The following is a 57171-nucleotide window of genomic DNA, read 5'->3' on the forward strand; positions in this document are numbered from 1 at the left end:
CTGCCAGATCTGGCGGATCTGGAACTCCTCTCCCAACAACAGCATCGGCAACTCTGCTGCCTGGCTCATGGAGACCTTCTTGAACTCGCGCAGCGGATGCTGCTCCGGAATGACCAGGGTCAGTTCATCTTCGTACAGCGGTACCCCATGCAGACCTGGCTGGCGTGGCGGCAAGTAGCTGATGCCGATATCCAGCGAGCCATTGAGCAGGCGTCTTTCGATCTCCAGGCCGGTCAATTCATAGATCTGCACCACAAGATGGGGCTGGGCCTTGCGTACACGCTCAAGCATCTGCGGCACCAGGCTGGTATGCACGGTTTGCAGTACGCCGATCGCCAAGGTGCGCAGCGCCTGGCCCTTGAAGTTGCGCAAGGCTTCACGGGCCTGTTGCAAGCCGTCGAGCAGGGGCAGGGCGTGGTTGTACAGCGTATGCGCCGCCAGTGTCGGCAACAGGCGTTTACTGCTGCGCTCGAACAGGCTGACGTCGAGGTTCTGTTCCAGCTGGCGGATCTGCTGGGAAAGCGCCGGTTGCGAGATCGACAGCCGTTCGGCGGCACGTCCCACATGACCTTCTTCATACACCGCGACGAAATAACGCAGCTGCTTAAAATCCATAAGTATTTCTTATCGAAAAAGCTTAAAAAACGAAATGGCCCGAAGCCCCTGAGGGGCCTAGTCTAGCGCCTATTCACAAGGCTTACAGGGCCACGAAGGGCGATGAATACCGTTTGCGTCGATGGTGTTTACATAGGCAAGGCAAAAAATCTCGGCCAGGGTCTGGTCAGCGACACCGACAAGTACCCGGTTGCCAACCGACTCTGGTTGTGGCCACAAGGCCTGGGCAGCGATGAGCACGGCGATCCGCGCTTTCACACCGGTCCCGAGCGCGCCTTGCATCATTACCCCGCTGAACACTATGACCACTGGCGCAAACGTTACCCACAGTTCGCCTGGTGCGCGCCGGCCTTCGGTGAAAACCTGTCCACCCATGGCCTCACCGAAGAACAGGTGTGCCTGGGCGATCTGTTTCGCTGGGGCGGTGCGCTATTGCAGGTCAGCCAGCCGCGTTCGCCCTGCTATCGCCTGAGCCATCGCTGGGGCCTGGCCAATCTGCCGCAACAGGCCCAGGACAATGGTCGTTGCGGCTGGTTTTACCGGGTCCTCAAGCCAGGTTTCGTACAAGCGGATGAACCCTTTGAACTGATTCAGCGCAGTTACCCCGGCCTCACCGTGGCCTGGGCCCTGCGCTGTTTTTTCCAGGAACCTCTGGAGCATGCTGGCTTGAAAACCCTCATTGATTGCCCGGCGCTTTCCTCGCGCTGGCGTGATATTGCTATCAAGCGCATGCGTACTGGCCGGGTTGAAGACTGGTCCGCGCGCCTGCTGGGGCTGCCGCTGGAGGGCCTGCGGGCATGAATCTGTTCAACCTGCGCCGCACTGTGCCGAGCCTGGAAGATCTGGCCGCCGAGCCCTATGCAAACGCTTCGGCCCCGGCCTTTTCCAACGAGTGCCTGATGCCCAGTGTGCAGCGTCCCCAACCGGTCTTCGTGCGCGGCCAGGGCTCTTGGCTGTGGGACAGTGAAGACCGTACTTACCTGGATTTCACCCAGGCTGGGGCCGCCAACAGTCTTGGCCACAGCCCGTCGGTCCTGGTCGCCGCGCTTGCCGAGCAGGCGCAGTCGCTGATCAACCCGGGTTCCGGGTTCTACAATCGGGGCATGCTCAAGCTGGCCGATCGCCTGTGCCGCAGCACCGGCAGCGACCAGGCCTACCTGCTGAGCAGCGGCACTGAAGCTTGCGAGGCCGCAATCAAGCTGGCGCGTAAATGGGGGCAACTGCATCGTGGCGGCGCGGCTGGCATCATCACCGCCAGCCAGAGCTGCCATGGTCGTGGCTTTGCTGCGTTGTTGGCGGCTGGCAGCGGCGCTCCGGGCAATCGTTTCGGCCCCGGGCTGCCGGGTTTCAGCCAGGTGCCGTTCAACGATCTGCCGGCTTTGCACGCGGCGGTGGATGCGCAAACCGTGGCGATCATGCTGGAGCCGATCCAGAGTGAGGCTGGTGTCATTCCGGCGACCGAGCATTACCTCAAGGGTGTCGAGCGCCTGTGCCGTGAACTGGGCATCCTGCTGATTCTCGATGAGGTCCAGACTGGCATCGGCCGCTGCGGCACCCTGCTGGCCGAACAGCTGTATGGCGTGCGTGCCGACATCATCGCTCTGGGCAAGGGGCTCGGCGGTGGCGTGCCACTGGCGGCGCTGCTGGCACGGGGCAAGGCCTGCTGTTTCGAGGCGGGCGAGCTGGATGGCACTCACCATGGCAATGCGCTGATGACCTCGGCCGGCCTGGCGGTCCTGGACAGCCTGCAGGAGCATGGCTTTCTCCAGCAGGCGCGCCATAACGGCCAGTACCTGGGGCAGGAACTGACCCGCCTGGCGAGCCGGTATGCACAGGGCCAAGTGCGGGGGCAGGGTTTGTTCTGGGGCATGACCCTGGCGGATGAGTCCGCCGACGCGGTGGTCAAGGCCGCCTTGCATGAAGGCTTGCTGCTCAGCGCGCCGCAACCGGACTGCCTGCGTTTTACCCCGGCATTGAGTGTCAGCAAAGGCAATATCGACGAGATGCTCCTGCGCCTGGCCCGGGCTTTTTCCCGGGTGCGCACGGCGCAATTGCACTGTCGCAAGGGAGTGGCCGTCTGATGCGTGTACTGATCCTGCAACATTCGCCTGCCTCCGGGCCGGGGCGGATCAACCAGTGGCTGCTGGAGCGGGCGAGCGCCGTGCACATCTGCCATCTGTACGCCCAGGCACGTTTGCCGCGGCTCGACAGTTTCGACCTGCTGATCGCTCTGGGTGGGCCCATGAGTGTGCACGACGAGGCCCAGACTCCGTGGCTGGCCGCGGAAAAACGCCTGTTGCGCAAGGCCCTGTCCGCCGGCAAGCGCGTGCTGGGCATCGGCCTGGGTGGCCAGCTCCTGGCGCAGGCGCTGGGGGCGCAGGTTCGCCCCAGTGCAGCGCGGGAGATTGGCTGGTGGCCTGTGGAAAAGTACCCCAATGCCCAGGACTCGCCTTTGGGGCTGGCCTTGCCGGAACGTCTGATGGCCTTTCATTGGCACGGCGAAAGCTTCGATCTCCCCAAGGGCGCGTTGCCGCTCTATCGCTCGGCGGCCTGCGATCACCAGGGCTTTATCTGGCAGGAGCGGGCCATCGGCTTGCAATGCCTGTTGCAGAGCGACTTGCACAGCATCGAGGCACTTTTGCAGGCGCGCCCCAACGGTTGGCTGAGCGCTGAACACAGCGCCGAGCCCGATAGCGTCGAGGATCAACAGGCGATTCTCGCCGGAATCCCGCATTGCAGTGGTCTGGCACCCACGCTGTTCCGGGTGCTGGATTACCTTTCCGGGCCACATGCGACCTTACGTTGACTGACTTCCTGAACCGTCTCGCGGTATAACGCATCGCCCCGTGTCCGATTTTTCGCACGGGGCGTTTTTTTATCTCCAGCTTTTTCAACCCCCCCTCTTTGTTCTTGCAACCTCCTTCAAGTACCGGCTCGTTGTACGGGCGCCATGGCCCTCAAGCTGTTGAGCGTGGTGCAGGAACATGGCCTCCAGATCCTCGCCCGAGTGGCTGCGCGGCCTCGAATTCGCTCTGAACCCTGGCGTATAGCCAAGGTCGATTGCAGGTAAGGCTCATTCGAGCCGATTGTTATCAGGAGCTGCCCATGGACTTGATCCGCATCATCTTCGCCATTCTCTTGCCGCCCCTGGGGGTCTTCCTGCAAGTGGGGTTTGGCGGCGCTTTCTGGCTGAACATCCTGCTGACCCTGTGCGGCTACATTCCGGGGATCGTGCATGCGGTGTACATCATCGCCAAACGCTGATGGTCTGCCCGTTCCAGGGGAACGGGCAGTAGCTGATCAGTGCTGTGCCTGCAACACTCGGCGGTAAAACCGCCACTCCTGCTCCAGGGCGTGGGCCTGGTTGCTGGCCTTGCGAAAGCCGTGGCGCTCATCGGGATAGTAGTGGGCCTCGGCGGCGATGCCCTGGTCCTGTAGTGCCTTGAGCATGTCGCGAGTCTGCTTGGGCACCACCACCGCATCCTGCTCGCCCTGGAAAAACACCACCGGCACACCGATGCTGCTGGCGTGGGCCAGGGGAGTACGGGCCAGATAACGTTCGCTGTCGCGTTCAGGATCGCCGATCAGCCAGTCCAGGTAGTCGCCTTCGAACTTGTGGGTGGCGCGGGCCAGGCTGATCGGATCGCTGACTCCGTAGAGGCTGGCCCCGGCGCAGAAGACCTTGGCGAAGGCCAGGGCGCAGAGGGTGGTGTAGCCCCCCGAGCTGCCGCCGCGTATGAATGCCTGTTGCGGATCGATCAGCCCCTGCTCATCCAGGTGGGCCACCACGGCGCAGGCGTCTTGCACATCCACCTCGCCCCAGCGCAGGTGCAGGGCCTGGCGATAGGCCCGGCCATATCCGGTGCTGCCGCGGTAGTTCAGGTCGGCCACGGCAAAGCCGCGCTGGGTCCAGAACTGGATACGCGGGTCGAGTATCGGGTAACAGGCCGAAGTCGGGCCGCCGTGGATGAACACCACCAGGGGCGGCCGGTTGACACCGTTCATGGCCGGGTAGAAGAAGCCGTGGGCCTGGCCGTCGCCGCTGGGGTAGCACAGGGTCTGCGGGCGGCTGATGCGTTCCGCCGGCAGAGGGGCAATCCCTCCCGCCAGGACTTGGACCTGCCGGGTCTTGCGGTCTATGGCGATAACGGCCGAGGGGCTGACAGGCGAGGCCGCGATGCAGTACAGGTAGTGCTGGTCCAGCGCCAGGCTGCGGAAGCGGCTGTAGTCGCCGCTAAAGTCCTGCTGGAAACCGTCGTCCTGACGCAGCCCGAGGCGGCCAAAACCCTGCTCGGTCCAGCTGCCAAACCAGGCATCGCCGCCCAGGGGCAGCCAGGTGCAACTTCCCAGTTGCCAAGGCGCCGGGGCATGGTCCGCGGCGGTGCTGGGCAACGGCCGCAAACCATCGCTCGACTCGGTCCAGGGTTGCCAGAAACCGCCGCGATCGCTGAGGCAATACAGCTGATCGTGCTGGTCGAAGCGCGGCTGTTGTAGTGACTCTGGCTCGCCATCGCCCGCCACGCAGCGGGGATCCCCCCAGGTCCCGTTGCCCAGGCGCTCAGCAAGCATCAGGCGGGTGCTGGTCCAAGGTTGATGGGGCCGGTCCCACTCGATCCAGGCCAGGCGCAGACCATTGGGGCTGAGGGTAGGAGCGGCATAGAAGTCGGCCCCGGCAGCCAGTAGCCGGCGTTGACCGGTGATGCTGTCAATGTTCACCAGTTGGTGTTGCTCGGCGCACTCCTCGACGGCCAGCACCTGGCCAGCGTGGCATCGCAGGTCACCGTAGCGGCACGTGCCTTGAGTCAAGGCGCTGGGCGCTCCACCGGCCAGGGGCTGGCGATACAGCTGCTGGTCCGCCTCGTTGACGAACAGCAGGGCATCATCGCTGAGGCAGAAGGCGCCACCACCGTATTCATAGACCCTGCTGCGCACGCTGAAGCCGGTTGGCGTCAGGCAGTGGGCCTGGCCCTGATGCCACTGCCAGATCCGACAGCGGCCGTCCTCGGGACGATATTCATTCCAGAACAGGCCGTGGGTCGTCAGTTGCAGTTCGGCAAAATCGACCCCGGCCGTAGTGGCCTGGCTGGCGCTGAAGGGCTCAACCCTTGGCGATGAGGCGGGAGTTTCGTTCATTGCGAAAAGCCAGTTGCTCGATGGTGTGGGTGGCCGTTTCAGATTCTTCACGGGCCTGGAGGATCATCCCATGGTGTGGCGATTTGCTGCACACCGGATCGGCATTGCTGGCATCTCCGGTGAGCATGAAGGCCTGGCAGCGGCAGCCGCCGAAGTCCTTTTCCTTCTCGTCGCAGGAGCGGCAGGGTTCGGGCATCCAGTCGTACCCGCGAAAGCGGTTGAAACCGAATGAGTCGTACCAGATGTGCTGCATGCTGTGGTCGCGCACATTGGGGAACTGCACCGGCATCTGCCGCGCGCCGTGGCAAGGCAGTGCGGTGCCGTCCGGAGTCACGGTGAGGAAGATGCTGCCCCAGCCATTCATGCAGGCCTTGGGGCGCTCCTCGTAGTAGTCCGGAGTGACGAAGATCAGCTTGCAGGGATGCCCTTGGGCTTCCAGCCTGGCGCGGTATTCGTTGGTGATGCGCTCGGCGCGCACCAGTTGTTCCTTGGTCGGCAGCAGGCCCACGCGGTTGAGCTGGGCCCAGCCGTAGAACTGGCAGGTGGCGAGCTCGACGAAATCGGCTTCCAGGGCGATGCACAGCTCGATGATGCGGTCGATCTTGTCGATGTTGTGCCGGTGGGTGACGAAGTTCAGCACCATCGGATAGCCGTGGGCCTTGACCGCACGGGCCATTTCCAGCTTCTGCGCGAAGGCTTTTTTCGAACCGGCCAGCAGGTTGTTCACCTGTTCGTCGCTGGCCTGGAAGCTGATCTGGATATGGTCCAGGCCGGCTTTCTTGAAGTCGCTGATCTTCTGCTCGGTGAGGCCGATGCCGGAGGTGATCAGGTTGGTATAGAAGCCCAGCTTGCGCGCCTCGCCGATCAGTTCGGCCAGGTCCTGGCGCACCAGCGGCTCGCCGCCGGAGAAACCCAGCTGCGCTGCACCCATTTCCCGCGCTTCGCGAAATACCTTAATCCACTGCTCGGTGCTCAGCTCCTTGCCCTGCTCGGCGAAGTCCAGGGGGTTGGAGCAGTAGGGGCACTGCAGCGGGCAGCGGTAGGTCAGCTCGGCCAGCAGCCACAGCGGCAGGCCAACTTCCGGTTTGCCGGGCAGAACCGCCGGTTCAGGCGAGTTCGATCCAGTGCTGAGCACGGGCGACCTCCATGAACTGCTCGATATCTTCACCGAGCTCGGCCACCCCCGGGAACTGGATTTCCAGCTCGCTGATGATCGCCGCCACGTCACGTTCGCCATCGATCAGGCCGCCAATCAGGGCGGCACTGTCGTTGAGCTTGATCATGCCCTCGGGGTACAGCAGGACGTGGCCCTTTTGCGCCGGTTCATACTGGAAGCGGTAGCCGGGGCGCCAGCGTGGGGTTTTACTGCGGTCGAAACTCATAGGGTGATCCCCTTATGCCAGACCCGCTGATCGGTGACGCTATGATAGGGCGGGCGGTTCAGTTCATAGGCCATGCTCAGGGCGTCGAGCATGCTCCAAAGGATGTCCAGTTTGAACTGGAGAATTTCCAGCATGCGTTCCTGGCCGGCACGGGTGGTGTAGTGCTGCAGGGTGATCGCCAGGCCGTGCTCGACATCGCGGCGGGCCTGGCCCAGGCGGGTGCGGAAGTACTCGTAGCCAGTGGGGTCGATCCATGGGTAATGCTGGGGCCAGCTGTCCAGGCGCGACTGGTGGATTTGCGGCGCGAACAGTTCGGTCAGCGAGCTGCTGGCCGCCTCCTGCCAACTGGCCCGGCGAGCAAAATTGACATAGGCGTCCACGGCAAAGCGCACACCGGGCAGCACCAGTTCCTGGGAGCGCAACTGGTCCGGGTCCAGGCCCACGGCCTGGCCCAGGCGCAGCCAGGCCTCGATGCCGCCGTCCTCGCCCGGGGCGCCGTCATGGTCCAGCAGGCGCTGGATCCATTCGCGGCGAATCTCCCGGTCCGGACAGTTGGCGAGGATCGCCGCGTCCTTCATGGGGATGTTCACCTGGTAATAGAACCGGTTGGCGACCCAGCCCTGGATCTGCTCGCGGGTCGCCCGGCCTTCATACATCGCCACGTGATAAGGGTGATGGATGTGGTAGTAGGCGCCTTTGGCGCGCAGTGCCTGCTCGAATTCGGCGGCGGACAGCGGGGTGTCGGTCATGTGTGTTCTCCGGGGGGCAGCCCTTTCGCGGGCAAGCCCGCTCCTACGCAAAGGGACCAAGGCTCGTGGGGCGAGCTTGTGGGCGATTCGCCCTACAGCTCAATACTCATTCCGTCGTAAGCCACTTCCACCTTTCGGCGTACCAGTTCGGCACGTTCGGCGGAGTCTTCATCGAGTATCGGGTTGGTGTTGTTGATATGTATCAGCACCTTGCGCTGGCGGGGCAACTGTTCCAGCACTTCGAGCATGCCGCCGGGGCCGTTCTGCGCCAGGTGGCCCATTTCCCGGCCGGTACGGGTGCCCACGCCACGACGCTGCATTTCATCGTCTTCCCACAGGGTGCCGTCCACCAGCAGCACATCGCTGGCGGCCATGATCTCCAGGAGTGGCGCGTCGACCTTGCCCAGGCCCGGCGCGTAGAAGAGTTTGCCGCCGCTGCGCAGGTCTTCGACGATCAGGCCGATGTTGTCCCCCGGGTGCGGGTCGAAACGGTGGGGCGAATAGGGCGGCGCTGCGCTGCGCAGGGGCAGCGGCGTGAAGCGCAGGTTGGGGCAGGCGGGGATGCTGAAGCTCTGGTCCAGCTCGATGCGGTTCCAGCTCAGGCCGCCGTTCCAGTGGCTGAGCATCTTGAACAGCGGGAAACCGGTGCTCAGGTCTTCATGGACCATGTCGGTGCACCAGACCTGGTGCGGGCAGCCTTCACGCAGGCTGAGCAGGCCGGTGGTGTGGTCGATCTGGCTGTCCATGAGGATGATGGCGCCGATGCCGGTGTCCCGCAGTGCGCGGCCCGGTTGCATGGGGGCGAAGCTTTGCAACTGCGCGCGGATATCCGGAGAGGCGTTGCACAGCACCCAGTTCACCCCGTCATCGGAAATCGCGATGGACGATTGAGTGCGCGCCTGGGCCCGCAGGCTACCGTCGCGAAATCCGGCGCAGTTCACACAGTTGCAGTTCCACTGCGGAAAACCACCGCCGGCGGCGGAACCTAGAATCTGGACAAACATGGACGCTCCCTGGGCTCAAGACTGAAAAAAGGACGGAGAACTGAAAATAAAAACGCCCCGGACGGGCCGAGGCGTTGCGCTGCGTTTCTGGCCAGAGGCAGAAATTAGCGGCTGGCGAAGTACATGGTGACTTCGAAGCCGATACGCAGGTCAGTGTAAGCAGGTTTGGACCAGGTCATAAAATTGCTCCTTTGAGGTGGGTGGGACGGGTGTTGCCTATACATATAGTCCACCTCCGGCGGGAGATGTTCAGATGCTTAGGAGGCTATCTTACTAAATTCCCACTAAAGGTTGCCCGCAATTCTGAAGAAAGCTCATTGCAGCGCTGGTAATGATCATTCTGCCACTTGCCAGGGTGTACCCGGGCACGGCCTGTTGGCCAGCGCGCTGCAGCCGCCGGCAGCCTCTCTGAGTTGGCGGGCGGCCTGGATCACGATGGCGGGCGTCAGGGCCTCTATGCAGCCTTGCAACTGCGGCAGGTAATCCGACGAGTGGCCGGCCAGTTTTGCCTGCCACAACAGCTCCATGGCCTGGTCCAGGGGCAGGGTCGCGGGCTGCAACTGTTGAGCCAGGGCCTGTCGCTGATCATTCCAGCTGGGCTCGTCGAGTGCCTGGAGTTGTTCGGGCAGGTGCTCAAGGAATTGTGCGATGTGCTGAAGTATCTCGGTGACTGTCGCGCCGGGGGATTGCACGCCGAACAACAGACCCGTCCGGCCGTTGCGCTGGCGAACGGCACTGAAGACGCCATAGCCCAGTTGCAGCTCAACCCGCAGGCGCTGATAGAACGGGGTCTGGCAGAGCTGGCCGAGCAGGCGCCATGCGGCTTCATCGGCAAGGCTGGCGCTGGGCACGGGATAGAACAGCAGCAGGGCATGCTCACCGGCACTCCCGGGCAGGTTCTGCCACTGCTGGCCGGTGCCTGCTGGCACCGGCCGGCAGAGGGTGGCGTCCGCTGTGCCGGGCATCTGTTGCAGGGTTCGGCTCAAGGCTTCCTGGATGGCGGCTGGCAGCGCCAGGCCCAGTCCGTCCCAGCGAGCGCTGGCCCAGAGTGCTTGCAAGGCCTCTGGGTCGGGCTGGGCCGGGCTGTCGGGCTGTGGCTGTTCGCTGAATGCCTTGAGCAATTGGCGGATCGGCAGCAGGGGCGCTTCAGCATTGACGCTTGCCTGCTCCTGCCAGAACGACTCGGCAGGTCGTCCCAGGGCTTTCAATGCTTGCAGTAGTACTGCGGGCATGGGGGACGGCAAACCGTGCAGTTTCAGCAGCCAGTCTTTGCCACAAGAGGTGAAAATCAGCTCTACGCCGGCCTGGCGGGCATCGTCGCGCAATGTCGCCAGGCTGCGCAGCAACCGGGCATGCAAGCCCATCGGAGCAGGCGAGGCCAGTTGCCAGCGCAGAGTCAGGGCGCTACCAGAAGGATCTGCTGGCAGCGCCTGGCTGAAGCTCAGGGCCGAGCTTTCCTTGCGGCCCCGGGAGCGATCCTGGGCAAAGGTGCGCAGCCCGCGATGAGCGCTGGTCTGCCCGCGAATCAACCCGGCCCGTGGTGCCTCGATCGTGCTGCGTAGAAAGGGGTTGGCAGGAGGCAGGCGCCAGTCGTGGCTGAAGTGCTCCACAGCCTGGGGTTGCAACTGCTTGAGCACCTGCTTGAGGGCGGCCAGCCCCGACTCATCCAGCCCATCGGCAGCTTGGCGGCTGTCGCGTCGGGACAGTTCCAGGGCGCTGGCAACTTCGATCTGGCGCTGTTGCAGCAAGGCATATTCTTCGCGCAACGGTGCCCAGTCGGCCTGGGCACTGAAGAACCCCAGCCACTCTGTCAGCAGCTCGCGTACCTGAACCGGGGCTGATGCCGCCACGCTGGTCAGATCGAACTCCAAGTGCAGCAGGGCCTGGCCGGCGAACTCATACAGGAGCGTTGCCTTGAGGCTGTGAGCCAGTTGGCGCTGCTGGAGTTCCGCCAGCAACCCGCCGGGCTTGGCCGATTGCAGCCAGGTGCAGAGAAAATCCACAGCGGCAGTCGCGCCCGCGGGCAGCCGCTCTAGAGCAAACAGCAGGTCCAGCCGCTGGCCGCTGAGTTGTTGGTAAGTCTGGTTGCCCGTGGCCATTAGGGCGGGAGGCGCTGTCTGCTCAAGGTGTTGACCGCTCGGCAGGCAACTGCCGTAGCGTTCCGCCAGGGCTCGGAGCTCCTCCAGTGGCTGCGGGCCGGCGAGGCTCAAGACCATTTGCCCGGCCTGGTAATACTCGCGATGGAACTGCTGCAAGGCCTGCTGGAAGGCGTTATTGGGCAGGTTCAGGCTGTAGCGGTTGCCGGCATGGAAGGCCCTTAGCGGGTGCGCGGCATGAAGACCGTCAAACAGTGCGAACTGACGCTGCGCTGTCGCATCCCGGGACCAGGCGATGAACTCCGCGTGCAGGACTTCCCGCTCCCGGTGTTGGTCCTCCAGGCTCATGCGCGGTTGAGCGAGCATCTCGCACAGACGTTCCAGGCCACCGGCAAAGGCGCTGGCCGGCAGCTCGAAAAAGAACTCGGTGGCACGTTCGCAGGTTCGCGCGTTCAGTTGCCCGCCCTGGGCCCGTACATAGGCCATCAGCCCCTGTTCGACAGGAAAGCGCTCGGTCCCGAGAAACAGCAGGTGTTCCAGAAAGTGCGCCAGGCCCGGCCAGGCCAGCGGCACATCGTGGCTGCCGGCGGCGACCCGCAATGTCGCGGCGCAGCGTTTCAAATGGTGAGCATGACGCAGGGAAACCCGCAGGCCGTTGGCCAGGGTTTCCAGTGGGGGCAGAGGGTGATTCGGCGCGGGCATGAGCACTTCCAGAACAGAGAAGCGCTCATGCTAGCGGATATCCCCGGATCAGCGCTTGCTCAGGTCGTCGTAAAGCTCGGGGCGGCGATCGGACAGGTAGCGGTTGAGTGCCCGGGATTCGCCCATCAGTTGGCGGTCCAGGGTGCCGATGATCAGGGCCTCGTCGAGACCGGCCAGGGCAATCCGGCTGCCGTCGGGGGCGGCGATGCTGCTCTGGCCGCAATAGCGGATCTGTTCTTCATGGCCACAGTAGTTGGCATAGGCCACGTAGCACTGGTTCTCGAAGGCCCGGGCACGGATCGTCACGTCGGCGACGAAGTCGTAGGGGATCATGTTGGCGGTCGGCACCAGAATCAGCTCCGCGCCTGCCAGGGCCAGGCGTCGTGCATTCTCCGGGAACTCGATGTCGTAGCAGATCAGAAAGCCGAGTTTCCAGCCGTCCAGTTCCACCAGCGGAAAGTCATCTTCGCCGGCGCTGAACATCGAATGGTCGAGGTCACCGAACAGGTGGGTCTTGCGGTAGTTGCACAGGCGCTGCCCCTGGGCGTCGATCAACTGCACGGCGTTGTAGATCTGGCCGTCGACACTGCGCTCCGGGTAGCCATAGAGGATCGCCGTGCCGGCGGCCTGGGCGATGGCGGCGATGCGCTGGGCCGAAGGGCCGTCCTGGGCCTCGGCCAGAGCGCCCACCGCTTCCAGGCCGATGTTGTAGCCGCTGAGAAACATCTCCGGCAGCACCAACAGATCGGCATCGGTGGCTTCCATGGCCACCTGATGCAGGCGTTGCAGGTTGCCGGCCACATCCAGCGGCCGTGGCGGGCACTGATACAGGGCGACGCGCATGGTCTTCACTCCACTCACTGACAGACCGGCCACTGTAGCCGCTGTCGCAGGTTCGTACGACATCCCCGCAGGGCAAGCCTGCGGGGACGAGCGCCTGCCCGGCCGCCGGTTTCAGTCGGCCAGGGCAATCGGCCCGATCTCGTGGAACACATCCCCCGGGCCCGGGTTCTCGGCGTGGGTAGCGCCACCGAAGTGCTTCATGATCCCCCACACCGCGTTCAGCGAGGTCTGCACCGCACCCTCGACCCAGGCCGGAGTCCAGGAGACATCGTCACCAGCGATGAAGATACCGCGCTGCTCGGCGGGCATGTCGTCCTGCATGAAGTGCGCGTACATCCGCTGGTTGTAGCGGTAGTGGCCCGGCAGCGCGCCCTTGAAGGCGCCGAGGAAATGCGGGTCGGCCTCCCAGGAGACGGTGATCGGGTCGCCGATGATACGGCTGGCGATATCCACCTTGGGGTAGATCTTCTTCAGCGCATCCAGGGCCAGCTTCACGCGTTTTTCCACCGGCTGCGGCAGCATCTTCAGGGCATCGCTCATCCACGAGTAGGACAGGCAGATCACCCCCGGCTTGTCGTCGCCGTTGTCGAACAGGTAGGTGCCGCGGGTCAGGCGGTCGGTGAGGGTCATGCTCATCAGGTCGCGACCGGTTTCCGGATCCTTGTCCTTCCAGAACGGCCGGTCGACCATGACGAAGGTCTTCGACGACTGCATGTAGCGGGTGCGGTCCAGGGCCATCCACATCTTTTGCGAGAACAGCGATTCCTCGCATTCGATCTGGGTGGTCAGCAGCCAGCTCTGGCAGGTGGTCAGCACCGCGGCGTATTCCCGGGTGTCGCCCCAGTTGTCGGTGACGCTGAAACGGCCATCGGCGGCCCGGGCAATGCGCTTGACCCCGGTACGCGGCGCGCCGTGGTGCAGCGAGCTGAGGCTTGTACCGGCCGGCCAGTGGGCACAACGCTCCGGCACGTGGCGCCAGATGCCCAGGGGCACCTGCTCGACGCCGCCCACCACCAGGTGCTGGTGGTCGTCGCAGTTGGTCATGACCACGCGGAAGATTTCCAGCATCGAGTTGGGGAAGTCCGAATCCCAGCCGCCGGTGCCGAAGCCCACCTGGCCGAACACCTCACGGTGATGGAAAGACAGCTTGGCGAAGGCCTTGGAGGTGGCGACGAAGTCGTAGAAGGTGCGGTCGTCCCACAGCGGCACCAGGGTGTTCCACAGTTCCTTGAGGCGCGCCACGTCGCGGTCACGGATTGCCTGCTGGATTTCGCTGAAGCGCGAACCATCTTCCAGGGCATCGGCCCAGGCATCGGCGACTTCCTGGAACAGCGCCGGCAGGTCGGCGAGTTTCTGGGCGTAGTGGGTCTGGCCTTCGAGGTCGATGACGGTACTGCCCGAGGCCGGGGTCAGCGGGTTGGGAAAGGGCTTGGTTTCAAGGCCGAGCTTGTCGACGTAATGGTAGAAGGCCGTGGACGACACCGGAAAGCGCATGCCACCCAGCTCGGCGATGACCCCCTCGGCTCCCTCAAAGGCCTGGGAGCGCAGGCGGCCGCCCATTTTCGAGGCTTCATAGACCACTGGCTTGAGGCCCAGCTTCATCAGCTCGTAGGCCGCCACCAGCCCGGCGATACCGGCGCCGACAATCGCCACTTCGGTGCCGTGCCGTGCCTGGGGAATGCTGCCCAGGCCGGCAGGATGCTCGATCCAGTCGTCGAAGGCGAAAGGGAAGTCCGGGCCGAAAATGGTGATCGGCTTCTTACCGTCTGCAGGATGGCGATTGTTCTTGTTCATGGCTGACCTTGGCGGGCGGCTCAGCAGAGTGCTGAGTATAGGAAAAGATGGCAGCCATTCTAGAGAGGGTGAAACACGTAAATAAGACGCAAACTGTCGTCGTTATGCTCGGTTATTTATCGATATGACGAATTTGTGCGTCAGATTGACTGATTGGCAGGGCGCGTCTTACAGCGCGTGCCCGCGATCGATCTTGCTGCTGAGGATGATCGAGGTGGTGGTTTTCTCCACGCCGTCAACGCTGCCGATCTGGTCCAGCAACTGGTCCAGCTGTTCCGGTGAGTCGGTGCGCAGCCAGGCCACATAGTCGAATTCGCCGCTGACCGCACACAGTTGCTGGACCTGCGCCATGCCGCTCAGGCGCCGCAGCACTTCCTTGCCAGAGCGCGGCTGGACCTTGATGCCGACATACGCCTGCAAGCCGCCATCGACTACCCGCTGCCCCAGGCGCACGCCATATCCGGTAATGACCCGGGTCTTTTCCAGGCGGGCCAGGCGCGAGGTCACGGTGGTGCGGGCGATACCCAACTGCCGGGCCAGCATCGCCACGCTTTCGCGGGCGTTGATCTGCAAGGCTGCGATCAATTGACGGTCGACTTCGTCAAGAACGGGAGGGCGGCTATCGGACAAGGTGGGCTCCAGCACGGCTATCGGGGGAGCGCACATGTTACAGGCTCCCGTGAACACCCGCCGCAGCTCCCGGAGAACATGGCGCAAGCGACAGCTACGCTCTGTGAGTCGGGAATTTTTTTGAAACAAATGACCTGCGACAGATTGTCATAAGTAACTGGTTAGTACATTCTCGCCGTCAGGTTTTGAAGATGGGAGAGTTTTTAAGATGAAAAACACGGGGGCTGCCGCCGGCAGCAAATGGTTGCTCGGGGGGCTGGGTATCCTGATTGCCCTGATCGGGCTGGGCCTGGCCGCAGGCGGGGGTTACCTCCTGAGCCTGGGCGGCAGTGCCTATTTCCTGTTGATGGGCCTGGCGATGCTGGTGTCCGGGCTGTTGATCGCGCGGCGCAACCCGCGTGGTGCCTGGCTGTATGGGGTGGCCCTGGTGCTGACGGCGATCTGGGCGGTCTGGGATGCGGGCCTGGAATACTGGCCGCTGGTCTCGCGGGTACTGACCTTCGCCGTGATCGGCCTCGTGGTGGCGCTGATCTACCCGACCCTGGTGCGTGCCTCCGGAGCCCATGCCGGGCGCGGTGCCTATGGCCTGGCTGGGCTGTTGGGGATCGGTGTGGTCGCGACCCTGGCCTACATGTTCGTGCCGACCCATGTGGTCAAGGCGGACAAGGTGCCAGCGGTCCAGCCGGTGGCTCCCGGGACGGAACAGAAAGACTGGGCCCACTGGGGCAATACCACTGCGGGCAACCGCTTCGCCGCACTGGACCAGATCAACAAGGGCAACATCGACCAGTTGCAGGTGGCCTGGACCTTCCGCACCGGTGACCTGCCCGAAAGCAACGGCGCTGGTGCCGAAGACCAGAACACACCCCTCCAGATCGGCGATACCGTCTACACCTGCACCGCCTACGGCAAGGTGTTCGCCCTGGACGCCGACACCGGCGCCGAGCGCTGGAAGTTCGACCCTCAGGGCTACGCGCCAAACTGGCAGCGCTGCCGCGGCCTGGGTTATTTCGACGCCTCTGCCACCCCGGTAGCCGATGCTTCGGCGCCCGCTGCTCCGGCGGCCTGCACCAAGCGCCTGTTCCTGCCGACCGGTGATGCGCGCCTGATCGCGATCAACGCTGAAACCGGCAAGCCCTGTGAAGACTTTGGCAACCAGGGCACGGTCGATCTGAAAACCGACATGGGCGAGATCAAGCCGGGCTACTACCAGCAGACTTCGACACCGTTGGTGGCGGGCACCGTGGTGATCGTCGGCGGCCGGGTGGCGGACAACTTCTCCACCGGCGAACCGCCGGGCGTGGTTCGGGCTTTCGATGTGCGCAGCGGCGAGCTGATGTGGGCCTGGGACCCGGGCAACCCGGCCACCACCAAGCGCCCGCCGGCGGGTGAAACCTACACCCGTGGCACGCCCAACGTCTGGTCGGCAATGTCCTATGACGCCAAGCTGGGCCTGGTGTACCTGCCCACTGGCAACGCCACCCCGGATTTCTTCGGCGGCCAGCGCACCGAGTTCGACGACAAGTGGAACTCCTCCATCGTCGCCATCGACGTGAAGACCGGCCAGGTTCGCTGGCACTTCCAGACCACCCATCACGACCTCTGGGACTTCGACCTGCCGGCACAGCCGCTGCTGTACGACATTCCGGACGACAAGGGCGGTGTGCAACCGGCGCTGGCCCAGGTCACCAAGCAGGGCGAGATATTCCTGCTCAACCGTGAGACCGGCAAGCCGATTGCCCGGGTGGAAGAGCGCCCCGTGCCCCAGGGCAATGTGCCGGGCGAGCGGTATTCGCCGACCCAGCCGTTCTCGGTGGAAATGCCGTCGATCGGCAACCAGACCCTGACCGAGTCCGACATGTGGGGCGCGACTCCCTTCGACCAGCTGATGTGCCGTATCCAGTTCAAGGGCATGCGCCATGAGGGTGTGTACACCCCGCCGGGCCTGGATCATGCGTTGCAGTTTCCGGGCTCCCTGGGCGGCATGAACTGGGGCAGCGTGTCGGTGGACCCCACCAGCAACTACATGTTCGTCAACGACATGCGCCTGGGCCTGGCCAATTACATGATTCCCCGGGACCAGATCGCCGCCGGTGCCAGTGGCATCGAGATGGGCGTGGTGCCCCAGGAAGGCACGCCGTTCGGCGCCATGCGCCAGCGCTTCCTCTCGGCGGCGGGCATTCCCTGCCAGAAGCCGCCGTTCGGCACCATGTCGGCCATCGACCTGAAGACCCGCAAGCTGGTGTGGCAAGTGCCGGTGGGTACCGTGCAGGACACCGGCCCGCTGGGGATCCGCATGCACCTGCCGATCCCGATTGGCATGCCGACCCTGGGCGCGTCCCTGGCTACCCAATCCGGCCTGCTGTTCTTCGCCGGTACCCAGGATTTCTACCTGCGGGCCTTCGATACCGGCAATGGCAATGAGATCTGGAAGGCGCGCCTGCCCGTGGGCAGCCAGTCGGGCCCCATGACCTACGTGTCGCCCAAGACCGGTCGCCAGTACATCCTGCTCACCGCTGGCGGTGCGCGGCAGTCGACGGATCGTGGCGACTACGTGATTGCTTACGCGTTGCCCAAGAAATAAGCGCAGCCTGGCAGCAGCATGAAAAAGCCGCGCAATGCGCGGCTTTTTCATGGGCGCAGGCAACGGGCTTCAGCCCCTTGCAATTTGGGGAAGGCGGGGCATGTTCCGGGAGGGCGTTGGTGGTTGACTGCAGGGGAGTGTAAATAAGAACTGTCTTAGATACTGTTTGTGGGTATTTTGCTAAAAAGCCGCCTTTTCCAGATCCCGAAATAGTGGGAATGAATAAGGATGTCGGCATGACGTACAGGCTGTCTCTTTCAGGCTTTCAGGATGCGGTCGAGCATTTCCACACGGTGGTCGAGGCCCTGGCCTTCTATGAAAGCCTTCAGGAGAGGGAGGGGGATGCACCTGGCGCAGGCCGTGCAGAATTGCACTGCCTGCAAAGGAATACCTTCGTCGTCCTGCTTCCGGGAATCAGTGTGCAAACCGTCACCGAAGAACTGGAAACCGTGTGGGAGTGGGCGCCGGAAGATCGCCTGAAGATTCGCCCCATGTTGAAAGAGCGCTATCGGACCAAGACTTGATGAGGTTTGCTTTTCAAGCAACAGACACATAAAAGCCGCGCATTGCGCGGCTTTCTTGTTTGGTGGGCCCACACGGACTTGAACCGTGGACCAAAGGATTATGAGTCCTCTGCTCTAACCAACTGAGCTATAGGCCCTCAGTAGGCGCCGGATTATAGCGATGGTTTCTCGGCTGTGCTATCCGAAAAATCGGAAACTCGGATCCGAAGGAAGGTCGTACAGAACTCCTCGGCTTCAAGGGGCAGGCTGACGATATAACCCTGGATCTGTTCGCAGCCTTCCAGGGTGAGGAAGGTCTGCTGCTCCTGGTTTTCCACGCCTTCGGCAATCACCGTGAACTGCATGCTGCGCCCCAGGGCGATGATGGCGCGGACAATCGCCACGTCGTGGGGGTCGTCCGGCAGCCCGCGGACAAAGGACTGGTCGATCTTGAGAAAGTCCAGGGGCAGGCGCTTGAGGTAGCTGAGGGACGAGTAGCCGGTGCCGAAGTCGTCGATGGCCAGTTGCACGCCCAGGCGCTTGAGCTGATGCAGCACTTCCAGGGCTTCTTCGGCCTGGCTCATGATGAAATTCTCGGTGATCTCCAGCTGTAGCATTCCGGGCTGCAGGTCATAGTCGCGCAGCAGTTGCTCGATGCGCCCCAGCAGGTTGGGCTGGCGCAACTGGGCGCCGGCGAGGTTCACCGACAGCGGGCCGAAATCCTCAAAGCGCCGGTTCCAGTTGTTGAGTTGCAGGCAGGCCTGTTCCAGTACCCAGTCGCCGATCAGCAGGATCATGCCGTTTTCTTCGGCCAGGGGAATGAAGTGCTCTGGGGGCACATCGCCGAACGTGGGGTGATGCCAGCGGATCAGGGCTTCGGCGCCCACCAGCTCGTGGTTGCTGAGGCTGATCTTGGGTTGGAAATACAGTGACAGCTCGTTGCGCTCTATGGCTCGCCGCAGCTCGTGCTCCAGGGCTACCCGTTCGCTGGCCTGGGCGGTCAGGTCGCGGGTGTAGCGCTCCACGCGGTTGCGGCCCTTGGCCTTGGAGCGATACATGGCGGCGTCGGCGTTCTTGATCAGGGTGGCGACATCGCAGCCGTCCTTGGGGTACAGGCTGGTGCCGATGCTGGCGCTGATGAAGAACTCGTGTTCGCCGGCCTGGAAGGGGGCGGTAAAGCAGTTCAGCAGCTTGGTGGCGATGTGATCGGCATCGCTGGCCTGGTGCAGGCCCGGCAGCAGGATGATGAATTCGTCGCCACCCAGGCGGGCCACGGTGTCGATATCCCTCAGCTGTTCCTTCAGACGCACGGCGATGCCCTTGAGCAGCAGGTCGCCCACCGGGTGGCCGAGGCTATCATTGATGTGCTTGAACCGGTCCAGGTCGAGGAACAGCACCGCGCCCTGGCTGCCGTTGTCCTGTTGGCTATTGAGGGCACTGAGCAGCCGGCTTTCGAACAGGGTGCGATTCGGCAGGCCGGTCAGGGGGTCGTGGTGTGCCTGGTAGTCGAGCCGCGCCTGGGCGTGCTTGAGGCTGGAAATATCGGCGAACACCGCGACGAAATGGGTGATCTGGTTTTCCCGGTTGCGCACCGCATTGATGGTCAGCCAGTTGGGATAAAGCTCACCATTCTTGCGCCTGTTGGATATCTCACCCTGCCAGTGGCCCTCCAGGGTCAACTGATGCCACATCGCGGCGTAGAAGGCGCTGTCATGCAGGCCCGAGGCAAGCAGGCGCGGAGTGTGGCCCAGGGCTTCGCGTTCGCTGTAGCCGGTGATTTCGCTGAAGGCGCGATTGACTGCGCTGATGCGCTGCTGGGTATCGGTGATCATCACGCCTTCGGCCGTGCTTTCGAATACGGTCGCCGCCTGTTGCAGCTTCTCCTGCATCAGGCGTCGGTCGGTGATGTCCCGGGCGATGGTCAGCATGCAGTCGTCACCGCCGATGGGCAGTGGCCGGCTCGACAGCTCGCAGAGGCGGATCTGGCCATCGTTGCGCCGGATATGGCAGTTGAAGTCGCGGACAAAACCATCGCGCTGCAGCAGGTCAAGCATCTGCTTGCGCTCATTGAGATTGACCCAGATGCCCAGGTCCAGGGTCGAGCGGTCCAGCGACATGGCGCTGTTGAAGCCGGTGATGCGACTGAAGCCTTCGTTGACCTCGATCAGTAGCCCGTCGCTCTGACGGGTCAGCAGCAGGCCATCGGGGGAGGCATGGAAGGCCTTGGCGAACTTCTCCTCGGAGGTCTGCAGTTGTTGCTGGGTCTCCTTGAGTTGGCTGATGTCGCGTACCACTACCACCAGCGCCGGCGTGGTGTCGAGGTCGAAGGGCTCGGCGGAGATCAGGCCGGTGAACAACTGGCCGTTATGCCGGCGAAAGGGCATTTCCAGATTGCGGATGCTGCCGGCCTGCAAGCGTTGCAGCAGCCCCGGCCCGACCCCGGGGATGCCCCAGATATTGAGCTCGGTGGCGGTCTGGCCAACCACGCTTTGCGCGCTCAGGCCGATCTGCTCCTCGAAGGCCTTGTTGACTTCCAGCAGGCAGCCGTCGGACAGCCGGGCAATCACCAGGATGTCCGGACATTGCTGGAACACCGAGGCGAACTTCTGTTCGGACAGGCGCAGGGCCTCTTCGGTGTGCTTGGTCTCGCTGATGTCGATCATCAGCCCGCGCATCACCGGTTCGTGGCCATGCTCGATCAGGCTGACGATGTCGCGCACCCAGAGGCAGCGACCGTCGGCGGCGATCACCCGGTAATCGAGGCTGTGATCCCGCCCGGCCTGCACTTCGTGGTCGCAGAAGGCCTGGGCCCGGGTCAGGTCCGCGGGGTGGATGATGTTGCGCCAGAAACCGGGAATCAGCCAATGGGCCAGGGGATAGCCCAGCAGGGCTTCGGCATGGGGCGAGACATAGCTGTAGGTAAAGTCGCTGATGCGCGCTTCCCAGGCAATCGCGGACAGGCTTTCCACCAGGCTGCGGTAGTGGTATTCGCTGCTGCGCAGTTCCTGTTCCAGGGCGACCCGCCGGGAAATTTCCGAGCTCAGGCGGCGGTTGATACGGATCACCACCGCCAGCACGGTCACCAGCAGCAGTAGACCGGGCAGGCCATACATCAGGACATCCGACCAGAAGGTCCTGTGGTCGAGCACGCTGCCCACCCAGTGTTGCTGGATGGTGCTGATTTCCTCGGGGCTGAGGTCGGCGAGCACCTTGTCGAGAATGCTTACCAGGACCTTGTTTTCCCGCGGGACGCCCATCGCCAACTGATAGCGGTAGGGGGTTTCGCCGCTGACGTAGAGACCGTCGAGCTTGAGCTGACGCAGGCTCCAGACACTGGAGGCGAGGTCGCCGACCACGGCGTCCACTTCGTCGGTGGCCAGGGCCTGCAGCGCCGAGCTGACATTGGGCATGGCCACCAGGTTCAGGTCCGGGTGGTGGGTGCGCAACAGTTCGTGAGGGGCGTAGTTTTCCACCACCGCTATCTTGAGGCCGTACAGTTCCTTGAGGTTGTGGGGTTGCGCGCCGCCTTCATGGGCGAGGATGACGATGGGGAAGTCCAGGTAAGGCCGGGTGAAGGCCATGTAGCTCTGGCGTTCGGGGGTCGACATGATCCCGGGCAGCAGGTCCAGCTTGCCCTGCTTGGCGTCCTCTAGCACCGCGGTCCAACTGGCGGGCTCGACGGGCTTGAGGTTTACGGACAGGCGTTCCTGGATCAGGTGGATGTAGTCCGCGGCCAGGCCCTGATAGCGGCCTTCTTCATCCCGATACTCGAAAGGCGGCCATGAAGCGTCCACACCCAGGCGCAGTTCCGGGTGAGTCTTGAGCCAGCTACGTTCTTCGTCGGTGAGAGTCAGCGCGCCAGCCGTTGCGGTCCAGGTGAGCAGCGCCAGCAGGAGCATGGCCGACAGTCTGGGCATAACCGTCTCGTTATGGCACGGGGAATGTTTCGAGTGTAGACCGGCTATGGGGCGGGGAAGGAAAGAAGGACGGGCTGCAAAAAGCAAAACCCCCAGCTGGGCTGGGGGTCTTGGGCTTACTCGTCGAGGAAGGAGCGCAGATGCTCGCTTCGCGTCGGGTGGCGCAGCTTGCGCAGCGCCTTGGCTTCGATCTGGCGGATCCGCTCACGGGTCACATCGAACTGCTTACCGACTTCCTCGAGGGTATGGTCGGTATTCATGTCGATGCCGAAGCGCATGCGCAGTACCTTGGCTTCACGGGCAGTGAGGCCGGAGAGTACTTCGCGAGTTGCTTCCTTGAGGCTCTCAACCGTGGCGACATCGATTGGCGACTGCATGGTCGAGTCTTCGATGAAGTCGCCCAGATGGGAGTCTTCGTCATCACCGATCGGGGTTTCCATGGAGATCGGCTCTTTGGCGATCTTCAATACCTTGCGGATCTTGTCCTCAGGCATTTCCATGCGTTCGCCCAGCTCTTCCGGAGTCGGTTCGCGACCCATTTCCTGCAGCATCTGCCGGGAAATACGGTTGAGCTTGTTGATCGTCTCGATCATGTGCACCGGAATACGGATGGTGCGGGCCTGGTCGGCGATCGAGCGAGTGATCGCCTGACGGATCCACCAGGTGGCATAAGTCGAGAACTTGTAGCCGCGACGGTATTCGAACTTGTCCACCGCTTTCATCAAGCCGATGTTGCCTTCCTGGATCAGGTCGAGGAACTGCAGGCCACGGTTGGTGTACTTCTTGGCGATGGAGATCACCAGACGCAGGTTGGCTTCAACCATCTCTTTCTTCGCGCGGCGGGCCTTGGCCTCACCGATCGACATGCGACGGTTGATGTCCTTGATCTCGGCGATCTTCAAGCCGGTTTCGACTTCAAGAGCGGTCAGCTTCTGCTGGCAACGGATGATGTCCGGCTGCAGGCGGGCGATGGCTTCGGCGTACTTGCTCTTGCCTTTGGCCAGGGCGTCGGTCCAGCTTTCATCCACTTCGTTGCCCGGGAACTGGCGCAGGAAGTCGGCACGTGGCATGCGGGCATCACGCACGCAGAGCTGCATGATGGCGCGTTCCTGCTGGCGCAGGCGATCCAGGGCACTGCGTACACGTTCAACCAGGCCTTCGAATTGCTTCGGAACCAGTTTGATCGGCATGAACAGTTCAGCCAGGGCCAGCATTTCGGCGATGGCTTGCTTGTTCTCGCGGCCGTGTTTCTTCAGCGCCTTGCGGGTGACTTCCATCTGGTCGGCGACGGCGCCAAAGCGCTGTGCGGCGATGACCGGATCCGGACCGCTTTCGGCTTCTTCTTCGTCTTCGGTCGCTTCCGCTTCTTCGTCTTCACTGTCGTCATCCGCTTTCGCGGTCTTGGTGTCGACAGGCGGTGGCACTTCGGCGGCAGGCGGCGTAATGCCGTCATCCGGGTCGATGTACCCGCTGAGAACGTCGGACAGGCGTCCACCTTCGGTGGTGACGCGAGTGTACTCGGAGAGGATGTGATCAACCGTGCCAGGGAAGTGCGCGATTGCGCCCATCACTTCACGGATACCCTCTTCGATACGCTTGGCGATTTCGATTTCGCCTTCACGTGTGAGCAGCTCTACCGTGCCCATTTCGCGCATGTACATGCGCACTGGGTCGGTAGTGCGACCAATGTCGGTTTCCACAGCCGCCAACGCTGCGGCGGCTTCTTCAGCTGCTGCTTCGTCGGTATCGGCTTCGGCCAACAAAAGGGCATCCGCATCCGGAGCACTCTCGAATACGTTGATCCCCATGTCGTTGATCATGCGGATGATGTCTTCCACCTGTTCCGGATCTGAAATATCCTCCGGCAGGTGGTCGTTGACCTCCGCGTAAGTCAGGTAACCCTGCTCACGTCCACGGCTGATCAACTCTTTGAGGCGAGACTGCTGTTGCGCTTTTCCGGACATAACACCCTATCCACTGAAGGTCTTGGCGGGCAAAAAACAAGCCGAGGATTATACCCGAGCTATGACCTCACGCGCCAGTTGAGGTCGGGTTTGATGCGGGAACATTGCGTTTTAGAAGCTCAACCAGCTGTTTTTTCTCTTCGCTGCTGAGCTCGCTTTGACGCGATTTCCTGAGAAGTTGCTCTAAAACACGCTCGCGTTGGCGAGCTGACAAACTATTAATGGTGTCGAAAAACTGTTGTTCAAGGTTATCTCCGTCGATCAGCCATTCTTTTTCCGCCAGTGCGGTGAGCAGATGCCCTTGCTGGGTGCCGTGCCAGCGCGCCATCAATTGATGAATAGAGCGTAGCTTAGGATTTTTCTGCACGGCTTCGATCAGAGCCACCAGCAACTGGGTATTGGTGTTGTCGTCATCGGCAAAATGCCCGGCATCTTCAACTTTTTCTGCCAATTGCGGGTGATGCAGCAAAGTGCGCAAGGCTGAAAGGGTCGGCGGTTCCACTGCAGCGGGAATGCGCGGGCCGCGTGGCTGGTCGCGATCGCCCTGGCGCTTGCCCTTGCCGTTCTTGTCCCAGGGTTTGTTTTCCCATTTCTTGCCGCCGGCATTTTTCTTCGGCGTCCACTCTTGTTGTGGGGCGTACGCCTCCTGATGCGGCTCATGGTAGTCGGCATAATCCGGCATCGCGTCGTAATCGATGCCTGCGTCGTAGGCGGGTGGCGCTTCGGGCGGTGCGCTGTGGGCCAGTTGGTTGACCGTTTCGTTGGTCAGGCCGGTGATTTCGCTCAGGCGCTGGCGCATCAGGGTACGCAGGTTGGCCCCGGGGATCTTCTCGATCAGGGGCGCGGCCAGGGTCGCCAGATGGGCCTTGCCTTCCAGTGAGCGCGGGTCGGCTTCATCGATCAGTTGCTGGAAAAAGTAATCGGCCAGCGGCTGTGCGTGCTGGTTGATTCGAGCGCGGAAGGCATCGGTGCCTTCGGAGCGGACCAGGGTATCCGGATCTTCGCCTTCGGGAAGGAAGAGAAAGCGCGCGCGGCGCCCGTCCTGCAAGCAGGTCAGGGTCGCCTCCAGGGCGCGCCAAGCGGCCTTGCGTCCAGCCTGGTCACCGTCGAAGCAGAACAGTACGTTGGGTACGATGCGGAACAGGCGCTTGAGGTGTTCTTCGCTGGTGGCGGTACCCAGGGTGGCCACGGCGTTGCGCAGGCCTTGCTGGGCCAGGGCGATGACGTCCATGTAGCCCTCGACAACGATGATTTCGTCGAGGTTGCGGTTGTTCTTGCGGGCTTCAAACAGGCCGTAGAGTTCCTGGCCCTTGTGAAAGACCGGGGTCTCCGGAGAGTTCAGGTATTTGGGCTTGTCGTCCCCCAGAACCCGGCCGCCGAAGGCGATGATTCGGCCGCGAGTGTCGCGGATCGGGAACATTACCCGGTCGCGAAAGCGGTCATAGCGCTTGCCGGTCTCGGCGTTCTCGATCAGCAGGCCGGCATCGATCATGGCTTTCTGCTGCAGGGTGTCGCTGCTCAGGTGTTTGAACAGGTTGTCCCAGCCAGGCGGAGCGAAGCCCAGGCCGAAGTCCCGGGCGATCTCGCCGGTAAGGCCGCGCCCCTTCAGGTAGTCGACCGCAGCCTTGCGCGCTGGATGGCTTTTCAGGGCCTGGCGGTAGTAGTCGGCGGCGGCGGTGAGCAGCGGATACAGCGGTGAGTCGGTGGGTTGCCGAGGCTTGCGCTGGCCGCGGCTGCTCTCTTCGCGGGGGATTTCCATGCCAGCCGCCTTCGCCAGTTCCTCGACGGCCTGGGGAAAGTCCAGGTTGTCGTGGTCCATGATGAAGCCGAGGGCGTTCCCGCCTGCGCCGCAGCCGAAGCAGTAGTAGAACTGCTTGTCGGGGCTGACGCTGAAGGAGGGGGTCTTTTCCTTGTGGAAGGGGCAGCAGGCGGTGTAGTTCTTGCCAGCTTTCTTGATTTGCAGGCGCGAACTGACGACATCGACGATGTCGGTGCGGTTCAGAAGGTCGTCAATAAAGCTCTGGGGAATAAGCCCGGCCATGGCGTTCTCGTCATCACTGCGCGCAAAGATAGCCCTGGCGACACTGTCGAAAGTTCAGGTGGCGGCCAAGCGTGAGGTTACGCGGCTCGACCCTGGTTTTCGGCGTGATCGCAGTCGGGAAGTGTATCTGCCGAACGTCCACTGACGTTAGTTTCAATCAGTATTCGACTATTTGAAGGTGTTGCGCTGAGTCCGACAGTGGCTTTGGGCTGGCCTCGGATAGCTCATTAAGCGGGCGCTGGAGAAGGGCGCCTTGGGCTGATCGTCTGTAGGAGTCAGATAAGGGTGTGCTCGTCAGTAGCCTTGGAAGGCTCGTCAGAAAAGACGTGCACCGCTGGCAAGAAGCCAGGTCTGACGTGGTGAAGCAGAATCGTCTGGGTCGCATGGGCGGCTTCGACGGTGAAGCATCAAGCGTATTCCGCAAATGCCATTAGCCCGGCTGAGGGCCGGGCTTGGCAGAAGCTTGCAACGAACGTCTGTGTATTAGTACAGACGTACGGCGCGGCGCTGTTCGCGCTGAACTTTCTTGGCGTGACGCTTAACAGCAGCAGCTGCTTTGCGCTTACGCTCAGAAGTCGGCTTCTCGTAAAATTCGCGGCTACGAACTTCAGCCAGAACACCGGCTTTTTCGCAGGAGCGCTTGAAACGACGCAGAGCTACGTCGAAGGGTTCGTTCTCTTTAACTTTGACGGCTGGCATCCAGAGCTACCTTCATTCATTACCGGGGTCAACGTTCTCGTCGCAAAAATCGCGGCTGAGGTCGTCGGTTTTTAAGGGTTGCGGATGTTAACCCCTCAACGCTCGGAATGCAAAGCCTCTGATCGAAAACCGCTGGTCGGGCGCGGGAGTGGCGACTATTATGCGCGCCTTCGAATTCAGCCTCTACAAGGCGCAAACCCATGCTAGTACTGGGATTAGAAACGTCCTGCGACGAAACCGGCGTCGCGTTATACGACAGTGAGCGGGGCCTGCTGGCCGACGCGCTGTTCAGCCAGATCGACCTGCATCGCGCCTACGGTGGCGTGGTGCCGGAGTTGGCCTCCCGGGATCACGTCAAGCGCATGCTGCCCTTGATCCGCCAGGTGCTGGCCGAGGCCGACTGCGTGCCTACCGAGATCGACGCGATTGCCTACACCGCTGGCCCCGGCCTTGTTGGTGCCTTGCTGGTGGGGGCTTCCTGCGCCCAGGCGCTGGCCTTTGCCTGGGGCATTCCAGCCCTGGGCGTGCACCATATGGAGGGCCACCTGCTGGCGCCGATGCTGGAGGAGCAACCTCCGCAATTCCCGTTCGTCGCTTTGTTGGTGTCCGGTGGTCATACCCAGTTGGTTCGGGTCGATGGTATCGGCCAATACGAGTTGTTGGGCGAGACCCTGGATGACGCCGCAGGCGAGGCATTCGACAAGACGGCGAAGATGATCGGCCTGAATTATCCGGGCGGCCCCGAGATTGCGCGCCTGGCGACTCAGGGCGTAGCGGGGCGCTTTGTCTTTCCGCGGCCGATGACCGATCGCCCGGGGCTGGATTTCAGCTTCAGCGGCTTGAAAACCTTCGCCTTGAACACCTGGCAGCAGTGCGTCAGCGCTGGAGACGACGGCGAGCAAACCCGTTGCGACATCTCCCTCGCGTTCCAGCAGGCGGTGGTGGAGACTCTGACCATCAAATGCAAGCGTGCCTTGAAGCAGACCGGTCTCAAACGTCTGGTTATTGCGGGAGGTGTAAGTGCCAACAAGGCATTGCGCGCCTCGCTGGAAAAGATGCTGGCTGAAATGAAGGGCAATGTGTTCTACGCCCGTCCCGAGTTCTGCACCGACAACGGAGCGATGATCGCCTTTGCCGGTTGCCAGCGCTTGCAGGCCGGGCAGCAGGAAAGCCTGGCGATCAGCGTACAGGCGCGTTGGCCGATGGAGCAGTTGTCAGCTCTCTGATTTCATGCGGGGAGGCTCGGGCTGATGCCTTTACATCTGAGGGATTCAAAAATGCCGTTCGCGCCCGGCAAACAGGTCGCGTAAATTGCCGCGGTGGCGCCAGACGATCAGCAGTGTCAGCACGCTCATCGGCAATAGCGCCTCCGGTTCCTGCCAGGCCAGCAGTGGCAAGGTCAGGGGGGTGGCGATCAGTGCGGCCAGTGAACTGGTACGAGTGAGATAGAAGGTTAGCGCCCAGGCGGCGATGGCCAGCAGCGCGGCCGGGGGGTAGAGCCCCAGCAGCATGCCGGCGGCGGTGGCGACACCCTTGCCGCCGCGGAAGCGGAAGTACAGTGGAAACAGATGGCCGAGGACGGCATAGAGCCCCACCCAGGCTTGTTGTTGCAGGGACAAGCCCGCGAGGTGGGCGATCAGCACAGGCACCAGGCCTTTGCACAGATCTCCCAGCAGGGTCAGGACTGCGAGCTTCTTGCCGGCCAGGCGCAGCATGTTGGTGGCGCCGGCATTACCCGAGCCACTCATTCGCGGGTCGGGATTACCCGTAAGGCGGCTGAGCAAAATGGCGAAGGACAGAGAGCCGAGCAGGTAGGCGAAAATCGCCAGTAACCAAAACATGCTAACTATTCCGGGCGAGGAAGCCCTGATTCTAACGGCGCATTGCGCCCTTGTCGTGCTGCGGAGAAGAGTGCTTGGACAGAGTGTTTATCGAAGGGCTGGAAGTGGACACCGTGATTGGTGCCTACGACTGGGAGCGCGGCATCCGACAGTGCCTGCGTCTTGATCTGAGCTTTGCCTGGGACAATCGCCCGGCAGCTGCTGGAGATGATCTGACGCTGGCATTGGACTATGCCAGTGTCTCCACCCGGATCCAGGCGTTTGCCGAGCATGCCCAGTACCAGTTGGTGGAAACCTTTGCCGAGCGCCTTGCCGAGGTTCTGATGAATGAATTTCACATCCCTTGGTTGCGCTTGAAACTGACCAAGCCTGGCGCCGTCCCGGCTGCCTCGGGTGTGGGTGTGGAGATCGAGCGCGGATGTCGCTGACTCAGGTGTATCTGGGGCTCGGTAGCAATATCGGGCGTGAAGTTCATCTGCGGGCCGGGCTCGATGCCCTGGCCGGTTTTCTGGTGGATATGCGTTGCTCGCCGGTGTTCGAAAGCCAGCCGGTGGGAATCAAGAGCGGCCCGTTCTTCAACCTGGTGGTGACGGCTTTTACCGACTTGCCTCTGATCGAGCTGGACCGGCGCCTGAAGTTCATCGAGGCCGATAACGGCCGTTATGCCCCTGATCGTAAAGGCCTGCCGCTGGATATCGATGTATTGCTCTACGGTGAACTGACCGGCAATTTCGATGGCCTGATCCTGCCCCGGGCAGAGATTCTGAAGAACGCCTTCGTGCTGTGGCCGCTGTCGCTGATGGCGCCCGAGCGGGTGCATCCGCTGGCGGGCAAGAGCCTCGGGGCGCTCTGGGCCGAGGCGCAGATCGATCAGGTGCTGGCCCCGGTCGCCTTCGAATGGCAGGGCATGCAACTGACCCCACCAGACCTGTAGCTGCACTCGACTAATCGCGGACCCGGCGGGGCGGTCCGCGACTCACTCAAGGCGCGTGCTGTTCCTTGTAGGCCTTGATGGCCTTCAGTCGTTCCAGCCTTAGTGCCTCGCCCAGTTGCGGCCCCTTGAACCCCTGTTCCAGCAAGGGTTGAACCGCCACCTTGCGCGCCGCCTCGGCGGCTCCTCGCAGGTAATCGGCCTGCGGATAAGGTCGCGACTCCAGCCCAAGACGGCCGCGAGCATCCATTTCGCATGCCGCTACGAACTCTTCGAAACGCTGTGGGCGTCGGAACACGTCGAAACTTTGCAATAGTTCCAGGAGTGTCGAGGCCTTGAGTTCCAGCGCCTTGTGGCCGTGGGTATGGTACTGGCCCACCAGCAGTGCCAGCTCCTGGCATTCCCGGGGCGCCTTGAAGCGTTCATTGACCGCCTTGATCAGTTCCAGGCCTGTGCGCTCATGGCCAATGTGCCGTGGCCACTCCTCCTCGGGTGTCAGGCCTTTGCCCAGGTCGTGGAGCAGGCAGGCCCAGCGCACGCTGAGGGGTTGCTGATGCAACGCGGCTTGCAGCAGAACGCTGAGGGTGTGCGCGCCGGTGTCTATCTCCGGGTGGTGGACCGCGGGTTGAGGTACGCCGAACAGTGCGTCGATTTCGGGCATCAGCACCGCCAGCGCGCCGCAGTCGCGCAATACCTGGATAAAGACTTGGGGCTGATCCTCCATCAGGGCGCGGGATATCTCTTTCCAGCTGCGTTCGGCCGTCAGGGCCTGAAGCTCGCCGGATTCACTGAGTTCGCGCATCAGCTCGAGTGTCTCTGGCGCCACGCGAAAACCCAGCCCGGCGTAGCGGGCGGCGAAGCGGGCGACCCGCAGTACTCGCAGGGGATCTTCGGCGAATGCCGGGGAAACGTGGCGCAATAGCCGCTCTTCAAGGTCCTTCTGACCGTTGTAGGGATCGGTGAGGCGGCCCTGTTCATCTTCGGCCATGGCGTTGATGGTCAGGTCGCGACGGATCAGGTCCTCTTCCAGAGTGACTTCCGGGCTGGCATGGAAGGTGAAACCGCTATAACCCCGCCCACTCTTGCGCTCGGTGCGGGCCAGGGCATATTCCTCGCCGCTCTTGGGGTGCAGGAACACCGGGAAGTCCGCGCCCACAGGGCGAAAGCCCTTGGCGAGCATCTCCTCTGCGCTGGCACCCACTACCACCCAGTCGATATCGGTAACCGGCCTGCCGAGCAGGCGGTCGCGCACGGCGCCGCCGACTTTGTAAATCCGCATAAAAAAACCTCCGTTAGCGCGACAGGATAACCCTTGTATCGCGCATCCGGAGGCTTGTTATCGGGCTTAAAGGTGGATAACCGCCAGGTCCAGGCGACCGTAGTCGTTTTCGTTGTGATCGCTCTTTGGCGGTACGTGGTGGGTTTTCATTACCTGGTCGCCCTGCAGGGTTTCCAGGTGAATGTCGAAGCCCCAGAGGCGGTGCAGGTGCTTGAGCACTTCGTCGGTGGAATCCCCCAGGGGTTTACGGTCGTGTTGCTGATGACGCAGGGTCAAGGAGCGGTCGCCCCGGCGGTCGATGCTCCAGATCTGCACGTTGGGTTCTCGGTTACCCAGGTTGTATTGCGCGGCCAGGGTTTCACGGATGATCCGATAGCCGCTTTCATCATGGATTGCCGGTACCAGCAGGTCGTCCTTCTGGTCGTCGTCCATGATGCTGAACAGCTTGAGATCGCGGATGACCTTGGGCGACAGGTACTGCAGGATGAAGCTCTCGTCCTTGAAGCTGCTCATGGCGAACTTGATGCTCGACAGCCAGTCGGTGCCGGCCAGTTCCGGGAACCAGCGCCGGTCCTCTTCGGTGGGCTCCTCGCAGATGCGTCGGATGTCGCGGTACATGGCAAAGCCCAGGGCATAGGGGTTGATGCCGTTGTAGTAGGGGCTGTCGAAGCCTGGCTGGAATACCACGCTGGTATGGGAGGTGAGGAATTCCATCATGAAGCCATCGGTGACCAGGCCCTCGTCGTACAGATCGTTCATCAAGGTGTAGTGCCAGAAGGTAGCCCAGCCTTCGTTCATCACCTGGGTCTGGCGTTGCGGGTAGAAGTACTGGGCGATCTTGCGCACGATGCGCACGATCTCGCGTTGCCAGGGCTCCAGCAGTGGCGCGTGTTTTTCGATGAAATAGAGGATGTTTTCCTGAGGTTCGGCGGGGAAGCGCGCATTGTCCTTGTCGCTGTACTTGTCCGCGCCCTTGGGAATGGTGCGCCACAGGTCGTTGATCTGTTTCTGCAGGTGTTCCTCCCGGTCTTTCTGCCGGCGCCGTTCTTCTTCGGCGGAAATCGGGTAGGGCCGCTTGTAGCGGTCGACACCGTAGTTCATCAAGGCATGGCAGGAGTCCAGCAGATCTTCCACGGCATCGATGCCATGGCGCTCCTCGCATTGCATGATGTACTGCTTGGCGAACACCAGGTAGTCGATGATCGAGCTGGCATCGGTCCAGGTGCGGAACAGGTAATTGCCCTTGAAGAAGCTGTTGTGGCCATAGCAGGCGTGAGCCACCACCAGCGCCTGCATGCAGATGGTGTTCTCTTCCATCAGATAGGCAATGCAAGGGTCGGAGTTGATGACGATTTCGTAGGCCAGGCCCATCTGGCCCCGGCTGTAGGATTTTTCGGTGCTGAGGAAGTGCTTGCCGTAGGACCAGTGGTGATAGCCCAGGGGCATGCCCACCGAGGCATAGGCGTCCATCATCTGCTCGGCGGTGATCACTTCGATCTGGTTGGGATAGGTGTCCAGGGCATAGCGGGCCGCGATACGGCTGATTTCACGGTCGTAGGCCTGGATCAGCTCGAAGGTCCATTCCGAGCCGGTGGAGATGGGTTGGCGCTTCTGCTCTCTGGCGGTCATGTCACTAACCTGCGCTGGAAGAGTTCACGGAAGACCGGATAGATGTCTCCGGCCGAAACCAGTTGCTGCTGGGCGAATGTATCGGAAAAGGCCTCGGCGATGCGTTCGTACTCGAACCACAGGGCCTGGTGCTCGCGCGGGGTGATTTCCACGTAGGTGTAGTACTGCACGAACGGCATGATCTGGTTGATCAGGATGTCGCGGCAGATCGGCGAGTCGTCGTTCCAGTTGTCGCCATCGGAGGCCTGGGCGGCGTAGATGTTCCACTCGTTGCTCGGGTAGCGTTCGGCCATGATCTCCTGCATCAGCTTCAGGGCGCTGGAGACGATGGTGCCGCCGGTTTCCCGTGAATAGAAGAACTCCTCTTCGTCCACTTCCCGGGCGCTGGTGTGGTGGCGGATGAACACGACGTCGATCTTGTCGTAGTTGCGCTTGAGGAACAGGTACAGAAGGATGAAGAAACGCTTGGCGATGTCTTTGGTGGCCTGGGTCATGGAGCCGGAAACGTCCATCAGGCAGAACATCACCGCCTTGGAGCTGGGGTTGGGCTGTTTCACCAGCAGGTTGTACTTGAGGTCGAAGGTGTCGAGGAAGGGCACGCGGTGAATCCGGGCACTCAGGCGCTCGATTTCCGCCTCAAGCTCCTGGATATCGCCGAAATTGTCCGGTTCTTCCCGCTTCAGGCGCGCCAGTTCTTCCTTGGCTTCGCGCAGCTTGGCCCGGCTGCTGCCGGACAAGGCAATGCGCCGCGCGTGGGCCGACCGCAAGGTACGGATGATATTGATCCGGGCCGGGTTGCCTTCGTTGCTGATCCCGGCTCGTACGGTCTTGAAGGTGTCGGTTCCGGTCAGGTTGCGTTTCACCAGGTTGGGCAGTTCCAGGTCCTCGAACATGAATTCGAGGAATTCCTCCTGGGTGATCTGGAACACGAACTCGTCCATGCCTTCGCCGGAGTTGCCGGCCTTGCCCCGGCCGCCACCGCCCCCACCGCCGCCTTGAGGCCTGGCAATGTGCTCGCCGGCAGTGAATTCCTTGTTGCCTGGGTGAACCACGGTCTGCTTGCCGCCACGGCCGTGGTGCAGCACCGGCTCGTCGATATCCCGCCCGGGAATGCTGATTTGCTCGCCATGCTCCATATCGGTGATGGAGCGCCGGCTAACCGCCTCTTCGACGGCCTTTTTAATGTGGTCACGGTAGCGCCGCAGAAACCGCTGGCGGTTTACCGTGCTCTTGTTCTTGCCATTGAGACGTCGGTCGATCACATAGCTCATGGGCCCCTCCGGGGAGCTTCAAGACATAAGCTTCAAGCGGTAGGCAGCGTTGCAGCAGAGCCCGCAAGGGCTCTACGGCAAGGTGCCCGCAGCTTGGGGCTAGAAGCTTGCAGCTGCTTTACTGCGACTTTCTGACCCGCAGATACCATTCGGATAGCAGCCGTACCTGTTTGTCGGTGTAGCCGCGCTCGACCATTCGTGTGACGAAGTCGTTGTGCTTCTGCTGATCCTCCTTGCTCGCCTTGGCGTTGAAGCTGATGACCGGCAACAGGTCCTCGGTGTTGGAGAACATTTTCTTCTCGATGACCACCCGCAGCTTCTCGTAGCTGAGCCAAGTGGGGTTCTTGCCGTTGTTGTTGGCCCGGGCGCGCAGGACGAAATTGACGATTTCGTTGCGGAAATCTTTCGGGTTGCTGATCCCGGCCGGTTTTTCGATCTTTTCCAGTTCCTCGTTGAGGGCCACGCGATTGAGGATTTCGCCGGTCTCCGGATCGCGGTATTCCTGATCCTGGATCCAGAAGTCCGCATAGAGCACGTAGCGGTCGAAGATGTTCTGGCCGTACTCGCTGTAGGACTCGAGGTAGGCGGTCTGGATCTCCTTGCCGATGAATTCGATGTAGCGCGGTGCCAGGTATTCCTTGAGGAAGCGCAGGTAGCGCTCGCGGGTTTCTGCCTGGAACTGCTCTTGCTCGATCTGCTGTTCCAGCACGTACAGCAGGTGCACCGGGTTCGCCGCCACTTCGTGAGGGTCGAAGTTGAAGACCTTCGACAGGATCTTGAAGGCAAAGCGAGTCGACAACCCGTTCATCCCCTCATCGACGCCGGCGCTGTCACGGTACTCCTGGATCGACTTGGCCTTGGGATCGGTGTCCTTGAGATTTTCGCCGTCATACACCCGCATCTTCGAGTAGATGTTGGAGTTCTCCGGTTCCTTGAGGCGCGAAAGCACGGTGAACTGCGCCAGCATCTTCAGGGTGTCGGGGGCGCAGTGGGCCTTGGCCAGGGAGCTGTTGAACAGCAGCTTGTCGTAGATCTTCACCTCATCGGTGACCCGCAGGCAGTACGGCACCTTGACGATATAGATCCGGTCGATGAAGGCTTCGTTGTTCTTGTTGTTGCGGAAGGTGTGCCATTCCGACTCGTTGGAGTGGGCCAGCAGAATGCCGGTAAACGGAATCGCCCCCAGGCCCTCGGTGCTGTTGTAGTTGCCTTCCTGCGTCGCGGTCAGCAATGGGTGCAGCACCTTGATCGGTGCCTTGAACATTTCGACGAATTCCATCAGGCCCTGGTTGGCCCGGCACAGCGCCCCGGAGTAGCTGTAGGCGTCGGCGTCGTTCTGGGGGAATTCTTCCAGCTTGCGGATATCCACCTTGCCCACGAGGGCCGAGATGTCCTGGTTGTTCTCATCCCCAGGCTCGGTCTTGGCCACGGCAATCTGGTTGAGGATCGACGGATAGAGTTTCACCACCCGGAACTGGCTGATGTCGCCGCCGAACTCCGACAGGCGCTTGGTGGCCCAGGGCGACATGATGGTGTTGAGATAACGCCGGGGAATGCCGAAGTCTTCTTCGAGAATTGCGCCATCTTCCGTGGCGTTGAACAGGCCCAGCGGTGATTCGAAGACCGGAGAGCCCTTGATGGCGTAGAAGGGCACTTTCTCGATCAGTTGCTTGAGTTTCTCGGCGAGGGAGGATTTACCACCGCCCACCGGCCCCAGCAGATAGAGGATCTGTTTCTTTTCTTCCAGGCCCTGAGCGGCATGACGGAAGTAGGAGACGATCTGATCGATGCATTCTTCCATGCCATGGAAGTCTTCGAACGCCGGATAGCGGCGAATCACTTTGTTGGAGAAGATTCGCGACAGCCTCGAATTGGTCGAGGTATCCAGCAATTCGGGCTCGCCGATGGCCAGCAGCAGGCGCTCGGCGGCCGAGGCGTAGGCGCTTCGATCCTTCTTGCACAGCTCCAGGTATTCCTGCAGCGAAAACTCTTCCTGGCGTGTGGATTCGAAGCGTTGTTGGAAGTGGCTAAAAATACTCATGACGTCACCTCGCTCGATACGTGGAGCCGGCGTCGGATCAGTCAGTCAAGTGCTGGCATGCAGCTGAGTTTCCAGCTGCTGTTTACCCCCCAGAACACTTTCAAAGCTATCGACCTTGAAAGCTAGTACCGATGACCCGCTCGCCGGTGTACCGGCTCTCCCCTGATTTGGATGGCCTGAGGCTAAGGATAGTTCGGAATCCGGGAGGTCAAGGCGAGATGGGGAATTAGTTGCCCGCTACCGTTCGTCTGGTACTGCGTCAGCCCGCGTCGTACGCGGGCTAGAGCGTCGGAAAAAAATTATTCAGGGTTGCCCTGAGCGGTTTCCGCTGGATAAGTGCTGCGCCACAGTTCGAAGCCGCCATCCAGGCTGTAGACGTCGGAAAAGCCCTGGCTGACCAGGTAGGCCGCCGCGCTCTGGCTCGAGTTTCCGTGATAGCAAACCACCACTAGCGGAGCGTCGAGGTCAGCCGCGCGGATGAAGTCGGAAATGGAGTGATTGTCCAGGTGTTGCGAGCCACTGATGTGGTTCAGCGCGTAGGTTTGCGGATCGCGGATATCCACCACCACCGCACCTTGCTCGCGCAGTGCCTGGGCCTGTTCTGGGGGGATGCGTTTGAATTCGCTCATGGCGGGCTCCTGGAGCTTGATAATCAGCGCCGGCTAGCGCTTTGCCGGTGTCGGCAGGGGTTCGGGGGAAAGCGCGGCGGTGCGGCCCTGGGCATCGCAGTCGCAGGTCAGGCGTATGCCGCTATCGACATTCAGCAGGGTCATGGCCCCGCCCCAGACGCAGCCGCTGTCCAGGGCGAAGATGCCGGGCTCGTTGCAATGGCCTTCCAAGGCTGCCCAGTGGCCGAAGATGATCTTCAGGTCCCGGGTCTTGCGCTCCTTGTGGCTGAACCAGGGGGCGTAGCCCGGAGGCGCGGTGTCCAGGCCCTCCTTGCTCTTGAGGTCCAGCTTGCCGTCGCTGGTACAGAAGCGCATGCGGGTGAAGTAGTTGGTGATGACCCGCAGGCGGGTCACGCCTTTGAGATCACTGTCCCATTTCGCTGGATCATTGCCATACATGCCGTCCAGGAAGGGGTCGAAGAGGTTGTCGTCGCGCAACGCTTCTTCGACTTCGGCGGCACATTTCTGGGCTTTCTTCAGCGACCACTGGGGGGCTATGCCGGCGTGCACCATGGCGATGTTGCGGGCTTCGTCGTAATGCATCAGCTTCTGCTGGCGCAGCCACTGCAAGAGCTCCTCGCAATCGGGAGCCTCCAGGATCTCGCGCAGAGTGTCGGATTTCTTCAGGCGCTCGACGTTGCGCCAGACGGCCAGCAGGTGCAGGTCGTGATTGCCCAGCACGCAGACCAGCGAGTCGCGGATCGAATACAGGTAGCGCAGGGTTTCCAGCGACTGCGGTCCACGGTTGACCAGGTCGCCCACCAGCCACAGGCGATCCCGTGCGGGATCGAAGGCTACTTGTTCAAGCAGGCATTGCAGAGGTTCCAGGCAGCCTTGCAGGTCGCCGACGGCGTAGGTCGCCATCAGTGCAAGGCTCCGGGCACGGCCAGGCGGAAGGGCGCAATGACGGCGTCGAACTGTTTGCCATCCTCGGCGAGCATCTGATAGCTGCCCTGCATGTTGCCAACCCGGGTGGTCATTACCGTGCCGCTGCTGTAGGTGTGGCTTTTGCCTGCGGCGATCAGCGGTTGCTGGCCCACCACGCCGGCACCACGGACCTCTTCGACATGCCCGTCGCCATCGGTGATCACCCAGTGCCGGGACAGCAGCTTGGCTGGAAGCGAGCCATTGTTCTGCACGGTGATGGTGTAGGCGAAAGCGAAGCGGTTCTGCTCGGGTTGCGATTGGTCTGCCAGAAAGCGAGTGACGACGCTGACGTCGACCTGGTAACGAGGATCGGACATGCAAGAGGCCTTTAAAGCAAAGCGGGACGCGGGACAGGACTGATGGAGGTCAGTCTAGGTCAAGTATCGGGTAGTAGACCAGACATCCTGTCTGGCGTCCTACCCGATATCAGCCGAGGGCGTTTCAGTCGGTGGCGGGCTTGGGCTGGTCTGCCAGCTGATCGGCCAGGCGCACGAAGGCGGCCAGGTCCAGTTGTTCGGGACGCAGGCTGCCGTCGACGCCGGCGGCCTCGATCTCGGCGCTGCTGAGCAGTGCCTTGAGGGTGTTGCGCAGGGTCTTGCGGCGCTGGTTGAAGGCTTCGCGCACGATGCGCTCCAGCAGGCGATGATCCTTGGCCGGGTGTGGCAGTACCGCGTGGGGCACCAGGCGCACGATCGCCGAGTCGACTTTTGGCGGCGGATTGAAGGCGCCCGGGCCGACGTTGAACAGGTGCTCCACACGGCAGTGATACTGGACCATGATTGAAAGACGGCCCCAGTCACCACCGCCAGGGCCGGCAGCCAGGCGTTCGACCACTTCCTTTTGCAGCATGAAGTGCATGTCGCGGATCAGTCCGGCGTTCTGCAGCAGGTGGAAGATCAGCGGAGTAGAGATGTTGTAGGGCAGGTTGCCGACCACCCGCAGGCTGCCTGGCGCTGCGCCCAGGGTGTTGAAGTCGAACTTCAGGGCGTCGCCCTGGTGCAGGTTGAAGTTGCTCTTGCCGGCGAACTGCTGGTTGAGGATCGGGATCAGGTCCTTGTCCAGTTCCACCACGTCCAGCTGGGCGCCGCTGCCCAGCAGGCCCTCGGTCAGGGCGCCCTGGCCCGGGCCGATTTCCAGCATGCGGTCCTCGGGCTTGGCATGGATGGACCGCAGGATGCGGTCGATGACGCCAGCGTCATGCAGGAAGTTCTGGCCGAAGCGCTTGCGCGCCCGGTGTTGGTATTGCTCGGTCATATACGGTTCTCGGCCATCTGGTAGGCGGTTTCCAGGGCGACCTGCAGGCTGCCGGTGTCGATCTTGCCGCTGCCGGCCAGGTCCAGGGCGGTGCCGTGGTCGACGGAGGTGCGGATGATCGGCAAGCCGAGCGTCACGTTGACGGCCGCACCGAAGCCTTTGTATTTCAGCACAGGCAAGCCTTGGTCGTGGTACATCGCCAGCACTGCGTCGCAGTGCTCCAGATATTTGGGGGTAAACAGAGTGTCGGCAGGCAACGGACCGCGCAGGTCCATGCCTTCGGTGCGCAGGCGCTCTAGGGTAGGTTCGATGATGTCGATTTCTTCGCGGCCCAGGTGACCGCCTTCACCGGCGTGGGGGTTGAGCCCGCAGACCAGGATGCGTGGCCGGGCGATGCCGAACTTGTGCTGCAGGTCGGCATGCAGGATCCGCGTGACCCGCTCCAGGCGCTCGACAGTGATGGCGTCGGCGATTTCCCGCAAGGGCAGGTGGGTGGTTACCAGCGCCACGCGCAGGCCGTGGGTGGCCAGCATCATCACCACTTGCTCGGTGTGGGTCAGGTCGGCGAGGAATTCGGTATGGCCGGAAAAGGCGATCCCGGAGTCGTTGATCACGCCTTTGTGCACGGGGGCGGTGATCATGCCGGCAAAGTGCCCGTCCAGGCAGCCCTGGCCGGCGCGGGTCAGGGTTTGCAGGACAAAAGCCGCATTGGCCTGGTCCAGCTGGCCGCTGATCACAGGTTTGGCCAGGGGCGTGTCCCAGACATACAGGCTGTTCGCCGGGGCGGGTTCAGTCGGCAGTTGCTCCAGGGTTACCGGCAGCAGATCGACGGCCACGCCCAGCTGCGCGGCCCGCTCTAGGAGCAGGTCGCGGCTGGTAATGGCAATCAGGGGGTGAGGCTGGGGTTGCGAAGCGAGCAGCAGGCACAGGTCAGGACCTATACCCGCCGGTTCGCCGGGTGTCAGAGCGAAACGTCTGGGTTTCACTGTGCGGCCTGTTCAGCGCCGGGCAGCTTGATTTCGACGTAGGCCTCGTCACGGATCTGCCGCAACCAGGTCTGCAGCTCTTCGTCGTACTTGCGGTTACGCAGGACGGTCATGGCTTGCTGTTCGCGGGCCTGGCTGGTGCTGTCGGTGGCGCGACGGCCAAGGACTTCCAGTACGTGCCAGCCGTAAGGGCTCTTGAAGGGCTTGGACAGTTGACCTTGTGGGGTCCTGGCCATCACTTCGCGGAATTCCGGCACCAGGGCGTTCGGGTCGATCCAGTTGAGGTCGCCGCCGTTGAGGGCGGAGCCTGGGTCTTCCGAGTAGCTTTTCGCCAGTTCGGCGAAGTCTTCGCCGGCCTCGATGCGATCGTAGAGTTTCTGCGCCAGGCGCTTGGTCTCTTCTTCGCTGCGAATTTCGCTTGGCTTGATCAGGATGTGACGCACGTGCACTTCGTCACGCACCTGATTGCCGCCGCCACGCTTGTCCAGCAGCTTGAGGATGATGAAGCCGCCAGGGGTACGGGCCGGTTGGGTAATGTCGCCCACGGCCATGGCGCTCAGTTCGCGATCGAATGGAGGGGGCAGTTGAGCCGCTTTGCGCCAGCCCATGTCGCCGCCTTCCAGAGCGTTGTCGCTGCCGGAGCGGGCGATTGCCAGCTGGGCGAAGTCCGCACCCTGCTTGAGCTGCTGGTACACCTCCATGGCCTGGCGGGCAGCACTCTGAATGGCTTCGGAGTTGGCGCTTTCCGGGGTCGGGATCAGGATGTTGGCCAGGTGCAGTTCTTCGGAGAGCTGCATCTTGCCCAGGTCCGAGGCCAGGAAGTTCTTCACTTCCTGTTCCGATACCTGGATGCGTTCGGCCACACGGCGCTGGCGCACGCGGCTGATGATCATCTCGCGGCGAACCTGGTCACGGGCGTCCTCATAAGAGAGACCATCGTGGGCCAGGGCGGCACGGAATTGCTCGATGCTCATGCTGTTGCGCTGGGCAATGGTGCCGATCGCCTGGTTCAGTTCTTCATCGGTGATGCGGATGCCGGAGCGTTCGCCAATCTGCAGTTGCAGGTTTTCAACGATCAGGCGTTCCAGAACCTGTTGCTCCAGGACGCTGGTAGGCGGTACACCACCGCCACGCTTGGCGATGGTTTGCTGGACTTCGTGAACCCGTTGGTCCAACTGGCTCTGCATGACCACGTCGTTGTCGACGATGGCCACGACCTTGTCGATGGACTGCACTGCGGCGCTGGCCGCAGTACTCAGGAACAGCGCGCCCAGCATCAGCGGGCGCAGACAATCAGAAAGCTTGGTCTTCACGTTCACGATAACCTTGGATGCCTTTGTCGAGGAAGCTCTCTACTTTGGTGCCCATGACGCCACCGAGACCCTTCAGAACAATTTGGAGGAAGATGCCGCGGTCGCCTTTTTCGTTCTCAGGAGCGTTCTGACTGAACTCGTCATACTTGACCCAGTAACGGCTGATCAGGCGCAGTTTCCAGCAGCAGTTGTCGTATTCGAAACCACCGAAGGCCTCGAGCGTGCGGTTACGGTTGTAGTCGTACTGCCAACGGCTGATGGCGTTCCATTGCGGCACGATCGGCCAGATCACCGAGAAGTCATGCTGCTGGATCTTGTAGTAGTCCTTCACGTAGCCCGGAGTGCCCGGAGTGCCGTAGTCGCCACCCATTTTCCAGGTACCGCTGTTCTGGTCGTAGCGAATCTGGTCGTTGCGATAGCGATAGCCGGCGTTGACCACCTTGTTCGGGTTGTCTTCAGGCTGATAGTGGAACATCGCACTGCCGGAACGCGGGCTGTGGCTGTCCGGATCCCAGTTGTACTCGGCGTTGGCGCGCCAGTCGCGGTTGAAACGGTATTCGTACTCGAGGGCGTAAGGCGAGACGTTGGAGGTGGCGTCGGCGCGGGTACGGTAGTCGATACCGGGCAACTGAACGGTGCGGTCCTTGAAGTACATGGCCTGGCCGACGCTTACACGCTGGCGCTGGAAGCCGTTGTCTTCGATCCAGCGACTGGTTAGACCCAGGGACAGCTTGTTTTCGTCGCCGACACGGTCGGAGCCGGAGAACCGGTTCTCGCGGAACAGCGAAGAATAGTTGAAGGTCGGTTCACCCGTGTCGAATACCGGAATGTCTTTCTGGTCCTTCTCCGGTACGTACAGGTAGAACGCACGTGGCTCCAGCGTCTGGCGATAGTTGGTGCCAAACCATTGGGTATCACGGTCGAAGTACAGGCCGCCGTCGACACTGGCGATTGGTACGCCACGGTTCTGCGAGCTTTTGAACGACTCACCCAAGGCTGCTGAATTGTTCCGGTTGGTGACCAGGTCATCTTTACCCTGGCGATCGAGGTCGGTGTTGTACTGGGTGTACATGTACTTCAGGGATGGGGTCAGATAACCGTAGCTCCAGTTCAGCGGCAGGCTGACACCAGGCTTGAGGTTCAAACGATCACCATTGGAGCGAGCCAGGCCGGCGACGTTGGTATCCAGTCGTGGCGTACCAATGGCTCCGGTATCCAGATCGATGGGGCCCCCATCTTTATCTGTGTAGTTGCCTTTCAACAGGTCCCGTTCAAAGCGCACCAGCTCGGTGTCGTAGGTGAAGTCCAGGCCCTGCGGATGGAACGGCAGCTCACCGGCTAAGGTGAGCTGCGGCAGACGGTTGTACGGTGTGATGTTGGACACGCTGGCCAGTTCGTAGGCCTGCACGTTCAAGCGTGCGGTGTAGTCGTCGCCACGGTAGGTCACGGCGCCTTGCTGGTTGACGTAATCGGTGGACTTCACGCCGATCTGATCGGTTTCCAGGTCCTGGAAGTAGTACGGATCACTGATCTTGGTGTAGTCGACTTCGGTCATCAGACGCTGATCAAGCCCGCCCTTGTGCTGCCAGTTGAGCATGTAGCGGGTTTTTTCGTAGTCGGTCTGCTTCTTGCGATCGGTGTCGTCGTCGTTGAGGTACGCGGCGCCGAACTGACCTTCGCTGCTCTTGGTCAGGTAGCGGAACTCGCCTTCCATCAACAGGCCGCGCTTGGCCATGTAGCGTGGGTACAACGTGGCGTCGTAGTTGGGCGCCAGGTTGAAGTAGTAGGGGGTAACCAGCATGAAACCGGTGTCGCTGCTGGTGCCGATGCTCGGTGGCAGGAAGCCGGACTGGCGACGATCGTCGATCGGGAAGTAGATATACGGGGTGTAGAGCACCGGAATATCTTTGACCCGAAGGGTCACGTTGGTCGCGGTACCGAAGCCGGTGGCCGGGTTCAAGGTGATGTTGTTGCCCTTGAGCTGCCAGGCGTTGCTGTTCGGTTCGCACGTGGTGTACGTACCATCCTTGAGGCGGATGATGGCGTTTTCCGCACGCTTGGCGTACAGCGCATTACCACGGACGCGGGATTTGTGCAGAACGTACTCGGCGTTGTCGACCTTGGCTTCACCGGTGTCCAACTGGACGTCGGCGTGATCGCCTACCAGCAGCGCGCCATTGTCGCGTACGCGTACGTTGCCGCTCAGTTCGCCGCGGTTCTCGGCCTGGTACAGGTTGGCCTCGTCGGCCTCGACCTGCATGCTGCCCTGGCGCATGACCACGTCACCGGCCAGGGTCGCCACCTGTTCTTCCTGCTGATAGCGGGAAGCCTTGGCGCCGATAAAGGTCGGGGCGTCACTTTTATTCGTCTTGTCATTCATGCCAGGACGAATCGGTTCGATATAGGAACCAGAGCAGTAAGGACCGGTCTCGGCCAATTGAGCGGCGGTGAGCTTCTCACGCGGTACCCAGTCGAGGTGGCTGTAGTCCGCACTGCGGGACTTCAGGCCACGGCCCTTGGCCTCGGTCACCAGCTTCGACTTTTCGCCGCTGGCTTCTTCGCCCGTAGCATCGGCTGCCGTAGCAACGCTGGAGCTGACCGAGTTGGCGTCGTGGACCGGGCGCGGCGGCAGTTGGGCGGCGCTGGTTTTCGGCGCACAGGCCCAGCCACCCGAAGCAGAGACTGAGCAGTCATACTGTTCCGCGGCGACCACGAAGGAAGTGGCTAGAGGTTGCAGGGCCAGCAAACTGCCGGTAACCAGCAACGGAAATTTTTTACGAAACGCGGGGGATTTCAATGCCATCTTATTAGTCCGGGCTTCCTGCGTGCCATCTGCCCGCGGTGTGGGCCGCACGCCTCTCGATGGTCTGAAAAAGATGCTGGATAATAAAGCATGACCCGCTTGACGGCTAGCGCCGTCGGAGACCCTTGTAATGCCTGACCAAGATGTACGCTTGCAACACCTGAAAGTTTGGCTCGATGAGCAGTTGGCGATTGTTTATGCAGCGCAGGGCTGGGGTGAAGTGCCCCCGGCAACATTGACCGCAGCCAGCAGCGACGCGAGTTTCCGTCGTTATTTCCGTTGGCAGGGCGCGGGTCGCAGCTTCGTGGTGATGGACGCTCCGCCCCCCCAGGAAAACTGCAAACCCTTCGTGGATATCGCCCGTTTACTGGCGACTTGCGGCATCAACGTGCCGAAAATTTATGCAGAAGATTTGCCTCGCGGCTTCCTGTTGCTCAATGACCTGGGCAATCAGACCTACCTGGACGTGATCAACGAACATAATGCCGACGCACTGTTCGAGGATGCATTCCAGGCTTTGCTGGCCTTCCAGCAGTTGTCGATGGACGCGCCCCTGCCCAGTTACGACGTGGCCCTGCTGCGCCGTGAACTGGAGCTGTTCCCCGAGTGGTACATCGGCCGTGAGCTGGGCATCAGCCTGAGTCCACAGCAGCGCGAGCAATGGCAGCGTGCCAGCGACCTGCTGATCGACAGCGCCCTGGCGCAACCCAAGGTGCTGGTGCACCGCGACTATATGCCACGCAACCTGATGCACAGCGAACCGAACCCCGGCGTGCTGGACTTCCAGGATGCGGTCTACGGCCCGGTGACCTATGACGTGACCTGTCTGTTCAAGGATGCCTTCCTCAGCTGGCCGGAGTCCCGGGTACAGGGCTGGCTGAGCCAGTACTGGCACCAGGCGCGGGCGCGGGGTATCCCGGTGCAGGACGACTTTGACGAGTTTCTGCGGGCCAGCGACCTGATGGGCGTGCAGCGTCACCTCAAGGTGATCGGTATCTTCTCGCGGATTTGCCACCGCGATGGCAAACCACGCTACCTGGCCGACGTGCCGCGCTTCTTTGCTTATATAGAGGCGGTCACGTCCCGACGCCCCGAGCTTGCAGAGCTGTCGCAACTGCTGCTCAGCCTGCGCCAGCCGGCGGGAGCCCATGCATGAAGGCGATGATCCTGGCAGCCGGCAAGGGCGAGCGGATGCGCCCCCTGACCCTGACCACTCCCAAACCCTTGCTGCCTGTAGCGGGCATGCCGCTGATCGAGTACCACCTGCGGGCCCTGGCGGCGGCAGGTTTTCGCGACATCGTCATCAACCATGCCTGGCTCGGCCAGCAGATCGAGGATGCCCTCGGCGATGGCCAGCGCTGGGGCCTGAACATTCAGTATTCGGCCGAAGGCCAGCCGCTGGAAACCGGCGGCGGGATTTTCCAGGCATTGCCCTTGTTGGGGGACGCGCCGTTCCTGGTGGTCAATGGCGATATCTGGACCGACTACGATTTTGCCGCCCTGCGCCGGCCCCTGGCCGGGCTGGCTCATCTGGTGATGGTGGACAACCCGCCGCACCACCCCAGTGGTGGCGACTTCTGCCTGGTAAACGGCCAGTTGCACGACCGCCAGCCAGGCGTAGCGGCGCTCACGTTCAGCGGCATATCGGTGCTGCATCCGCGGTTATTCCAGGGTTGTGTTGCCGGTCCGTTCAAGCTGGCGCCGCTATTGCGCGAAGCCATGGCCCAAGGCCAGGTCAGTGGCGAACATATGCAGGGGCACTGGGTCGATGTCGGCACCGTCGAGCGTCTGGCCCAGGTTGAACACTTGCTGCAAGCGAGTCGCTGATATGTGGTGGCCAGGGACTCTGATCGGAGCCGGAGCTGGATTTGCAATCGCCAGTATTCCGGGGGCCATGCTCGGTGCGTTGCTGGGGCAGGCGCTGGACCGGCGCCTGCAACTGCACAGCTGGGCGCAGGTGCGTGAACGCCTGGGCGGTCGCCCGGCGTTGCGCAATGATGAATTGCTGTTCGTGCTGCTGGGGCGGCTGGCCAAGAGTGATGGCCGGGTGATGGACGGGCATATCCAGCAGGCGCGCCAGGAAATGCGCTCGCTGGAGATGAACGATGCGGCCCAGCGCCGGGCGATTGCCGCATTCAACCGCGGCAAGTCGGGCAATGACCGTCTGCGCGGCTATCTGCGTCGCCTCGCGGCTCAGCCCCATGCCGCCGAAGGCGTGCTGCGGGCCTGTTGGCGCATGGTCTGGGCCGACGGCCGGGTCGGGCCGGCGGAGCGCGAACTGATCCAGCTCTGGGGCAAATGGCTGGGCTGGACCCGTGAGCAGGTGCAGGCGTTGGCGCAGGACTACGGTCCGGCGAGGAAGTCACTGGCCGAAGGCGCCCTGACTTATCAAGAGGCGCTGCGCCTGTTGGGGGTTGCAGCTACCAGCGAGCCGGCGCAGATCAAGCGGGCCTATCGGCGCCTGCTCAGCCGCCATCACCCGGACAAGATCGCCGGCAACGGCGCCAGCGAGGCACAGGTGCGTGAGGCTACGGAAAAGACCCGGGAGCTGCACAGCGCCTATGCCCTGATACGCCAGCGCCGGGAATTCCGTTGAGGGTGCAGGCCGCGATTGCCGCTGCGGCAGTCGCGGCCTGTGGGCTCAGCTATCGGTGTTCTGAGGGTTCAACCAACCGCGTACCCGGCGAAACAGCTGCTCTTGCTGGGCGGTGTTGTTGCCGGGCAGGGCCTTGAGGGGAATCTGGCTGAAGTTCGAGTGCTTCAGGCGCTTGCTCGCTTGCAGTCGCTCCAGGGCGGCTTTTTGCGCCAGAGGCTTGTCGACATAGAAGAAGTCGGCAGTGGCCAGCTTCAACGTAGGCGTGATCTCCACCAGTTGCGGTTTGCCATTGGCCGGGGACTGGGCTGCTACCATCACCAGCTTCTGTACCTGGGCCGGCTGTTTCTCGCTGAGGTAGCGTGCGGCCCAGTAGGCACCCGTACCATGACCCAGGAGCACGATACTGCGGGCGTTCTGCTGTTCGGCAAAGGCCAGGGCAGCATCGACGCGGGTGAAGATGCGCTCGGCATCAGCCTTGATCTGCTCTTCCGTGCTTTCTGCTACTACCCGGTCGGCCACGTCGGCTTCGCCGCCAGCGACCTGCTCGATCGGCTTGGCCTCGGTGCTGGCATCCTTGGCGGTGTTGGCCTTGTCCGTAGGGGCCGGTGCGGCTTCGACCACCCGTGGTTGCGCGGCCTCGCTGAGCATGTCGGGCAGGGTCAGGCTCAGGCTGGCCCACTCGGTGTCCGGCAATTTGTTGCGCAAAGGTGCAATGGCTTGCGGCCAGTCAGCGGTTTCACCCGCTCCCGGGAGGATAATCACCACGCCCTTGGGGTCGCTGGTGTTGGCCGGCTTCCACAGGGCCAGGAAGGTATCGCCGCCGGCTTGCAACTGCTGCTGTTCCAGGGCGGGCAACTGGCGCTCCAGGGCGGCGGCGTCTTCCTGGCTACGCTCAGGCAGGGGTTGGCGTTGCGCCGGTTGTTCCTCGGGAGTCTTGGTTTCTGGAGCCGGGTCGGCAGCTTGCACAGAAAAGGTCCAGGGCAGGATCAGCGACAGGCACAATGCGGGCAGTGCCGAGCGGTGGACAAGGGGCATCGGATATTCCAGGCCAGAAGTAATTCCGGCAGCCTAATGGGTTGGTCAGTATTTGTCAGGGTGTGAGACTTCAGATGATGCGTTTTCGCTGCCTTCTGCTTATCGGCTGTCTGTGCCTTCCCTTGATAGGCCGTGCGGCCCCGGCGCCCCAGGTGCCGACTGCGCCCTTGAGCCTGGAACAGCGCCAGTGGCTGGCGCAGCACCCCGAGTTGCGGGTGGGGCTGGTGCTGCAGGCGCCGTTCGCCCAGTACGACCGGCGCCTGCAACGGCTGTCCGGGGCCAATGTCGAGTTGATGCAAGCCCTGGCCAAGGCGCTGAACATCGAGCTCAGCTGGCGCAACTTCCCTGACCAGGCACAGCTGGAGCGGGCCCTGCGCGACGGCGAGGTGGACATGGCCCCGGGCCTGACCCAGACCCCGGCCGGTCTGCGCCTGTGGTTGTTCAGCGACCCCTATATGCGCGTGCCGCAGCTGGTGGTCGGGGAGCGCAAGGGCGCAGGTACGGTGGAGCTGGAAAAACTCGACAGCCAGGCCCGGGTCGCCGTGCGCATGCCCAGTGCGGTGGCCGATTACCTGCGCCTGACTTACCCCAACCTCAACTTGCAAGGAGTGCCCCTGGAGCGCCAGGCCCTGCAGTTGCTGCTGAGCCAGCAGGCCCGCTACGCGGTGGTGGACGAGGCTCAGCTCAGTCGCCTTTCGGGGGAGGCGGAGTTCGCCGGGCTGGCCGTGGTGGGGGATATCGGCCTGCCGCAATTGCTGCGGGTAGCCACCCGCCGCGATTGGCCGGAACTGGCGAGCATTGTCGAAGCGGCCTTGCATGCGATCCCGGCCAAGGAGCTGGAGCAGCTCCATGGCCGCTGGCTCCAGCCCAAGTACCCGCGGCTTGGCGAGTCCCCCGGAGTCTGGCAGAACCTCAGCCTGCTGTTGGTGATCCTGCTGCTGGCGAGTCTGGCGATCGTCTTCTGGCAGCGCCGCCAGCAGCGCAGCCTGGAGCAGCGCCTGCTGGCGGCGCGGGAGGACATCGCCTTGCGTGCCGCCAGCGAGGAAGCCCTGCGCCTGACCCAGTTCTCCATCGATCAGAGCACCGTGGGCATTCTCTGGGTCAATTGGGACAGCCATGTGCGCTACGCCAACCGGGCAGCCGAAGAGATGCTCGGTTACCCGGCGGGCGGGGTGATCGACCGGCCGCTGATCGATTTCGAGCCCAACCTGCATATGGATCGCTGGCTCAACCTGTGGAAGCGGGCCCGGGCCAGCGAGGAGGGCGTGCAAAGTTTCGAGACCCAGTGTGTGCGTGCCGATGGCAGCATCCTGCCGACGGACGTGTCCCTGAGCTTCCTGCGCTTTCGCGACAGCGAATACCTGGTGGTCTATCTCAATGACGTGACCGAGCGCCGTCGCGCGCTGGCGGCCCTGCGCGAAAGCGAGGCGCGTCTGCAGGGGATTGCAGCCAACGTGCCGGGCCTGGTGTTCCGCCTGGAGCGGGCGCCGGTCACCGGGCAGATCGACTTCGCCTATATCAGCGAAGGCAGCGAGACCCTGGTGGGCTACTCGCCAGCAGTGCTGGCCCACAGGGACAAGGGCCTGCGCAGCCTGGTGCACCCGGACGACAAGACCAGCTATCACCAGACCCAGGACCAGGCCCTGGACACCGACAGCGACTGGTCCTGGCAGGGCCGCATCCTCACTCGCCAGGGCCAGCAGCGCTGGGCCGAGATCAAGGCCATCACCCGGCGTCTGGATGACGGCGCGTTTGTCTGGGACGGCATTGTCTGGGACATCAGCGAAAGCAAGCGCATCGAGCTGGAACTGGCCAGCTCCCGTGAACAGTTGCGGGAGCTGTCGGCGCACCTGGAAAGTGTGCGCGAAGAGGAAAAGGCCCGCATTGCCCGGGAAGTCCATGACGAACTGGGGCAGATGCTGACTGTGCTCAAGCTGGAAACGTCCATGTGTGAGCTGGCATATGCCCAGCTCGACCCGGGCCTGCATGAACGCCTCAACAGCATGAAGCGCCTGATCGCCCAGCTGTTCCAGCTGGTGCGGGATGTGGCTACTGCTCTGCGGCCGCCGATCCTCGATGCGGGCATCGCCTCGGCCATCGAATGGCAGGCCCGCCGGTTCGAGGCCCGCACCCAGATCCCTTGCCTGGTGCAGGTGCCGGACAACCTGCCGCGCTTGAGCGACGCCAAGGCCGTCGGCCTGTTCCGTATCCTCCAGGAGGCCCTGACCAATGTCATGCGCCATGCCCAGGCGCATACTGTGGAACTCACCCTGACCCTGGAAGCACACGAGCTGTGCATGAGCATCAGCGATGACGGCCTGGGCTTCGACACCGCTTCTGCACGTCCGACGTCCTTTGGCCTGGTAGGCATGCGCGAGCGGGTGCTGATCATGGGCGGGAGCCTGTCGCTGCACAGTGAGCGGGGCGAAGGCACCACCCTGAGTGTCCGGGTGCCCCTGGACCAAGAACAATAACGAGGAGACACGCGTGATCCGTGTACTGGTAGCCGAAGACCACACCATCGTTCGCGAAGGCATCAAGCAACTGATTGGCCTGGCCAAGGACCTGGTCGTGGTGGGCGAGGCGAGCAACGGCGAGCAGTTGCTGGAGACCCTGCGTCAGGTGCCCTGCGAAGTGGTGCTGCTGGATATCTCCATGCCCGGGGTGAACGGCCTGGAGGCCATTCCGCGGATCCGTGCCCTGAGCAATCCGCCGGCGATCCTGGTGCTGTCGATGCACGACGAGGCGCAGATGGCCGCCCGGGCGCTGAAGATCGGCGCTGCCGGCTACGCCACCAAGGACAGTGATCCGTCGCTGCTGCTGACGGCCATTCGCAAGGTGGCATCCGGCGGCCGCTATATCGACCCGGACCTGGCTGACCGCATGGTCTTCGAGGTCGGCCTGACCGATACCCGGCCCTTGCATTCGCTGCTTTCCGAGCGTGAATTCTCGGTTTTCGAGCGCCTGGCCCAGGGCGCCAATGTCAACGACATTGCCCAGCAACTGGCCCTGAGCAGCAAGACCATCAGTACCCACAAGGCGCGGCTGATGCAGAAACTCAACATCACCTCCCTGGCCGAACTGGTGAAATACGCCATGGAACACAAGCTGCTCTGACACCCTCTGCGGTGCTCTCCCGCCCCTTGGGGGAGGGCACTTATCCATTTGCGACATTCCGCGCTTTCAGGCTTTCGCCGTTTCTTGCCGCTTGCAGCCTGCCGTTTGCCTCCGCCCTTATCCAATCGCGCCATTCTTGTAGGGCAATCCCTACACGCAACCTTCCAGAGGGCTGAGGCGAATCTCTCCTGGCCCCCGATTTGCGCGCTCTGAAGGCTCCTCTAGGCTTGTTCCACAGCCGTCTAAAACAAAAGGTGCGGGTATGAGCGAGGTCGTTTCAAGTGCTGGGGCCAACGATGTTCTGGTCAGCTTTCGTGGTGTGCAGAAGAGCTACGACGGCGAGAACCTGATCGTCAAAGACCTCAACCTGGAAATTCGCAAAGGCGAGTTCCTCACCCTGCTGGGGCCGTCCGGTTCCGGCAAGACCACCAGCCTGATGATGCTGGCCGGTTTCGAAACCCCGACCGCCGGCGAGATCCAGCTGGCCGGGCGCTCGATCAACAATGTGCCGCCGCACAAGCGCGACATCGGCATGGTGTTCCAGAACTACGCGCTGTTCCCCCACATGACCGTGGCCGAGAATCTGGCCTTTCCGCTGTCGGTACGCGGCTTGAGCAAGACCGACATCAGCGAGCGGGTCAAGCGGGTGCTGAGCATGGTCCAGCTCGATGCTTTCGCCCAACGCTACCCGGCCCAGCTGTCCGGCGGCCAGCAGCAGCGGGTGGCCCTGGCCCGGGCCCTGGTGTTCGAGCCACAGCTAGTGCTGATGGACGAACCCCTTGGTGCCCTCGACAAGCAACTGCGCGAACACATGCAGATGGAGATCAAGCACCTGCACCAGCGCCTGGGCGTGACCGTGGTCTATGTGACCCACGACCAGGGCGAAGCCCTGACCATGTCCGACCGGGTGGCGGTGTTCCACCAGGGCGAGATCCAGCAGATCGCGCCGCCGCGCACTCTCTACGAAGAGCCGAAGAACACCTTCGTCGCCAACTTCATCGGCGAGAACAACCGCCTCAACGGCCGCCTGCACAGCCACAACGGCGAGCGTTGCGTGGTGGAGCTGGGGCGTGGCGAGAAGGTCGAGGCGCTGGCGGTGAATGTCGGCCAGGTCGGCGGCCCGGTGACCTTGTCCATCCGCCCGGAGCGGGTGAGCCTCAACGGTTCCAGCGAAAGCTGCGTCAACCGCTTCTCCGGCCGGGTGGCGGAATTCATCTATCTGGGCGACCACGTCCGGGTGCGCCTGGAAGTCTGCGGCAAGAGCGACTTCTTCGTGAAACAGCCGATTGCCGAGCTCGATCCTGCGCTGGCAGTAGGTGACGTGGTGCCGCTTGGCTGGCAAGTCGAGCACGTTCGCGCGCTCGACCCGCTTCTAGAGGCGAATTGATCGCCCCCTGCAACACCAACCTGCACGTGGAGAACACAATAAATGTTGAGATCCCTGAAATTCACCGCCCTGGCACTGGGCATGATGGGTGCGGCGCACGCCATGGCGGCGGGCCCGGACCTGACCGTGGTGTCCTTTGGCGGGGCGAACAAGGCGGCCCAGGTCAAGGCCTTCTATGCCCCTTGGGAAGCGGCGGGCAAGGGCAAGATCATCGCCGGCGAATACAACGGCGAAATGGCCAAGATCAAGGCCATGGTCGACACCAAGAGTGTGTCCTGGGACCTGGTAGAAGTGGAGTCCCCGGAACTGTCCCGCGGTTGCGACGAGGACATGTTCGAGCAACTGGACCCGGCGCTGTTCGGTAACAGCGAAGACTACGTCAAGGGCGCGATCCAGCCGTGCGGCGTGGGCTTTTTCGTCTGGTCCACGGTACTGGCCTACAACGCCGACAAGCTGAAAACCGCTCCGAGCAGTTGGGCTGATTTCTGGGACGTCAAGCAGTTCCCGGGCAAGCGCGGCCTGCGCAAGGGCGCCAAGTACACCCTGGAGTTCGCCCTGATGGCCGACGGCGTCGCGCCCAAGGACGTGTACAAGGTCCTGGCCGGCAAGGATGGCCAGGACCGTGCCTTCAAGAAACTCGATGAACTCAAGCCCTACATTCAGTGGTGGGAAGCCGGCGCCCAGCCGCCGCAGTACCTGGCTTCCGGCGACGTGGTCATGAGCTCGGCCTACAACGGCCGGATCGCCGCGGTGCAGAAGGAAAGCAACCTGAAAGTGGTGTGGAACGGCGGCATCTACGACTTCGACGCCTGGGCCATTCCAAAAGGCCTGGACAAGGCTCGCGCCGAAGCGGCGAAGAAGTTCATCGCCTACTCGGTGCAACCGCAGCAGCAGAAGACCTATTCGGAGAATATCGCCTACGGCCCGGCCAACACTCAGGCCGTGCCGCTGCTGGCCAAGGACATCCTCAAGGACATGCCGACCACTCCGGAAAACATCGCCAACCAGGTGCAGATCGACGTCAGCTTCTGGGCTGACAACGGTGAGCAACTGGAACAGCGCTTCAACGCCTGGGCAGCCAAGTAACCACCCCCTGCCGTTGTAGGAGCGAGCTTGCTCGCGAAGGCGTCATCAGCATCAACCTTGATGTTGAAGCACAGCCTTCGATGCGCGGCCAAGCCCGCTCCTGCCGCCTGGTGGTTTGTATTCGAAAGATCGATTCGCGGAGTTTGTCATGACCATCACCGTTCCCCTGAACGCGGTCACCGGCCCGACCCTCAAGCAGCGGCTGGCCCGTGCCGAGCGGGTCAACCGCTGGAAGGCCCAGGCGCTGATCGCGCCCCTGGTGCTGTTTCTGCTGCTGGTGTTCCTGGTACCGATCGTGGCGCTGCTGTACAAGAGCGTCGGCAACCCGGAAGTGGTCGGCGGCATGCCGCGTACTGTGGCGGCCGTGAGTGCCTGGGACGGTCGTGGCCTGCCCGCTGAAGGGGCCTACAAGGCGTTGAGCGAAGACCTGGCGGACGCCCGCAAGAATCAGACCCTGGGCGACCTGTCCAAGCGCCTGAACATGGAGTTGGCCGGCTACCGCAGCCTGCTGACCAAGACCGCTCGCGCCCTGCCGTTCAAGGCCGAGCCCGAATCCTATAAAGAAGCCATGGAAAGCCTGGATGAGCGCTGGGGCGACCCGGCCTACTGGCAGGCGATCCGCCGCAACACCAGCAGCCTGACCCCGTACTACCTGCTGGCGGCGGTGGACCATCGCATCGACGACCTGGGCGAACTGGCGCCGGCCACCCCGGACCAGTCCATCTACCTGGACATCTTCGCCCGCACCTTCTGGATGGGCCTGGTGATCACCGCCATCTGCCTGGCCCTGGCCTATCCCCTGGCGTACCTGCTGGCCAACCTGCCGGCGCGCAAGAGCAACCTCCTGATGATCCTGGTGCTGCTGCCGTTCTGGACCTCGATCCTGGTGCGAGTGGCGGCGTGGATCGTGCTGCTGCAATCGGGTGGCCTGATCAACAGCGCGCTGCTGGCCATGGGGGTGATCGACAAGCCCCTGGAACTGGTGTTCAACCGCACCGGGGTCTACATCTCCATGGTGCACATCCTGTTGCCGTTCATGATCCTGCCGATCTACAGCGTGATGAAAGGCATCTCGCCGACCTACATGCGTGCGGCGATCTCCCTGGGCTGCCATCCGTTCGCCAGCTTCTGGCGGGTGTATTTCCCGCAGACCTACGCCGGGGTCGGCGCTGGTTGCCTGCTGGTGTTCATCCTGGCGATTGGTTACTACATCACCCCGGCATTGCTGGGCAGCCCGAACGACCAGATGGTCAGCTACTTCGTCGCCTTCTATACCAACACCAGCATCAACTGGGGCATGGCCACGGCCCTGGGCGGCCTGCTGTTGCTGGCGACCATCGTGCTCTATCTGATTTACAGCTGGCTGGTGGGCGCAAGCCGCCTGCGCCTGAGCTAAGGAGAGAATCGAAATGCTGAGCCCCTACATGTCGCCCGTCGAACGGGTCTGGTTCTACAGCTTGCGGATTCTCTGCGGCTTGATCCTGTTGTTCCTGGTGTTGCCGGTGCTGGTGATCATCCCGCTGTCGTTCAACTCCGGCAGTTTCCTGGTGTACCCGCTGCAGGGCTTTTCGCTGCACTGGTACCAGGACTTCTTCGCCTCTGCCGAGTGGATGCGCGCGCTGAAGAACAGCGTCATCGTGGCGCCGGCCGCAACCTTGCTGGCCATGGTCTTCGGCACCCTGGCGGCCATCGGCCTGACCCGCGGTGATTTCCCCGGCAAGGCGCTGGTGATGGCCCTGGTGATTTCGCCGATGGTGGTACCGGTAGTGATCATCGGTGTGGCCAGCTACCTGTTCTTCGCCCCGCTGGGCATGGGCAACAGTTTCTTTTCGCTGATCATCGTGCATGCGGTGCTCGGCGTGCCTTTCGTGATCATCACCGTGTCGGCAACCCTGCAGGGCTTCAACCACAACCTGGTGCGGGCCGCGGCCAGCCTGGGCGCCTCGCCGCTGACCACATTCCGCCGGGTGACCTTGCCGTTGATCGCCCCCGGGGTCATCAGTGGCGCGCTGTTCGCCTTCGCCACCTCGTTCGATGAGGTGGTGGTGACCCTGTTCCTTGCCGGCCCGGAGCAGGCCACCCTGCCGCGGCAGATGTTCAGCGGCATCCGCGAGAACCTCAGCCCGACCATCGCCGCTGCGGCCACGTTGCTGATCGCCTTCTCGGTGATCCTGCTGCTGACCCTGGAATGGCTGCGTGGGCGCAGCGAGAAACTGCGCACGGCTCAGGCCTGAGCCCCTCGGGCGGCCTTGTACTAAGGTCTGGGCCGCCCCGTCCCCTCTGCTTGTCGTTCACCCGTAAACTGCGCGCTTCCCATGCTTACTGTGGAGTCGCGGGTGAACTTCAACGATGCCAGTTTCGAAGAGCTGCTCAATGCGCTGCATGACGGCGTCTACATCACCGATGGCCAGGGCCAGACCCTCAAGGTCAACCAGGCCTACGAGCGCCTCACCGGCCTGAACGGCGCCGAGCTGCTGGGGCGGCCGATGCAGGAACTGGTGAAGAGTGGGGTGATTTCCCAGTCCGCTTCACTACGGGTACTGCAGGACGGTCGGCCGGTGTCGGTGATGCAGAGCCTCAGCCACGGCAAGAAGTTGCTGGTCAGTGCCACGCCGATCCTCGCCGCCGACCAGAGCATTCGCTATGTGGTCAGCACCGTGCGCGACATGACCGAGCTGCTGCGCATCAAGCGCGAGCGCGACGAGTTGCAGCAGCTCAAGCAGCTGCGCACCAGCACTGCGCGGCTGCATGCGGGCCAGCGTGACGACCTGTTGCAATCACCGCTGATGGCCGACCAGGAGGTTTCCGGGCGGGTCTTTGCCCAGGCCCGGCAAGTGGCCGACTGCGACGTGAAGGTGCTGTTGCAGGGGGAGACGGGTGTGGGTAAAACCCTGGTGGCGCAATTTATCCACAACGCCAGTGCTCGTGCCCGCGAACCGTTCCTGGCCCTCAACTGCGGGGCGCTGCCGGAGAACCTGATCGAGGCCGAGCTGTTCGGCTATGCCCCGGGTGCCTTCACCGGTGCCGGCAGCAAGGGCAAGCGCGGGCTGCTGGAGCTGGCACACAACGGTACGCTGTTTCTCGACGAGATCGGCGATCTGCCCCTGGCGGTGCAGGTCAAGCTGCTCAAGGTCATCGAAGAGAACCGCTTCATTCCGGTGGGCGGCCTGGAGCTCAAGGAGGTGGATGTGCGCATCATCAGCGCCACCCATCACGACCTCAAGCAGCGGGTGGCCGAGGGCAAGTTCCGCGCCGACCTGTATTACCGCCTGAATGTGGTGCCCATCGCGATCCCGGCCCTGCGCGAGCGCAGCGAGGAAATCGGCCCCTTGCTGGAGTACTACCTGGAGCACTTCAACCAGCGCTATCAGCGTGAGGTGCAGTGGAGCCTGGAAGCCCTGGAACTGCTGGGCGAGTATGCCTGGCCGGGGAACATCCGCGAGCTGATCAACGTGGTGGAGCGCCTGGTGGTGACCTGCTCCGGCCAGGTGATAGAGGCCCTGGACCTGCCGGAGGACCTGATCGAGCAACAGGCCCGCAACACCGACGACAGCCGCCTGCCGCTGCGCAAGGTGCTGGAGAACGCCGAGCGCCAGGCGATTCGCGCGGCCCTGCAACTGCACAAGACCACCCGCCTGGCCGCCAAGGCGCTGGGGGTGAGCCAGGCCACGGTGGTGCAGAAGATGAAGCGCTGGGAACACTCTGATTAGGATTCTGATCAGAGCTGCCTGCAGCGATCAGCAATTCAATCGCGACGGCCCGGTCATTCCCCTGGATTTCCTTCCAGAGCCTTGTAGATCAAGGCTTTGCGTATCTTGGCACAGCTTTCGCTCTACAGCCTGCGAGCCCATTCGAGAGTGGCCGCCTGACGGCGCTCTTGCCACAACAATTAAACAAGGCCGAGCTGATGAGTATCTCTGCGTTCAAGATTGCCAACAAACTGATTACTGGCCAGGGCGCCATCGAACAGCTGGACGCCGAACTGGCGCGCCTGCAGATCAGCAACCCGCTGATCGTCACCGATGCGATCCTGGTCAAGTCCGGCACCGTCGATCTGGCCCTGGCCCACCTGGGCGGGCGCGCCTACCGGATCTTCGACGAGGTCCAGCCGGAGCCGGAAATCGCCATAGTCCAGGCCTGCACCCAGGCTTACCGGGCCGGTGGCCACGATGGCCTGATCGGCCTGGGCGGCGGCAGCGCCATTGATATCGCCAAGGCGGTGGCGGCGTTCGCCGGCCATGAAGGCGCGCTGGAAGAACTGTTCGGGGTGGATCAGGTGCAGTGCAAGGGGCCGCCGCTGATTGCCATTCCTACTACTGCGGGCACCGGTTCGGAGGTGACCAACGTGGCG

General features: G+C 62.6%; 48 protein-coding genes and 1 tRNA gene (2 of these 49 only partly in view). 20 read left to right on the forward strand and 29 right to left on the reverse strand.

Features of this window, described 5'->3' with window-relative positions:
• Window positions 1-615: the 5' portion of a LysR family transcriptional regulator gene (locus tag AC1RMG_RS24310; RefSeq protein WP_011063858.1), read on the reverse strand. 315 nt of this gene lie to the left of the window's left edge; only the first 615 of its 930 coding nucleotides appear in the window; its start codon is at window positions 613-615; its stop codon lies off the left edge, out of view.
• 102 nt (window positions 616-717) lie between these two features.
• Here AC1RMG_RS24310 and AC1RMG_RS24315 point away from each other — a divergent pair, with 102 nt between their 5' ends.
• The 4 genes from AC1RMG_RS24315 to AC1RMG_RS24330 all read left to right on the forward strand — a co-directional run bounded on the left by AC1RMG_RS24315 (window position 718) and on the right by AC1RMG_RS24330 (window position 3879).
• Window positions 718-1416, forward strand: a complete 699-nt coding sequence (locus AC1RMG_RS24315) for an MOSC domain-containing protein (protein WP_072443653.1) — start codon at window positions 718-720, stop codon at window positions 1414-1416.
• Window positions 1413-2696, forward strand: a complete 1284-nt coding sequence (locus tag AC1RMG_RS24320) for an aspartate aminotransferase family protein (protein WP_493170421.1) — start codon at window positions 1413-1415, stop codon at window positions 2694-2696. Before AC1RMG_RS24315 ends, AC1RMG_RS24320 begins: the two co-directional genes overlap by 4 nt.
• The gene (locus tag AC1RMG_RS24325; protein ID WP_011063855.1) at window positions 2696-3421 is read left to right on the forward strand and encodes a type 1 glutamine amidotransferase; all 726 of its coding nucleotides are present in this window, start codon (window positions 2696-2698) and stop codon (window positions 3419-3421) included. Before AC1RMG_RS24320 ends, AC1RMG_RS24325 begins: the two co-directional genes overlap by 1 nt.
• A 299-nt stretch (window positions 3422-3720) precedes the next feature.
• On the forward strand, window positions 3721-3879 hold the full coding sequence (locus AC1RMG_RS24330) for a YqaE/Pmp3 family membrane protein (protein ID WP_011063854.1): 159 nt from the start codon (window positions 3721-3723) through the stop codon (window positions 3877-3879).
• A gap of 36 nt (window positions 3880-3915) precedes the next feature.
• On the opposite strand, the gene AC1RMG_RS24335 is transcribed toward AC1RMG_RS24330, so the two are convergent.
• The 10 genes from AC1RMG_RS24335 to AC1RMG_RS24380 form a co-directional block, all read right to left on the reverse strand.
• Entirely contained in the window at window positions 3916-5748 is a 1833-nt protein-coding gene (locus AC1RMG_RS24335; RefSeq protein ID WP_493170423.1) for a S9 family peptidase, read from the reverse strand.
• Window positions 5714-6883, reverse strand: a complete 1170-nt coding sequence (gene pqqE / locus AC1RMG_RS24340) for a pyrroloquinoline quinone biosynthesis protein PqqE (RefSeq protein ID WP_019094523.1) — start codon at window positions 6881-6883, stop codon at window positions 5714-5716. The genes AC1RMG_RS24335 and pqqE overlap by 35 nt, the downstream gene beginning before the upstream one ends.
• Window positions 6855-7130 (reverse strand): pyrroloquinoline quinone biosynthesis peptide chaperone PqqD, encoded by a 276-nt coding sequence (gene pqqD / locus AC1RMG_RS24345; protein ID WP_011063851.1) that lies wholly within the window; start codon window positions 7128-7130, stop codon window positions 6855-6857. Before pqqD ends, pqqE begins: the two co-directional genes overlap by 29 nt.
• On the reverse strand, window positions 7127-7879 hold the full coding sequence (gene pqqC, locus AC1RMG_RS24350; RefSeq protein WP_493170425.1) for a pyrroloquinoline-quinone synthase PqqC: 753 nt from the start codon (window positions 7877-7879) through the stop codon (window positions 7127-7129). Before pqqC ends, pqqD begins: the two co-directional genes overlap by 4 nt.
• A gap of 92 nt (window positions 7880-7971) precedes the next feature.
• Window positions 7972-8883, reverse strand: a complete 912-nt coding sequence (pqqB, locus tag AC1RMG_RS24355; protein ID WP_011063849.1) for a pyrroloquinoline quinone biosynthesis protein PqqB — start codon at window positions 8881-8883, stop codon at window positions 7972-7974.
• A gap of 104 nt (window positions 8884-8987) precedes the next feature.
• A complete protein-coding gene (gene pqqA, locus AC1RMG_RS24360; RefSeq protein ID WP_003194766.1) occupies window positions 8988-9062 on the reverse strand; it encodes a pyrroloquinoline quinone precursor peptide PqqA in 75 nt (24 codons plus the stop codon).
• A gap of 156 nt (window positions 9063-9218) precedes the next feature.
• Window positions 9219-11681, reverse strand: coding sequence for a pyrroloquinoline quinone biosynthesis protein PqqF (gene pqqF, locus AC1RMG_RS24365; RefSeq protein WP_493170427.1), 2463 nt, complete (start codon window positions 11679-11681; stop codon window positions 9219-9221).
• A gap of 48 nt (window positions 11682-11729) precedes the next feature.
• Window positions 11730-12524, reverse strand: a complete 795-nt coding sequence (locus AC1RMG_RS24370) for a carbon-nitrogen hydrolase family protein (protein ID WP_011063847.1) — start codon at window positions 12522-12524, stop codon at window positions 11730-11732.
• Window positions 12525-12635: 111 nt separating this feature from the next.
• Entirely contained in the window at window positions 12636-14318 is a 1683-nt protein-coding gene (locus AC1RMG_RS24375; RefSeq protein ID WP_410036824.1) for a flavin monoamine oxidase family protein, read from the reverse strand.
• Window positions 14319-14486: 168 nt separating this feature from the next.
• Window positions 14487-14948: an Lrp/AsnC family transcriptional regulator gene (locus AC1RMG_RS24380; RefSeq protein WP_011063845.1), complete on the reverse strand. Its 462-nt coding sequence runs from the start codon at window positions 14946-14948 to the stop codon at window positions 14487-14489.
• 208 nt (window positions 14949-15156) lie between these two features.
• Here AC1RMG_RS24380 and AC1RMG_RS24385 point away from each other — a divergent pair, with 208 nt between their 5' ends.
• Both AC1RMG_RS24385 and AC1RMG_RS24390 read left to right on the forward strand, forming a co-directional pair.
• Window positions 15157-17532 (forward strand): glucose/quinate/shikimate family membrane-bound PQQ-dependent dehydrogenase, encoded by a 2376-nt coding sequence (locus tag AC1RMG_RS24385; protein ID WP_019094517.1) that lies wholly within the window; start codon window positions 15157-15159, stop codon window positions 17530-17532.
• Window positions 17533-17750: 218 nt separating this feature from the next.
• Window positions 17751-18056, forward strand: coding sequence for a hypothetical protein (locus AC1RMG_RS24390; protein WP_170866334.1), 306 nt, complete (start codon window positions 17751-17753; stop codon window positions 18054-18056).
• A 60-nt stretch (window positions 18057-18116) separates the two neighbouring features.
• On the opposite strand, the gene AC1RMG_RS24395 is transcribed toward AC1RMG_RS24390, so the two are convergent.
• The 5 genes from AC1RMG_RS24395 to rpsU all read right to left on the reverse strand — a co-directional run bounded on the left by AC1RMG_RS24395 (window position 18117) and on the right by rpsU (window position 26656).
• Window positions 18117-18193: transfer RNA gene (locus AC1RMG_RS24395), tRNA-Ile, on the reverse strand.
• Between the two features lie 15 nt (window positions 18194-18208).
• Window positions 18209-21952, reverse strand: a complete 3744-nt coding sequence (locus AC1RMG_RS24400) for a bifunctional diguanylate cyclase/phosphodiesterase (protein ID WP_493170430.1) — start codon at window positions 21950-21952, stop codon at window positions 18209-18211.
• 116 nt (window positions 21953-22068) lie between these two features.
• On the reverse strand, window positions 22069-23916 hold the full coding sequence (gene rpoD, locus AC1RMG_RS24405) for an RNA polymerase sigma factor RpoD (RefSeq protein ID WP_011063840.1): 1848 nt from the start codon (window positions 23914-23916) through the stop codon (window positions 22069-22071).
• Between the two features lie 67 nt (window positions 23917-23983).
• Window positions 23984-25957, reverse strand: coding sequence for a DNA primase (dnaG, locus tag AC1RMG_RS24410; RefSeq protein ID WP_019094980.1), 1974 nt, complete (start codon window positions 25955-25957; stop codon window positions 23984-23986).
• A gap of 483 nt (window positions 25958-26440) precedes the next feature.
• Window positions 26441-26656 carry a 30S ribosomal protein S21 gene (gene rpsU / locus AC1RMG_RS24415; protein WP_002551877.1) on the reverse strand — a complete coding sequence of 72 codons (216 nt, stop codon included), beginning with the start codon at window positions 26654-26656 and terminating at the stop codon, window positions 26441-26443.
• A gap of 200 nt (window positions 26657-26856) precedes the next feature.
• On the opposite strand from rpsU, the gene tsaD reads away from it, so the two are divergent.
• Window positions 26857-27882, forward strand: coding sequence for a tRNA (adenosine(37)-N6)-threonylcarbamoyltransferase complex transferase subunit TsaD (gene tsaD / locus AC1RMG_RS24420; protein ID WP_011063838.1), 1026 nt, complete (start codon window positions 26857-26859; stop codon window positions 27880-27882).
• Window positions 27883-27927: 45 nt separating this feature from the next.
• Here tsaD and plsY read toward each other — a convergent pair whose 3' ends face one another.
• Window positions 27928-28497: a glycerol-3-phosphate 1-O-acyltransferase PlsY gene (plsY, locus tag AC1RMG_RS24425; protein WP_019094979.1), complete on the reverse strand. Its 570-nt coding sequence runs from the start codon at window positions 28495-28497 to the stop codon at window positions 27928-27930.
• A gap of 74 nt (window positions 28498-28571) precedes the next feature.
• On the opposite strand from plsY, the gene folB reads away from it, so the two are divergent.
• On the forward strand, window positions 28572-28925 hold the full coding sequence (gene folB / locus AC1RMG_RS24430; RefSeq protein WP_011063836.1) for a dihydroneopterin aldolase: 354 nt from the start codon (window positions 28572-28574) through the stop codon (window positions 28923-28925).
• A complete protein-coding gene (gene folK / locus AC1RMG_RS24435; protein WP_492585001.1) occupies window positions 28916-29431 on the forward strand; it encodes a 2-amino-4-hydroxy-6-hydroxymethyldihydropteridine diphosphokinase in 516 nt (171 codons plus the stop codon). Before folB ends, folK begins: the two co-directional genes overlap by 10 nt.
• Before the next feature lie 46 nt (window positions 29432-29477).
• Here folK and AC1RMG_RS24440 read toward each other — a convergent pair whose 3' ends face one another.
• The 11 genes from AC1RMG_RS24440 to AC1RMG_RS24490 all read right to left on the reverse strand — a co-directional run bounded on the left by AC1RMG_RS24440 (window position 29478) and on the right by AC1RMG_RS24490 (window position 43599).
• Window positions 29478-30707: a multifunctional CCA addition/repair protein gene (locus AC1RMG_RS24440; protein WP_493170432.1), complete on the reverse strand. Its 1230-nt coding sequence runs from the start codon at window positions 30705-30707 to the stop codon at window positions 29478-29480.
• A gap of 66 nt (window positions 30708-30773) precedes the next feature.
• Window positions 30774-32336: a SpoVR family protein gene (locus AC1RMG_RS24445; RefSeq protein WP_011063833.1), complete on the reverse strand. Its 1563-nt coding sequence runs from the start codon at window positions 32334-32336 to the stop codon at window positions 30774-30776.
• Window positions 32333-33607 (reverse strand): YeaH/YhbH family protein, encoded by a 1275-nt coding sequence (locus tag AC1RMG_RS24450; protein ID WP_011063832.1) that lies wholly within the window; start codon window positions 33605-33607, stop codon window positions 32333-32335. Before AC1RMG_RS24450 ends, AC1RMG_RS24445 begins: the two co-directional genes overlap by 4 nt.
• Before the next feature lie 118 nt (window positions 33608-33725).
• Window positions 33726-35648 (reverse strand): PrkA family serine protein kinase, encoded by a 1923-nt coding sequence (locus tag AC1RMG_RS24455; RefSeq protein WP_011063831.1) that lies wholly within the window; start codon window positions 35646-35648, stop codon window positions 33726-33728.
• 299 nt (window positions 35649-35947) lie between these two features.
• Complete coding sequence (gene glpE / locus AC1RMG_RS24460) at window positions 35948-36277, reverse strand: thiosulfate sulfurtransferase GlpE (protein ID WP_011063830.1); 330 nt, start codon at window positions 36275-36277, stop codon at window positions 35948-35950.
• A gap of 33 nt (window positions 36278-36310) precedes the next feature.
• Complete coding sequence (locus AC1RMG_RS24465; protein ID WP_220223362.1) at window positions 36311-37180, reverse strand: symmetrical bis(5'-nucleosyl)-tetraphosphatase; 870 nt, start codon at window positions 37178-37180, stop codon at window positions 36311-36313.
• Entirely contained in the window at window positions 37180-37560 is a 381-nt protein-coding gene (gene apaG, locus AC1RMG_RS24470; protein ID WP_011063828.1) for a Co2+/Mg2+ efflux protein ApaG, read from the reverse strand. Before apaG ends, AC1RMG_RS24465 begins: the two co-directional genes overlap by 1 nt.
• Before the next feature lie 124 nt (window positions 37561-37684).
• Window positions 37685-38497 (reverse strand): 16S rRNA (adenine(1518)-N(6)/adenine(1519)-N(6))-dimethyltransferase RsmA, encoded by an 813-nt coding sequence (rsmA, locus tag AC1RMG_RS24475; RefSeq protein ID WP_011063827.1) that lies wholly within the window; start codon window positions 38495-38497, stop codon window positions 37685-37687.
• Window positions 38494-39483, reverse strand: coding sequence for a 4-hydroxythreonine-4-phosphate dehydrogenase PdxA (pdxA, locus tag AC1RMG_RS24480; protein ID WP_015637252.1), 990 nt, complete (start codon window positions 39481-39483; stop codon window positions 38494-38496). Before pdxA ends, rsmA begins: the two co-directional genes overlap by 4 nt.
• Window positions 39480-40796, reverse strand: a complete 1317-nt coding sequence (gene surA / locus AC1RMG_RS24485) for a peptidylprolyl isomerase SurA (protein ID WP_493170435.1) — start codon at window positions 40794-40796, stop codon at window positions 39480-39482. The genes pdxA and surA overlap by 4 nt, the downstream gene beginning before the upstream one ends.
• Window positions 40777-43599: an LPS-assembly protein LptD gene (locus tag AC1RMG_RS24490; protein ID WP_125063638.1), complete on the reverse strand. Its 2823-nt coding sequence runs from the start codon at window positions 43597-43599 to the stop codon at window positions 40777-40779. The genes surA and AC1RMG_RS24490 overlap by 20 nt, the downstream gene beginning before the upstream one ends.
• A 130-nt stretch (window positions 43600-43729) precedes the next feature.
• Here AC1RMG_RS24490 and AC1RMG_RS24495 point away from each other — a divergent pair, with 130 nt between their 5' ends.
• From AC1RMG_RS24495 to AC1RMG_RS24505, 3 genes are read left to right on the forward strand one after another with little or no spacing between them, the layout of a single operon-like run.
• Window positions 43730-44755, forward strand: a complete 1026-nt coding sequence (locus tag AC1RMG_RS24495; protein WP_493170437.1) for an aminoglycoside phosphotransferase family protein — start codon at window positions 43730-43732, stop codon at window positions 44753-44755.
• Window positions 44752-45426: an N-acetylmuramate alpha-1-phosphate uridylyltransferase MurU gene (gene murU, locus AC1RMG_RS24500; protein ID WP_015637249.1), complete on the forward strand. Its 675-nt coding sequence runs from the start codon at window positions 44752-44754 to the stop codon at window positions 45424-45426. The genes AC1RMG_RS24495 and murU overlap by 4 nt, the downstream gene beginning before the upstream one ends.
• Window position 45427: 1 nt before the next feature.
• Window positions 45428-46195, forward strand: coding sequence for a TerB family tellurite resistance protein (locus AC1RMG_RS24505; RefSeq protein ID WP_011063821.1), 768 nt, complete (start codon window positions 45428-45430; stop codon window positions 46193-46195).
• A gap of 45 nt (window positions 46196-46240) precedes the next feature.
• Here AC1RMG_RS24505 and AC1RMG_RS24510 read toward each other — a convergent pair whose 3' ends face one another.
• On the reverse strand, window positions 46241-47230 hold the full coding sequence (locus AC1RMG_RS24510; protein ID WP_015637248.1) for an alpha/beta hydrolase family protein: 990 nt from the start codon (window positions 47228-47230) through the stop codon (window positions 46241-46243).
• Between the two features lie 74 nt (window positions 47231-47304).
• Between AC1RMG_RS24510 and AC1RMG_RS24515 the strand changes: the two genes are divergently transcribed.
• From AC1RMG_RS24515 to AC1RMG_RS24550, 8 genes are all read left to right on the forward strand, one after another.
• Entirely contained in the window at window positions 47305-49704 is a 2400-nt protein-coding gene (locus AC1RMG_RS24515; protein WP_493170440.1) for a PAS domain-containing sensor histidine kinase, read from the forward strand.
• 13 nt (window positions 49705-49717) lie between these two features.
• Window positions 49718-50347, forward strand: coding sequence for a response regulator (locus tag AC1RMG_RS24520; RefSeq protein ID WP_011063818.1), 630 nt, complete (start codon window positions 49718-49720; stop codon window positions 50345-50347).
• 262 nt (window positions 50348-50609) lie between these two features.
• Entirely contained in the window at window positions 50610-51734 is a 1125-nt protein-coding gene (locus AC1RMG_RS24525) for an ABC transporter ATP-binding protein (RefSeq protein WP_015637246.1), read from the forward strand.
• A gap of 42 nt (window positions 51735-51776) precedes the next feature.
• A complete protein-coding gene (locus tag AC1RMG_RS24530) occupies window positions 51777-52820 on the forward strand; it encodes an ABC transporter substrate-binding protein (protein ID WP_011063816.1) in 1044 nt (347 codons plus the stop codon).
• Window positions 52821-52968: 148 nt separating this feature from the next.
• Window positions 52969-54216, forward strand: coding sequence for an ABC transporter permease (locus AC1RMG_RS24535; protein ID WP_011063815.1), 1248 nt, complete (start codon window positions 52969-52971; stop codon window positions 54214-54216).
• Window positions 54217-54229: 13 nt separating this feature from the next.
• A complete protein-coding gene (locus AC1RMG_RS24540; RefSeq protein WP_011063814.1) occupies window positions 54230-55054 on the forward strand; it encodes an ABC transporter permease in 825 nt (274 codons plus the stop codon).
• Between the two features lie 102 nt (window positions 55055-55156).
• A complete protein-coding gene (locus tag AC1RMG_RS24545; protein WP_053160230.1) occupies window positions 55157-56530 on the forward strand; it encodes a sigma-54 interaction domain-containing protein in 1374 nt (457 codons plus the stop codon).
• 197 nt (window positions 56531-56727) lie between these two features.
• Window positions 56728-57171, forward strand: partial view of an iron-containing alcohol dehydrogenase gene (locus AC1RMG_RS24550; protein WP_493170442.1) — the start only. It continues 705 nt past the right edge of the window; only the first 444 of its 1149 coding nucleotides appear in the window; the start codon lies at window positions 56728-56730; its stop codon lies beyond the right edge, outside the window.

Source organism: Pseudomonas sp. GW822-FHT04H02, assembly GCF_058800645.1.

What these genes read in the sequence shown, in the direction of transcription:
- AC1RMG_RS24505 (WP_011063821.1), top strand. Translation starts at nt 45,428, where the DNA reads ATGTGGTGGCCAGGGACTCTGATCGGAGCCGGAGCTGGATTTGCAATC.
- pqqD (WP_011063851.1), bottom strand. Translation starts at nt 7,130, where the DNA reads ATGAGTTTCGACCGCAGTAAAACCCCACGCTGGCGCCCCGGCTACCGC.
- AC1RMG_RS24535 (WP_011063815.1), top strand. Translation starts at nt 52,969, where the DNA reads ATGACCATCACCGTTCCCCTGAACGCGGTCACCGGCCCGACCCTCAAG.
- AC1RMG_RS24385 (WP_019094517.1), top strand. Translation starts at nt 15,157, where the DNA reads ATGAAAAACACGGGGGCTGCCGCCGGCAGCAAATGGTTGCTCGGGGGG.
- AC1RMG_RS24510 (WP_015637248.1), bottom strand. Translation starts at nt 47,230, where the DNA reads ATGCCCCTTGTCCACCGCTCGGCACTGCCCGCATTGTGCCTGTCGCTG.
- pqqC (WP_493170425.1), bottom strand. Translation starts at nt 7,879, where the DNA reads ATGACCGACACCCCGCTGTCCGCCGCCGAATTCGAGCAGGCACTGCGC.
- apaG (WP_011063828.1), bottom strand. Translation starts at nt 37,560, where the DNA reads ATGTCCGATCCTCGTTACCAGGTCGACGTCAGCGTCGTCACTCGCTTT.
- AC1RMG_RS24370 (WP_011063847.1), bottom strand. Translation starts at nt 12,524, where the DNA reads ATGCGCGTCGCCCTGTATCAGTGCCCGCCACGGCCGCTGGATGTGGCC.
- AC1RMG_RS24375 (WP_410036824.1), bottom strand. Translation starts at nt 14,318, where the DNA reads ATGAACAAGAACAATCGCCATCCTGCAGACGGTAAGAAGCCGATCACC.
- plsY (WP_019094979.1), bottom strand. Translation starts at nt 28,497, where the DNA reads ATGTTTTGGTTACTGGCGATTTTCGCCTACCTGCTCGGCTCTCTGTCC.
- rpoD (WP_011063840.1), bottom strand. Translation starts at nt 23,916, where the DNA reads ATGTCCGGAAAAGCGCAACAGCAGTCTCGCCTCAAAGAGTTGATCAGC.
- AC1RMG_RS24525 (WP_015637246.1), top strand. Translation starts at nt 50,610, where the DNA reads ATGAGCGAGGTCGTTTCAAGTGCTGGGGCCAACGATGTTCTGGTCAGC.
- AC1RMG_RS24440 (WP_493170432.1), bottom strand. Translation starts at nt 30,707, where the DNA reads ATGCGGATTTACAAAGTCGGCGGCGCCGTGCGCGACCGCCTGCTCGGC.
- AC1RMG_RS24515 (WP_493170440.1), top strand. Translation starts at nt 47,305, where the DNA reads ATGATGCGTTTTCGCTGCCTTCTGCTTATCGGCTGTCTGTGCCTTCCC.
- AC1RMG_RS24390 (WP_170866334.1), top strand. Translation starts at nt 17,751, where the DNA reads ATGAATAAGGATGTCGGCATGACGTACAGGCTGTCTCTTTCAGGCTTT.
- AC1RMG_RS24400 (WP_493170430.1), bottom strand. Translation starts at nt 21,952, where the DNA reads ATGCCCAGACTGTCGGCCATGCTCCTGCTGGCGCTGCTCACCTGGACC.
- pqqF (WP_493170427.1), bottom strand. Translation starts at nt 11,681, where the DNA reads ATGCCCGCGCCGAATCACCCTCTGCCCCCACTGGAAACCCTGGCCAAC.
- AC1RMG_RS24315 (WP_072443653.1), top strand. Translation starts at nt 718, where the DNA reads ATGAATACCGTTTGCGTCGATGGTGTTTACATAGGCAAGGCAAAAAAT.
- AC1RMG_RS24445 (WP_011063833.1), bottom strand. Translation starts at nt 32,336, where the DNA reads ATGACCGCCAGAGAGCAGAAGCGCCAACCCATCTCCACCGGCTCGGAA.
- AC1RMG_RS24335 (WP_493170423.1), bottom strand. Translation starts at nt 5,748, where the DNA reads ATGAACGAAACTCCCGCCTCATCGCCAAGGGTTGAGCCCTTCAGCGCC.
- AC1RMG_RS24465 (WP_220223362.1), bottom strand. Translation starts at nt 37,180, where the DNA reads ATGGCGACCTACGCCGTCGGCGACCTGCAAGGCTGCCTGGAACCTCTG.
- tsaD (WP_011063838.1), top strand. Translation starts at nt 26,857, where the DNA reads ATGCTAGTACTGGGATTAGAAACGTCCTGCGACGAAACCGGCGTCGCG.
- AC1RMG_RS24450 (WP_011063832.1), bottom strand. Translation starts at nt 33,607, where the DNA reads ATGAGCTATGTGATCGACCGACGTCTCAATGGCAAGAACAAGAGCACG.
- glpE (WP_011063830.1), bottom strand. Translation starts at nt 36,277, where the DNA reads ATGAGCGAATTCAAACGCATCCCCCCAGAACAGGCCCAGGCACTGCGC.
- pqqB (WP_011063849.1), bottom strand. Translation starts at nt 8,883, where the DNA reads ATGTTTGTCCAGATTCTAGGTTCCGCCGCCGGCGGTGGTTTTCCGCAG.
- AC1RMG_RS24320 (WP_493170421.1), top strand. Translation starts at nt 1,413, where the DNA reads ATGAATCTGTTCAACCTGCGCCGCACTGTGCCGAGCCTGGAAGATCTG.
- AC1RMG_RS24490 (WP_125063638.1), bottom strand. Translation starts at nt 43,599, where the DNA reads ATGGCATTGAAATCCCCCGCGTTTCGTAAAAAATTTCCGTTGCTGGTT.
- AC1RMG_RS24540 (WP_011063814.1), top strand. Translation starts at nt 54,230, where the DNA reads ATGCTGAGCCCCTACATGTCGCCCGTCGAACGGGTCTGGTTCTACAGC.
- AC1RMG_RS24455 (WP_011063831.1), bottom strand. Translation starts at nt 35,648, where the DNA reads ATGAGTATTTTTAGCCACTTCCAACAACGCTTCGAATCCACACGCCAG.
- dnaG (WP_019094980.1), bottom strand. Translation starts at nt 25,957, where the DNA reads ATGGCCGGGCTTATTCCCCAGAGCTTTATTGACGACCTTCTGAACCGC.
- folK (WP_492585001.1), top strand. Translation starts at nt 28,916, where the DNA reads ATGTCGCTGACTCAGGTGTATCTGGGGCTCGGTAGCAATATCGGGCGT.
- murU (WP_015637249.1), top strand. Translation starts at nt 44,752, where the DNA reads ATGAAGGCGATGATCCTGGCAGCCGGCAAGGGCGAGCGGATGCGCCCC.
- AC1RMG_RS24330 (WP_011063854.1), top strand. Translation starts at nt 3,721, where the DNA reads ATGGACTTGATCCGCATCATCTTCGCCATTCTCTTGCCGCCCCTGGGG.
- AC1RMG_RS24495 (WP_493170437.1), top strand. Translation starts at nt 43,730, where the DNA reads ATGCCTGACCAAGATGTACGCTTGCAACACCTGAAAGTTTGGCTCGAT.
- rsmA (WP_011063827.1), bottom strand. Translation starts at nt 38,497, where the DNA reads ATGACCGAGCAATACCAACACCGGGCGCGCAAGCGCTTCGGCCAGAAC.
- AC1RMG_RS24325 (WP_011063855.1), top strand. Translation starts at nt 2,696, where the DNA reads ATGCGTGTACTGATCCTGCAACATTCGCCTGCCTCCGGGCCGGGGCGG.
- AC1RMG_RS24530 (WP_011063816.1), top strand. Translation starts at nt 51,777, where the DNA reads ATGTTGAGATCCCTGAAATTCACCGCCCTGGCACTGGGCATGATGGGT.
- rpsU (WP_002551877.1), bottom strand. Translation starts at nt 26,656, where the DNA reads ATGCCAGCCGTCAAAGTTAAAGAGAACGAACCCTTCGACGTAGCTCTG.